The organism is Demequina lignilytica, from assembly GCF_030418375.1.
Classification (GTDB): Bacteria; Actinomycetota; Actinomycetes; order Actinomycetales; family Demequinaceae; genus Demequina; species Demequina lignilytica.
Map to the genome: position 1 here is coordinate 336,457 of NZ_JAUHPZ010000002.1, position 56,969 is coordinate 393,425.

Sequence of the window (56,969 nt, forward strand, 5' to 3'; positions counted from 1 at the left end):
GCCCGGCGTCGCCGAGGGCGAGGTGGAGGGCCGGCGGGACCAGCGTCGCGGCGTCCGACCAGGCGGCGGCCGGCAGCACCGGGCTGCGGTGGGCGGGGTTCGGCACGATCATCGGCACCACGCCCGCGTTGCGCGCCTGCTCGGCCTCGACGTCCTTGAGCCAGGAGCCGAGCATGCCGCCGCAGTCGTACAGGAAGGACGCGGTGGGCGCGAACACCTGGATGTCGCCGGTCCAGCCCAGGCGCTCGTCGCGCTGCGGGCAGTCGGTGGGCAGGGAGACGAAGTTGCCGCGCATGCCCCACACGACGTTCTGGTGGAGCTGGTTGAGCAGCGGGTCCGAGGACTCCCACCAGCCGGTGCGGCGCATGTCCGTGTGGATCACCACGGCCTCGACGGAGGCGAGCGCCTCGAGCGAGTCGATGCCCTCGATCTCCGCGTAGCGGAAGCCGTGGAAGGTGAAGCGGGGGGCGAAGTCGACCGTGCCCGAGCCGCCCACGACGACGGTGTCGACGTTGGCCGCGTGGCGCAGCGCGCGGATCGCGAGCTCGTCGTTCTCGAGCACCTCGGCGTGATGCAGCGTCACGACGGTGCCCTCGGGCGCCGTCGCGCGCACGTGCATCCAGCCCACGAGGTTCTGGCCGAAGTCGAGGCGGATCCGGCCGTTCTCGCGCATCTCGCTGGCGACGGGCGCCACCGTCTGGATCCGGCGCACGGGCGGCGCCGCCGCGGGCTCGAGCCGCTCGCGAGGAGCGTCGACCACGACCACGGGCGCGGCGTCCGCGAATGCGGGGGCGCCGCCGACGATGCGTGTGAGGCCACCGTCGGGGCGGCGGTCGTCGCGGCGCTCGCCCTGGTAGATCGACGCCGAGGAGGTCGGGCCCGTGTAGGTCGCGAGCCAGGTCGCGTCCGTCCCGTGGGTCTCGACGGTGCCGTCGGCGTACTCGAGGCGCACCTGCATGAGCAGCGCGGTCGGACCCTCGTACGCGACGCGGAAGTCGCCGTCGAAGCCGAAGCGCTCGCGGTGCCAGCCCTCGGCGACCTCGGCGCCGACCAGGTTGTCGCCCTCGACCATCAGCGCGGTGACGTCGGTGGTCTGGAGCAGCAGGCGGTCCTCGTAGGAGGTCCAGCCCGGCGCGAGCACCTCGTCGGTGGCGACGGTGCCGTTGACGACGGGCTCGTAGACACCCAGCGCCGTCGCCGTGAGCACCGCCCGTGAGAGGCCGTCGCGCACCTGCACCACTCCGGCCGCGCGCAGGGTCGGGCGGTCGCCCGCCAGGTCGGCGGGCTCCTCGGGCTGCTTCGCGGCGGTGATGAACGATGCGGTGACGTCGGCGGGTGCCAGCGGCCCGGTCAGGACGGGCACCGGCTCGCTCCACGCCGTCTCGTCGCCGCGGGTGGACCGCGCTCGGACGCGCAGCGCGGCTGCGGTGAACGGCGCGAGCGGGGGGAACGGCCAGGCCACCGCCGCGGAGTCGCGTCCCGTCACGGTCGTGATCGAGGCCGTGCCCGCGATGGTGAGCTCGAGGTCGGCCGACTCCTGGAGCCAGCCGTCGTGAGCGTCGGTCACGGTCCACGACACGGTCGGCCGGGGGGTGGAGCGGAAGGCGGGGGAGCCCCTCCCGTCGAGCCACAGCTCAGCGATGAGCGCCATCGGTACTCCTTGGAGTTGGGTGCTGAATGATTGTTCAGAATTGATGAGGAAAGTCTCCCATGAGGCGTCCGGCGGCCGGTGGGCCGCCGGTCCCGGCCCGAGGTCAGAGCGGGACGGACACCAGCTGCTGGATCGAGGTGCGGAGGTCGCCGACGGTGTCCACCCGATCGGGGTGGTAGAGCCACTGCAGCTGCAGCCCGTCGAGCACCGCCACCAGCGTACGGGCGGCGTGCCCCGGCTCGACCCCCGGCCGCAGGAGGTCCTGGTCGCGCAGCGCCAGGAGCGACACGTGCGCCTGCTCGATCAGCCAGTCGTATCGTCCCGCGAAGTAGGCGTGCGCCGGATGCCCGGCGGCCGTCGCCTCGGCGGCGAGCACCGAGTACAGCTGGATCATGCCTGGTTCCTCGACGTTGTCCCGCACCAGGTCCACGAATGCGCGGAGGTGGGCGATGCCGGCGGGCTGGCCCTCCGTCCGCCGCGTGAACCGCTCGCGGCTGCGCTGGTCGCGGAGGTCGAGCACCGCCTCCAGCAGGTCGATCTTGGAGCCGAAGTGGAACAGCACGCCGGCCTGGCTGATCCCGACCTTCGCCGCGATCGCGCGCAGCGAGCCGTTCTCATAGCCGTGCTCCGCGAACACGACCGCCGCGGCCTCGAGGATCTCGCTGCGACGACCGGCGGTCTTCGCGTACGAGCCGCGCGCGGCGGTGCCTGAGGTCATGCGCGCACCGTACCATCGGCGAAAACTAACCACCTATTCAGTATCTGTGCTACCGTCGGTGCCGCACCGGTTCCTGGAGGGGCCAGGGGACCCGAGACAGACAGAGGAACAACGATGTTTCGTACCGCCGCCGTGATCGCATGCGCCGCCGCCGGCGTCCTCACCCTCGCCGCCTGCTCCTCCGGCGCCGACGCCGCGGTCGAGGTGCCGGCCATGCCGGCGGCCTCCGGGGGCTCCGACGCTCACGCCGCGCTGCTGCGCCTGGGCATGGTCGACGCGCCGGGCGAGGCCGGGTTCGTCGCCAGCCAGATGGCCTTCGCCACCAAGTCCGTCTACGGGCAGGCCGTCTACGACACGCTCGTGCGCGCGACCGCGGCCAACAAGCTCGAGGCGGGCCTCGCGACGGGGTGGGAGTACGACGAGACGAGCACGGTGCTGACCATGCGCCTGCGCACCGACGTGCGGTTCTCCGATGGGGCCCCGTTCACGGCCGACGCCGCGGTGCAGAACCTCCTGCGGTTCCGTGACGGAGGCTCGCAGAACGCGTACTGGCTCGCGTCGGTCGCCGATGTCGTGGCTCTCGACGAGTCGACCATCCAGCTCACGTTGAGCGCGCCCGACCCGGTGCTGCTGCTGCAGCTGTCGCGGTCCGCGGGCTACATGGAGTCGCCGGCGTCGTTCGAGGACCCGGCGCCTGTCGGCACGGGCCCCTACCTGCTCGACGCGGAGGCCTCGGTCGCCGACGAGACGTACGTCTACGTGGCCAACCCCGAGTACTGGGCACCCGAGTTCCAGCACTACGACCGGATCGAGATGTCGGTCTTCGAGGAGCCCGAGCCGTTGATGGCCGCGTTCCTGGAGAACCGCCTCGACGCCGGGCTCTACAACGGCTACGACGGCTTCGAGCAGATCGAGGGGGCCGGCTACACCGCCAACGACTTCATGCTCGACTGGACCGGCCTGCTGCTGTACGACCGCGCCGGCGAGGTCAACCCGGCGCTGGCCGACGTGAACGTGCGGCGCGCGATCAACTTCGCGTTCGACCGGGAGGGCATGCTTGCGACGCTCAACGGTGGCCGGGGCGAGGTCACCACCCAGATCTTCGGCATCCACACCGACGGCTACAACGGTGCGCTCGACACCGTCTACGACTACAACCCCGAGAAGGCGCGCGACCTGCTGGTCAAGGCCGGCTACCCGGAGGGCTTCGAGCTCGAGATGCCCTCGGTCTCGTGGATCCCCGCCGCCGTCTTCGAGTCGATGGCGGCCCAGCTGGCCGACATCGGCATCACGGTGGTCTACACCGACGAGCCGGACTACATCGCGGCGATCACGCAGCCCCGGTACGCCGCGGTGTCCTTCCAGCTCGAGCAGCCCGCCACGCCGTGGGAGACCTACGTCAACGCGCTGTTCCCGGGCGTGGCCGAGGCTGGCGTCGGTCCCGCGCCGTGGAACCCGTTCGGCTCGACCGACCCGTTCATCGAGCGGATCGTCGCCAAGTTCCAGGCCGGCGACCCCGGCGCCGCCAAGGAGCTGAACAACTACATGGTGGATCAGGCGTGGTTCGCGCCGTTCTACCGCAACCTCTCGGTGTTCTACACGGGCGGCTCGACCGCGGCGACCCTGCAGGTCGGCAACGCGTACCCGGCGCTGTGGAACATCGTCCCGACGGGCGCCTGACCGGCCCGCCCCCGCCCACCCGTACGACGGAAGGACCCTCATGACCGCCCATGCCGCCCTGTTCGACCTCGACGGGGTGATCGTCGACACCGCGGTGCATCACTTCGCCGCCTGGCGGGAGACCGCCGCCGAGCTCGGCTTCACCCTCGCCGACCGGGACGAGGAGCTCCTCAAGGGCGTGGGCCGCATGGATGCCCTCCGGATCGTGCTCGAGATCGGCGGGGTGGAGGTCGACGACGCGACCGCCGCACGGCTCGCGGCGGAGAAGAACGCCCGCTACGTCGAGGCGATCGCGTCGATCACGCCCGCCGACATGCTCCCCGGCGCCCGCGACTGCCTCGAGGCGCTGCGCGCCCAGGGTGTCCGCACGGCGCTGGGCTCGGCGAGCCGCAACGCCCCGATGATCCTCGACGGCCTGGGGATCCGCGACCTGTTCGACGCCGTCATCGACGGCTCCGTCGTCACCGAGGCGAAGCCCCACCCGCGGGTCTTCCTCGCGGGGGCGGAGGCCCTGGGCGTCGCGCCCGCGGACTGCGTGGTCTTCGAGGATGCGATCGCCGGCGTGCGGGCCGCCAAGGCCGGCGGCATGCTGGCGGTAGGCATCGGCGACCCCGCGGTGCTCACCGAGGCGGACGCCGTCATCCCCGGACTCCACGCCGTCGACGCGCTCGCGTCGCACGGCATCACCTTCGCGGGCGCGCCCGCCCCTGCCACCGAGGAGATCTCCGCATGACCACCCCGACCCGGGTCCGGCTCGACGCCGCACCGTTCCACCTGGACGCCGCGGCGCAGGAGTGGGTGACGTCCACCCTCGCGGGCCTCACCACCGAGCAGAAGGTGGGACAGCTGTTCTGCCTGCTCGCCATGCCCGGCACCACCGAGCAGATCGACGCGGAGCTCGCCGTCGCCGAGCCGGGCGGCTACATGCGCCGCCCGTCGCTCAGCACCGAGATCATCGAGCTGAACCGCTACATCCAGGACCGCTTCACCGTGCCCGCCCTGATCGCCGCGAACCTGGAGGCGGGGGCGTCCGGCGCGGCCTTCGACCAGACGTCGATGGGCTCGCCGATGCAGGCGGCCGCCACCGACGACGAGGCGTGGGCCCACCGCATGGGCGAGGTCTGCGCGGTCCAGGGTCGCGCGATGGGCGTCAACTGGGCGTTCTCGCCGATCATCGACATCCAGACCGACCCGCGCAACCCGATCGTGCTCAACCGCGGCTTCGGCGCGGATGCGGAGCGCGTCCGCCGGATGGGCGTCGAGTTCGTCACGGGGCTCCAGGAGAACGGCGTCGCCGCCTCGGTCAAGCACTGGCCCGGCGACGGCGTCGACGACCGCGACCAGCACCTGGTCACCACCGTCAACTCCCTGAGCACCGAGGAGTGGGACGCCACGTTCGGCGAGGTCTACCAGGCCGTCATCGACGCGGGTGCGCTCACCGTGATGGCCGCGCACATCTCGCTGCCCGCCTACTCCCGCGCGCTGCGTCCCGGCATCGCCGACGAGGACATCCTGCCCGCGTCGCTGGCTCCCGAGATCACGACCGACCTGCTGCGCGACCGGCTCGGCTTCAACGGCCTGGTGGTCACCGACGCGACGCTGATGGCGGGCATGCAGATGTCGATGCCGCGCGCCCAGGCCGTGCCCCGGTCGATCGCCGCCGGCTGCGACATGTTCCTGTTCACCGACGGGTACGCCGAGGACTTCGCCCACATGCTGGCCGGCCTCGAGGCGGGCGTCATCACCGCCGCGCGCCTCGACGAGGCCGTGACCCGCGTGCTCGCGCTCAAGGCCGCGCTCGGCCTGCACGCCGCGACCGCCGCGGAGCTCACCCCGGGGCTCGAGGGCGTGAACCGCGGGATGCACGAGGGCTGGGCCGCCCAGCAGGCGGATGCGGCCGTCACCCTGGTGAAGGACAAGGAGGAGGGGCTGCTCCCGCTGTCACCGGAGCGCACCCCCCGGGTGCTGGTGTACTCGCTGCGCGGCGGCGCGATGCCGTCCACCCGCCCCGCCGAGGCCCTCGTGGACGCGCTCGCCCGCCGCGGCTTCGAGGTCACGCTGCACGAGGACCCGCCGCGCGAGGCCACGATGTTCGGCGCGGTCGGCCGCGACGGCGCCGTCGTGGGCGACGCGCTCACGGACCACTTCGACCTGGTGATCTACGTGGCCGACGTGCCGCCCACCTCGAACCACCCGACGGCCCGCCTCGAGTGGACCTTCTGGACCGCGGCCAACCTCCCGCGCTTCACGCACGAGGTCCCCACCATCGTCGTCTCGGTCGCGAACCCGTTCCACCTGCAGGACGTGCCCCGCGTGAAGACGTACATCAACGCGTACGCGGGCAACCCCGCGACGCTCGAGGCCGTCGCCGCGAAGCTCACGGGCGAGAGCGAGTTCCGCGGGATCGACCCGGTCGACCCGTTCATGGGCTACTGGGACGCGCGCCTGTAGCCGCGCATCGTCCCGCCGCTCCGGCTCGTCCTGCCTCCGCAGGACGAGCCGGACCCGTCTCAGGCGAGCGTCACCTCGACCGGCACGCTCTCGAAGCCGCGCAGGGTGTTGTTCGGGTGGTGGACCACCGGCCCGGTGAGGTCGATGCGTGCGACCCGCTCGAGCAGCGCGCCCAGCACCGCGGTCGCCTCCAGGCGCGCCACGTGCTGGCCCACGCATTGGTGGATCCCCATGCCGAAGCCGACGTGGCCCGAGGGGTCGCGGTCCAGGTCGAACGCGTCGGGACGCTCCCAGCGGCGCGGGTCGCGGTTCGCCGCGCCCAGGAACATCAGCACCTTGCGGTCGGCCGGCAGCGTGATGCCGGCGATGGTGGTCGGCACCTTGGTGGTGCGGAAGAAGGTCTGCACCGGGGACGCCAGGCGCACGGCCTCCTCGAAGGCGCGGGGCAGGAGCTCGGGGTGCGCGCGCAGCCGCTCCCACGCGCCCGGCGTGGTCGCCACGGCGTGCACCACGGCGGCGATCCCGGTCACGGTGGTGTCGACCCCCGCCGTGAGCAGGGAGCGGACCATCAGCGGCGCCTGCTCGGGTGTGATGTCGCCGTGGTCGGACGCCTCCCAGATCTGGCACCCGAACCCGCCGTCGGCGAGGTTCTCGCGGCGGCACTGCTCGCCGATCCACTCGATGGTCGGGCCGATGGTGGGCGCGGCCTTCGCGACCAGGCCCTCCTGAGGGCCGAACGCGTTGAACGCGAAGTCGCCGTAGGGCAGGAGGTTCTCGCGCCCGTCGGGTCCCAGCCCGACGGCGTCGGGGAACACGCGCAGGGGGAACACCTCGGCGAGAGCGGTCACGGCGTCGAAGGCGGTGCCGCGGGCGAGCACCTCGTCCACCAGCGTGTGCGCGTCCGCCCGCCAGCGTTGCTCGAGTGCGCGCAGGCTCCGCGGCGAGAGGATCTCCTGCAGCACGTGCCGCGGGGCGTCATGCTTCGGCGGGTCGGCCTCGAGCAGCACGCTCGGCGGCCGCCACGGCTTCTCGTGGTTGAAGTTCGACAGCCCGACGCCTGCCGCGGACTGCAGCGACTGCCAGTCCGTGAGCGCGCGGTGCACGTCCGCGTACCGCCCGATCGCGTGGACGTCGTGGCGCTCGAGGTGGACCACCGGGGCCATCTCGCGCAGCTCGGTGACGAACGGCCAGGGGTCGGCGAGGAACTCGGGGGAGAAGGGGTCGACGTCCGAGGTCGGGATCGTGGTGTCGATGGCGGCGGTCATGGGATTCCTCCGGAGGGACGATGCGGGGGCAGGGGGATCAGACGTCGAGGACCAGGCGGGAGTCGAGGCAGCGGCTCACGCAGGGGAGCAGGCAGGTGCCCTCCGCACGGGTCCGCTCGTCGAGGACCGAGTCACGGTGGTCGGGGCGTCCGTCGACCACGTCGGTCTCGCAGGTGCCGCACACGCCCTGCGCGCAGGAGGTGATGACGTCGACGCCGACCCGGCGGAGCGCGTCCACCACCGTCTCGTGCTCGCCGACCGTGGCGGCGGCGCCGGAGCGGGCCGCGATCACCTCGAAGGCGCGGGAGGGGCGGTCGTCGAGCCGGGCCACGAACCGCTCGACGCGGGGGGCGTGCTCGAGGGCGGGCGCCCAGGCCTCGACCGCGTCCAGGAGCCGCTCCGGGCCGCACGCGTAGACGCGCACCGCGGGGTCGGTGGGGATCCACGCGTCGAGGTCGGCGCGGCCGTCCGTGTCCTTGCAGTGCACGGTGATCCGGCCGGAGTGGCGCGCGAGCTCGCGGAGGTACGCCAGGTGGGCGTGGCTGCGGCCCAGGTAGAGGAGGTGCCAGTCCGTCCCGAGCAGCTCGGCCTGCTCGATCATCGGGATCAGCGGCGTGATGCCGATGCCGCCGGCGACGAAGAGCTGGCGCGCGGACGGAGCCATCCGGAAGTTGTTGCGCGGTCCGGCGAACGTGAGGGTGTCGCCCTCGCTGACGTGCTCGTGGATGTACCGGGATCCGCCGCGTCCCGCGGGGTCGAGCAGCACGGCGATGGTGTACGTGTCCGCGTCCCAGCGGTCGCCGCAGAGCGAGTACTGGCGGCTGCGACCATCGGGCAGCACCAGGTCGATGTGGGCGCCGGGAGCCCAGTCGGGCAGCCGTCCGCCGTCGGGTCGGCGGAGCACCAGCTCCACCACGTCGTCGGCGACCTGGTGGCGGCGCGCCACGGTGACGGTGCGGACGCCGGCCTGGGCCGGGGCCTCGGGAGCGAGGGGTTCTGCGGTGAGCACGTGGCCTCCTTGCCGGTGCGCGATCGTCGTTGATCGACTCCGACGGTAGGCCGCGCATCGTCCCTCCCGGGAGCGATCCTTCCATTCAACGGAAGGTCGGGTACGGTGGGCCGGGAGGCACGCGATGGCGCGAGGTTCGGCGGGGAGGTCCGCGCTCAGCAGGCACCTGCGCGTCCTGGGAGCCTTCGGGCCCCTCACGGGCGATCTCACGCTCAGCGAGATCGCCGCCGCGGCGGCGCTGCCCTTGTCCACCGCGCATCGTCTGGTCGCCGAGCTCGCCGAGGAGGGCCTGCTCGAGCCGGTCGGTGACCGGCGCTACCGGCCCGGTCTGCGGCTGTGGGAGCTGGCGACCCGGACGCCCGGCGCGGCGGGCCTGCGGGAGCTCGCCCGGCCCTGGATGGGCGTGGTGCATGCGCGGCTGCGCCAGCACATCCAGCTGGGCGTGCTCAGCGGGCACGACGTGCTCTTCATCGAGCGCCTCTCCGCGCCCGACGCCGTGGTGAACGCCACGCTGATCGGCGCGCGTATCGCGTTGCCCCTCAGCTCGAGCGGCCTGGTGCTGCTCGCTCACGCGCCGGAGGCGCTGCTCGACGAGGTCGCGGCGGGGCACTGGTCGCGGCCCACGGCGCGCGCGATCGCGGACGCGCGCGAGCTGCGCGCCCGGGTGGCCGACGCGCGGCGCGACGGCTACGCGGTGCTCGACGGCGCGATCCACGAGGCCTCCCGCGGCATCGCGGTGCCCGTGATCGACTCGACCGGGCGGGTGCACGCGGCGCTCGGCGCGGTGGTGCCCATCGATGAGACGCCGGTGCGTCCCGCGATCGAGCTGCTCACCGTGGCCGCGGCGGGGATCGCGCGCTCGCTCGAGGCGACCGCTGGCGGAGCCGCCGCCCGGCCCGGACGCCCGCTGCGCCCGCTGCTCGCGACCTCGCGCGCGACGCTCGCCTACTTCGAGGAGCTCGGCGTCGACACCGTGCTCGAGCTGCGGGCCCACGACGACTGAGCGCCGCTCACTCCTCCAGCGCCGCCTCGGTCGCCGCGCGCCCGGCCTCCACCACGCGGTCGAGGTCCTTGGTCTGCCACCACTGGCGGCCGCGGAGGTTCGGCGCGATCGCCAGCACGTCGGGCCGGGCCTCCAGCGCACGCAGCGCGGCCGCGCTCGAGTAGCCCGGGACGTCCCACTCGGGCGCGACCCTGACCGCGATCACGGGGGACGCGCCCATGTCGAGGGCGGCCTGGAGCGGCACGTTGGCGATCAGCCCGCCGTCGGCGAGCCGGCGGCCGTCGATGCGGACCGGCCGGAACACCCCCGGGACGGAGATGGAGGCGCGCAGGGCGTCGATCAGCGAGCCGCGGTCGAACACCCGCGCCGTGCGCGACGCGAGATCCGTCGCGACCGCGACGAACGGCATCGGCATGTCCTCGATCGCGACGTCCCCGCCGATCAGGCCGGTGACCGACGCGCGCAGCGCCTCCGCGTCGAGCAGCCCTGCGCCCGGGCGGCGCGGCACGCGCGCCACGTCGGTCCAGCGGATGCCGAGCAGCAGCTCCTCGAGCCGGTGCGGGTCGATCCCCATCGCGTAGGCGGCGCCGACGAGCGCGCCCGACGAGGTACCCGCGATGTAGGCAGGGGTGATGCCACGCTCCTGAAGCACCTGCAGGACGCCGATGTGCGCCCCGCCGAGCGTGCCGCCGCCGCCCAGGGCCAGCCCCAGGGCGGGCGCGTCCCTCAGGTCGATCACGAGCCCACTGTAGGCGCGGAAGGCGCGTGACCGCCCCGTACGCTGGTCGCCATGCCGCAGCCCCCTCAGCCCGCCGAGAAGCCCGTCGAGCCGCCGCGCGCGTGGTGGCCCGTCGCGGTGGCCGCGGGCGTCGCCCTGCTGGTGGTGATCGGCGCGGTGGTCGTGTCGAACCTGCGGCAGGGCTACAGCGCGGGTCAGGCCGATGCGGTGAGGGCCTGCGAGGACGCCTACGGGGCGCAGGCGGCCTCGGGCGAGGCCCAGCCGACCATCCAGGCCGGCGACGTCTACTCGGCCGCCGACTGGCGCGACTACTACGGCCTCCTGCGCCAGCAGGGTGCGCTCGACAGCCCGGTCGCCGACCTCCCCGAGGACCGGGTCGCCGCGCTCGACGACGCGGCGGACGCCCTCGCCGCCGAGGGCCGCGACCACGTCACGGTGGTGTGGTGGCTGTCGAGCGAGGAGCACCTCGTGTGCGAGGTCGACGTCGAGGGCGACCGCGCGGTCGCCGACTCGGTGGCACTGCACCCGCTCGAGGCGCCCGAGGTGTCCGAGACCGCGGGCGAGTAGCGGGGTCGGGGCGCGTCCGGCGCCCTAGAGTGTGATCGTGGACGAGCGGGCGAGCGGCCGCCGCACCGGGGCGGCACGGTCGAGCATGGCGGACGTCGCCGCGCGCGCCGGCGTGTCCAAGGGCACGGTGTCGCACGTGCTCAACCACCCGGAGCGGGTGGCCCCCGAGACCCGGGAGCGCGTCGAGCGGGCGATCCGCGAGCTGAGCTTCATCCCGCACGGCATGGCGCGATCGCTCGCGGTCGGCACCTCGCCGGCGGTGGGGCTGGTGCTCTCGGACGTGGCGAACTCCCTGTTCCGGGAGATCGCGCGAGGCGTCGAGACGGTGGTCGACGAGCGCCAGGCCTTCGTGCTGCTGACCAACACCTACACGGACCTTGCGAAGGAGCGCCGCTACCTCGCGATGTTCGAGTCCATGCAGACGCTCGGCACGATCGTCGCGATCAACAACGACCGTCACTTCCGGAGCCTGGTCGCGCATCACCGCGGGGAGCGGCCGCTGGTCTTCGTCGACTTCCACGGGGACGGCGTCGATCGGTGCTCGGTCCACGCGAACAACGTCGAGGGCGGCGCGCTCGCGGCGCGGCACCTGGTGGAGATCGGGCGCCGCCGCCTGGCCGTGGTCGCGGCCCCGCGCGAGCTCCAGCCCGTCGACGAGCGTCTCGAGGGGTTCGAGGACGCGCTCGCGGGCACCGGCGCGTCGATCGTGGCGCGCGCCGAGGTCGACGGCGTGCGCCGGTCCGACGGCTGGCTGGTCGGCCAGGAGTGGCGGTCGCGTATCGAGGCGGGCGAGATCGACGGGATCTTCGCGATGGCGGACCTGGTCGCCGCGGGTCTCGCCCAGGCCCTCACCGCCGGCTCCTCCCTGCGGATCCCCGAGGACGTCGCGCTGATCGGCTACGACGACAACCAGGAGGCGTGGGACAGCCCCACCCCGCTCACGACCGTCCGGCAGCCCGGCGCGGCGATGGGCGAGGAGGCCGCCGCCATGCTCTTCGAGGAGGCGGAGGACCCCGATCACCGTCATCGAGCGGTGGGCATGGCGCCCAGCCTCGTGGTGCGCGCCAGCACCGTCGGCGCCTGATCGGACGCCGGGACGACGAAGGCCCGCCGCCAGCGAATACGCTGGTAGCGGGCCTTATCTGTGGCGCCCCCGACAGGAATCGAACCTGCGACCTACGGTACCGGAAACCGGCGCTCTATCCGCTGAGCTACGGGGGCCCGCCCGGACAGGTCCGGGCCGAACGAGGATACCAGCCGGGCGGGGGGAGGCAGTACCCCGCCCGGCCGGTCTCCCCTAGGAGGAGCGCACCGGCACCAGCCGCTGCAGCTGCGTGACGTGATCGGGGTTGAGCTCCGCCACCGAGGCGACGCCCAGGAGCTTCATGGTCCGCACCACCTCGGTGCTGAGGATCTGGATCGCCCGGTCGACGCCCTCGCGGCCGCCGGCCATGAGCCCGTAGAGGTAGGCGCGGCCCACGAGCGTGAAGTCGGCGCCGCAGGCGAGCGCCGCGACGATGTCGGCGCCCGCCATGATCCCCGTGTCGAGCACGATCTCGGTGCGGTCGCCCAGCTCCGCCGCGACCGAGGGCAGCAGGCGGAAGGGGATCGGGGCGCGGTCGAGCTGGCGCCCGCCGTGGTTGGACAGGACGATGCCGTCGACGCCCCGGTCGACCACGGCCTTGGCGTCGTCGAGCGTCTGGATGCCCTTGACCGCGACCTTGCCGGGCCACTGGTCGCGGATCCACTCGAGGTCGTCGAAGTCGACCGTGGGGTCGAACAGCGAGTCGAGCAGCTCGCCGACCGTGCCGTTCCACTCGCTCAGCGAGGCGAAGGTCAGCGGCTCGGTGGTGAGGAAGTTGATCCACCACTCCGGGCGCGGGATCGCGTTCAGCACCGTGGACGGGGTCAGCTGCGGCGGGATGGTGAACCCGTTGTAGTAGTCCCGCAGGCGCGCACCCGCGGCGGGTACGTCGACCGTCACCAGCAGGGTGTCGAAGCCGGCGTCGGCCGCGCGGGCCATCAACTGCATCGACTTGTCGCGGTCCTTCTGCATGTACAACTGGAACCAGTTGCGACCGTCGGGGTTCGCGTCGCGCACCCCCTCGGGGGCCGTGGTGCCGAGCGTCGACAGGGAGAAGGGGATCCCGGCCGCGCCCGCGGCCGAGGCTCCGGCGCGCTCGCCCTCGGCCTGCATCATGCGGGTGAAGCCGGTGGGCGCGATCCCGAACGGCATCGCGGAGCGGCCACCGAGGATCTCGACGGACGTGTCGACCTGCGACACGTCGCGCAGGATCGCCGGGTGGAACTCGATGTCGCGGAAGGCCTGGCGAGCACGCGCGAGCGACAGCTCCTGCTCGGCCGCGCCGTCCGTGTAGTCGAACGCGCCCTTGGGGGTGCGCCGCTTCGCGATCGCCCGCAGGTCCGCGATCGTGTGCGCCTTCGCGAGGCGCCGCGCGCGGCCGTCGGTCTCGAGCTTCTTGAAGCGCATGAGCGGCGCGAGGTCCGCCGGCCGGGGGATCCGGCGCTCCATCTTCATGTCAGTGACCCTTCGGTTCGAACACTCGTGGCTTGAACGTACGCGCGACCAGGTCGCGGAGCGACTCGAGGGAGCCGGTGATCGCGCCCAGCGCGCGGCCCTGGACCAGCACGTTGCCGATCGCGGTGGCCTCGACGGGGCCCGCCATGACGGGCAGGCCCGAGCGGTCCGCGGTGCGCTGGCACAGGAGCTCGTTGAGCGAGCCGCCACCGGTGATGTGGATCCGGCGCACCTCCTGCGCGGACAGCGCGCCCGCATCGTGCACCGCGTCGGCGAACGCCTGCGCGAGGCTCTCGATGATGCACCGCGCCATCTCCGCCCGCGACGCGGGCACCTGCAGGCCGCGCTCGCCCAGCCAGCCCGCGATGCGCGCCGGCATGTCGCCGGGCGGGATGAACACCGCATCGTTCGCGTCGAAGATGTGCTCGGGCGCCGGCACGGCGGCCGCCTGCGCGAGCAGCTTCTGCAGGTCGACCGGCTCGCCGTCGCGCTCCCACCAGCGGATGGTCTCGCTGAGGATCCACAGGCCCATGACATTGTGCAGGAACCGCGTGCGGCCGTCGACGCCGCCCTCGTTGGTGAAGTTCGCGTGCTCCGCGGTCCGGGTGAGGATCGGTGTCTCCGTCTCGACGCCCACGAGCCCCCAGGTGCCGCAGGAGATGTAGGCACCGCCCGGCTCGGTCATCGGGGTCGCGACCACGGCCGAGGCCGTGTCGTGCGACCCGACCGCGACCACCGGGGTGGCGGCGGCGAGGCCCGTGAGGTCGGCGACGTGCGGCAGCAGGGTCCCGATCCGCTCGCCGGGGTGGACGATGCGCGGGAAGAGCCGGCGCGGCAGGCCCAGGAGGTCCATCAGCTCGCCGTCCCACTCCTGAGTGGTGACGTCGAGGAGGCCCGTGGTGGAGGCGTTGGTCGCCTCGGCGACCTCGGCCCCCGTCAGGTAGTGGGCCATCAGGTCGGGGACCAGCAGCATGCGGTCCGCGACGTCGAGCATGCCCGCCTCGCGCTCGACCGCGAGCTGGTAGACCGTGTTGAACGGCAGGAACTGCAGGCCGTTGCGGGCGTACAGGGTCGAGAACGGGGCCTGGTCGTGGACCAGGTCGACCCCGCGGGCGGTGCGGTCGTCGCGGTAGTGGAACGGCTCCCCGAGCACGCGTCCGCCGCGCAGCAGCGCGTAGTCGACGGCCCACGAGTCGATGCCGATCGAGGCGATCGACTCGTCCCAGCGCGACGCCGAGCGCAGCCCGTCGAGCACGTGGGAGAAGAGCTGCTGGAGGTTCCAGTGCAGGCCGTCCGGCGTGCGGACCGGCCCGTTGGGGAACCGGCCCACCTGGCGGAGCTCGAGGGTCTCGGGACCCACCTGCCCGACCATGACGCGCCCGGAGGTCGCGCCCAGGTCGACCGCGGCGACCGCCGCCGTCATCGGAGGAAGGCCGCCGCCACGCCGGCGTCCACGGGGACGTGCAGGCCGGTCGTGTGCGTCATGTCGGGGCCGGTGATCATCGCGGCCGCGTTGGCGACGTGCTCGGGGAGCACCTCGCGCTTCAGGATGGTGCGCTGCGCGTAGAACTTGCCCAAGTCGTCCTCCTCGATCCCGTAGGTCTTCGCACGGTTGGCGCCCCAGCCGCCGGCGAAGATGCCGGAGCCGCGGACCACGCCGTCGGGGTTGATGCCGTTGACCTTGATGCCGAACTCGCCGAGCTCGACGGCCAGCAGGCGCACCTGGTGCGCCTGGTCCGCCTTGGTGGCGGAGTAGGCGATGTTGTTCGGGCCCGCGAACACGGAGTTCTTGGACGCGATGTAGACGATGTCGCCGCCCATCTCCTGGGCGATCATCGCGCGGGCGGCCGCCTGGGAGACCAGGAACGAGCCCTTCGCCATCACGTCGTGCTGCAGGTCCCAGTCCTTCTCGGTGGTCTCGAGCAGCGGCTTCGACAGCGACAGGCCGGCGTTGTTGATCACCAGGTCGACGCCGCCGAAGGCGAGCACGGCCTCGTCGATCGCGGCCTGCACGGCGGCCGGGTCGGAGACGTTCGCGGCCACGCCCACGGCGACGTCCGGTCCGCCGAGTTCGGCCGCGGCCTCCTGCGCCTTGGCGAGGTCGAGGTCCGCGATCACCACGCACGCGCCCTCGGCGGCCAGGCGGGTGGCGATGGCCTTGCCGATGCCGGACGCGGCTCCGGTGACGAACGCGACGCGGGTCGCGTGCGACTTGGGCTTGGGCATCCGCTGGAGCTTGGCCTCCTCGAGCGCCCAGTACTCGATCGCGAACTTCTCCGCGTCCGAGATCGGCGCGTACGTCGACAGCGACTCGGCGCCGCGCATCACGTTGATCGCGTTGACGTAGAACTCGCCCGCGACGCGGGCGGTCTGCTTGTTGCGGCCGAAGGAGAACATGCCGACGCCGGGCACGAGAACGATCGCCGGGTCCGCGCCGCGGATCGCGGGGGAGTCCTCGGTCGCGTACGCGTCGTAGTAGGCCTGGTAGTCCTCGCGGTAGGAGGCGTGCAGCTCCTTGAGGCGGGCGATGCAGTCCTCGACGGGGGCGTCCGCGGGCAGGTCGAGCACCAGCGGCTTGACCTTGGTGCGCAGGAAGTGGTCGGGGCAGGACGTGCCGAGCGCCGCGAGGCGCGGGTGCTCGGCGGAGCTAAGGAAGTCGAGCACCACGTCGGCATCGGTGAAGTGACCCACCTGCGGCGCGTCCATGGACGCGAGACCGCGGATCACGGGGGCGAGGGCTGCGGCCTTGGCGCGACGCTCGGCCTCCGGCAGGGCGCCGTAGCCGGCGAGCGCGGGGCCGAAGGGCTCGGGTCGGCCGTTGGCCTCGATGTACGCGGCGGCCGTGTCGATGATCTGCAGCGAGCGCGCCTCGCACTCGTCGGAGGTCTCCCCCCACGCGGTGATGCCGTGGCCGCCCAGGATGCAGCCGATCGCCTGCGGGTTCTCCGCCTTGATCGCCGCGATGTCGAGGCCGAGCTGGAAGCCGGGACGGCGCCACGGCACCCACACGACGGCGTCGCCGAAGATGCGCTGCGTGAGCTCGGGGCCGTCCACCGCGGTCGCGATCGCGATGCCGGCGTCGGGGTGCAGGTGGTCGATGTGCGGGGCGTCGACCAGGCCGTGCATGGCGGTGTCGATCGAGGGCGCGGCACCGCCGCGGCCGTGGAGGCAGTAGTCGAAGGCCTCGACCATCTCGTCCTCACGCTCGACGCCGGGGTAGGTGTCGACCAGGCCTCGGAGGCGGTCGAGGCGCAGCACGGCGAGCCCGTTCGTGCCCAGCGTGCCGAGGTCGCCGCCGGAGCCCTTGACCCAGAGGAGCTCGACGTCCTCGCCCGTCACGGGGTCGGCCGCGAGGCCCTTGGCGGACGTGTTGCCGCCCGCGTAGTTGGTGTTCTTCGGGTCGGCGCCCAGGCGGTTCGAGCGGGCGATGAGCTGGTCGGCCGTGGTGTGCGATGCGGCCGCGGACGTGGGGACGGTCACGGTGGTGCCTTTCGGGAGGGGTCTGGTGGTGGGGTCGGGACGATGCGGGAGGGCCGCGGGGCGCACGGGCAGGGAGGTGCCGCGCGCCCCGCGGCGGGGCTCAGGCGCCCCAGCCGGCCTGGACTCCGCCGACGCGGTCGGCGGCGATCTGCGCCAGGTAGCCGGAGTCGGCGAAGGCCTTCATCGGGTCGGCGGGCAGGCCGCGCTCCTCACGCCAGGCGGCGAGGTCGGGGCGCACGTCGGTGTAGAACGCGTCCATGAGGATGCCGTTCGCCTTGAGCACGTCGCCCTCGACCTGCGCGGCCGTGAGGGCCTCGCGGTCGACGAGCAGCGCGCGCGCCGTCATCTCCTGGACGTTCAGCACCGAGCGGATCTGGCCCGGGATCTTGTCCTCGATGTTGTGGCACTGGTCGAGCATGAACGCCGTGTCGCCGTCCGTGCCGTAGCCGCCGCCGCGCAGCACCTCGACCAGGATGCGGAACAGCTGGAACGGGTCCGCGGCGCCGACGATCAGGTCGTCGTCCGCGTAGTTGCGAGAGTTGAAGTCGAAGGACCCGAGCTTCCCCAGGCGCAGCAGCTGCATCACGATGAACTCGATGTTGGTGCTGGGGGCGTGGTGGCCGGTGTCGAGGCACACGGTCGCGCGGTCGCCGAGCGCGGCCACCTGGGCGTAGGAGGTGCCCCAGTCCGGCACGTCCATGTGATAGAACGCCGGCTCGAAGATCTTGTACTCGAGCACCAGGCGCTGGTGCTCGCCGATCCGGTCGTAGATCTCCTGGAGCGCCTCGGCCATGCGGTCCTGACGGCCGCGCATGTCGTCCTGACCCGCGTAGTTGGTGCCGTCCGCGAGCCAGATCTTGAGGTCGCGCGAGCCGGTGGCGTCCATGATGTCGATGCACTCGAGGTGGTGGTCGATCGCCTTGCGGCGGATGCGGTCGTCCCGGTGCGCCAGGGAGCCCAGCTTGTAGTCCTCGTCCTGGAACGTGTTCGAGTTGATGGTGCCGAGCGCCACGCCCTCGTCCTCCGCGTGCTTGCGCAGCACCGCGTAGTCGTCGACCTTGTCCCACGGGATGTGAAGGGCGACGCTCGGGGACAGGCCGGTGAACTTGTGGACCTGGGCGGCGTCCGAGATCTTCTCGAACGGGTCGCGGGGGGTGCCGGGGGTGCCGAACACCCGGAAGCGGGTGCCCGAGTTGCCGAAGGCCCACGAGGGCAGCTCGATGGCCTGCTCCTCGAGTCGGCTGGCGACGTGGCTGCTGAAGGCCATCGTGTCTCTCCTTCGAGTCCGGCCCGGGGCGGGCCGCGCCGTCGGCGGCGCCCTTGCCCGGGTCAGTGCGGTTACGGCGCATCCGCCGTGTTGAAACGATTCAAACCTTAGGCGCGTGCGGGGCTGCGGTCAAGTCGGGTGCGTGTGGGGCCGCTCCGGCGGTGCGGAGGCGTCGCCGGTGGAAGGTTTCAGTATCCTGGCGGGACCCCAGGTGGAGGAGGTGGCGCGGTGGCGGTGAGCGTGCGCGAGGTGGCGGCGCTGGCCGGCGTGTCCGTCGGCACGGTGTCGAACGTGCTCAACCGCCCGGACCACGTCAAGGCCGAGACCGTCGAGCGGGTCCACCGCGCGATCGACGAGCTCGGCTACGTCCCCAACGCCGCGGCGCGACAGCTCCGGGCGGGTCGCAGCCGGGCGCTCGCGCTGGTGGTGCTCGACGTGGCGAACCCGTTCTTCACCGACGTGGCGCGGGGCGCCGAGGCGAGGGCGGCCGAGGACGGCTACACGGTGCTCCTGGCGAACTCCGACGAGTCCCCCGAGCGCGAGGCCAGCCACCTCGAGGTGTTCGAGGAGCAGCGGGTCGGCGGGCTGCTGATCTCTCCCGTCGAGGACGACCTGTCCCGGCTCGAGCTCGCGCGCGACCGGGGCATCCCGGTGGTGCTCGTGGACCGCGAGGCGGGCGCCTCCGGCTTCCCCTCGGTCTCGGTCGACGACGTGGCCGGCGGCGCGCTCGCGGCGCGTCACCTGCTCGACCTGGGTCGCCGACGGCTCGCGTTCGTCGGCGGGCCGCTGCGGATCCGGCAGGTCGCGGACCGCCATCGGGGCGCCTCCGAGGCCGTCGCCGCCGTCGAGGGCGCGAGCCTGCACCTGGTCGGCACCGACGAGATGTCGCTCGACGAGGGTCGGCGCGCGGGCGAGGTGCTGCGCGCGCTCGTGCGCGAGACCGGCATCGACGGGATCGTCGCGGCCAACGACCTGCTGGCGATCGGCGTCGAGCGGGCGCTGCTGTTCGGCCCCGACCCGGTGCAGGTGCCCGACGAGGTGGCGCTGGTCGGCTACGACGACATCTCCTTCGCCGCCTCCGCGGTGGTCCCGATCACCTCGGTGCGGCAGCCGCGCGAGCTGATCGGCTCGACCGCGGTCGAGCTGATCCTCGAGCAGGGGGAGCGGCCGGACCGCGCGACCGCGCGGCACGTGGTGTTCGAGCCGAGCCTCGTGATCCGCGCCTCGACCGTGCCGTGAGCCGCGCGTCGGAAGCGTGCCGGGCCCGGGTCGCGTGCTCGTGACCGTCCCGTTATTGAATCGTTACACGAACACTGGCGGGACCTAGGTCCTCTGTGCTTGAATCGGTTCAACGGCGGGGCAAGGAGGCTCCGCCGCGGATGGAGGACAAGGATGCCTTTCACTCACCGCCGCCGCGCGATCGCGCTGCCGGCCATCATCGCGGTCTCGGCCCTCGGCCTGGCCGCCTGCTCGTCGGGGTCCTCGAGCCCCGACTCGTCCGGCTCGGGCGAGACCACCGACTCCATGGAGCCCGTGGAGCTCTCGTTCCTGGTCGACAACACGGAGACCAGCGTCGGGATCGTCCAGGCGCTGACCGACGCGTACACGGCCGAGCACCCCAACGTGACCTTCGCGATCGAGGAGCGTCCCGGCGGAGGCGACGGCGACAACATCGTCAAGACCCGCCTCCAGACCGGCGAGATGTCGGACCTCTTCTTCTACAACTCGGGCTCGCTGTTCCAGGCGCTCGCCCCGACCAAGACCCTGATGCCGATCGACGACCTGGCGAACGCGGACGCGATCTCCGACACGTTCAAGGCGGGCGTGACGGCCGACGGCATGCTCTACGGCGTCCCCGCCGGCACCGCCATGGGCGGCGGCGTCATGTACAACATCCCGATGTACGAGGAGCTCGGTCTCGAGATCCCGACCAGCTGGGACGAGTTCATGGCCAACAACCAGGCGATCCTCGACGCGGGCAAGGTTCCCGTGATCCAGACCTTCGCCGACACCTGGACCTCGCAGCTGTTCGTCCTGGGAGACTTCGCCAACGTGCTCGCGGTCGACCCCGACTGGGCCGACAAGTACACCGCGAACGAGGTCAAGTACGCCGACGGCTCGCCCGCGATCGACGGCTTCGTCCACCAGCAGGAGGTCTACGAGGCCGGCTACCTCAACGAGGACTTCGCCTCCGCGACCTTCGCCGACGGCGTCCGCATGGTCGCCCAGGGCGAGGGCGCGCACTACCCGATGCTGAGCTTCGCGCTCGCCGAGGTCCTGGCGAACTCGCCGGACAACGTCGACGACGTCGGCTACTTCGCGATGCCGGGTGCGGCCGCCGACAGCCCGCTCACCACCTGGCTCGGCGCGGGCATCTACTCCCCGACCACGACCGAGCACCCCGACGCGGTGAAGGACTTCATGAACTTCGTCGCCACGCCCGAGGCCTGCGACATCCAGACCGAGGCCGTGGGCGCCCAGGGCCCGTACTTCGTGGACGGCTGCACGCTGCCCGACGACGTGCCGCAGATGGTCGCGGACATGCTGCCCTACTTCGACGCCGGCAACACGGGCCCCGCGCTCGAGTTCCTGTCGCCCATCAAGGGTCCTGCGCTCGAGCAGATCACCGTCGAGGTCGGCTCCGGCATCCGCACCGCGGAGGACGGCGCCGCCCTGTACGACCAGGACGTGGAGAAGCAGGCCCAGCAGCTGGGTCTCGAGGGCTGGTAAGCCCTCCGTCCGACACCGATCACGCCTCCGGGTCCCGGCCGCGGCCGGGACCCGGAGGCCCGGCGGAGCCACCTCATGACTGACACCCTTCCCCGCGCCCAGCAGGCGCCCCCCGCGACCGACGCCCCCACCAGGCGAGGCCGGCGCGACCGCAAGCGCAGCCCGTACCCGATGTGGTTCTACCTGCCGGCGGCGATCATCTACGGCGTGCTGTTCGTGGCGCCCACCTTCGCATCGTTCTACTTCTCGCTGACGCGCTGGACCATCTTCGACTCGGAGTTCATCGGCTTCGACAACTTCGTGACGTTCTTCTCGGAGCCCTACCTCTTCCAGAGCCTGATCCACACGCTCCTGTACGCCGTGATCACGTCGGGCCTCAAGGTGGTCCTGGGCCTGCTCTTCGCGGTGTTCCTGTCGAGCCAGATCATCGCCCGCGGGTATCTCCGCTCGGTGGTGTTCTTCCCGGTGCTGGTGTCCGCGGTCGGCGTCGGCGTGACCTTCAGGGTGCTGATGGACCCGTTCGACGGGCTCATCAACAACGTCCTCGCGGGGGTCGGGATCGACGGTCCCGGGTGGCTCACGGACCCGGATCTCGCGCTGTTCTCCGTCGCATTCGTCGACGTCTGGGCCGGCGTGGGCATCGCGACGCTCATCTACATCGCGGGCATCGTCGCCATCCCGCAGGAGTACTTCGAGGCCGCCAAGGTCGACGGAGCGAGCGCGACCAAGTCCTTCTGGCACGTGACCCTGCCGCTCATGCGGCCGGCGACCACCACGGTGATCATCCTGTCGCTGATCGGCGGCCTGCGCTCCTTCGCGCTCATCTGGACCATGACCGGCGGCGGTCCCGGATTCAGCTCCGACGTGCTCGCGTCCATGGTCTACAAGCAGTACCAGGCGGGCTTCTACGGTCTGTCGACCGCGGGCAACGTGGTCCTCTTCGTCCTGGTCGCGGCGATCGTCATCCCGCTCTTCTGGTTCCTCAACCGCAAGGAGGTCGACCGATGACCACCGCCGCCGGTACCCCCAAGCTCAACCGCACCTACAAGTGGGTGGGCGGACTCCTCGGCATCGTCGTGACCACCGTCGTGTTCATCGTGCCGTTCGCCTTCATCTTCCTCACCGCCTCGAAGAGCGGTCAGGAGGCCTCGCTGCTCCAGTTCTCGTGGCCCACAGAGTGGCACTTCGTCGAGAACCTGGTCGAGGTCATCCAGGCGCGCGACTACATCCTGGTGACGGCCTTCATCAACTCGACCATCCTCACGGTGGGCTCCGTCACCCTCATGGTCGTGGTCTCCGCGCTGGTCGGCTACGTGCTCCAGCGTCGCAAGAGCCGCTGGAACCCGTTCATCAACTTCCTGGTGCTCGCCGGGCTGATCGTGCCGCCGGCCGTGGTCCCGACCATCTGGGTGATGCAGTCGCTGGGGATCTACAAGACCCTCCACGGCCTGATCCTGGTCGAGGTCGCCTTCGGCATGGCGTTCTGCGTGCTGATGTTCCGTGCCTTCGTCGCGACCATCCCCCGGGAGCTCGACGAGGCGGCGGTCATGGACGGAGCAGGCCCGCTCAGGCTGTTCTTCCAGGTGATCTTCCCGCTGCTGCGCTCCGTGATCGTCACCGTGATCGTGGTCCAGTCGGTGTTCGTGTTCAACGACTTCCAGAACCCCCTGTACTTCCTGCCGGGAGACAAGGGCGCGACCGTGCAGCTGACCGTCTACAACTTCCTCGGCCAGTTCAACGCGCAATGGAACTTCCTGTTCATGGACATCCTGCTCATCACCATCCCGATGCTCGTGATGTACATCATCTTCAACCGACAGATCGTCGCCGGCATGACCTCCGGCGCAGTGAAGGGGTGACCGTGCCGACCGCCACCAACGTCAGCGTCCTGCTCGAGAGCGGGACGTTCGGCGAGATCGTGATGACCCGCACGCCGCGCCTGTCGTGGGCGACCGCGACGGACGCGGCCGACTGGGAGCAGGACGGCGCCGAGGTCGAGTGGGACTCGACCGGCGGCGCGCTGATCCGCGAGCTCGCGGGCCCCGCCGCCGCCGCGGTCGCCTGGCCGTTCTCGCCTCTCGCGACCGGGCAGCGCGGCACCGTCCGCGTGCGCGTCCACTCGAAGGCCACCGGCTGGAGCCCGTGGAGCGCGCCCGTTCCCGTCCGGTGCGGGGTCGCCGACGGCTGGTCCGCCGCGTGGATCGCGCATCCCGGCGCCCGCGCCGAGCAGTGCCCGGTGCGCCTCCGCCAGGCGGTGAGCGTCCGTCCCAAGCTCCGGTCGGCGCTCCTCTACGCCACCGCGCACGGCGTCTACCAGGCCTCGGTCGACGGAATCCCCGTCGACGACGAGCGCATGAAGCCCGGCTGGACCCACTACGGCGACCGCGACACCTACGCGTGCACGGATGTCACGGCGCTCCTCACGGAGGGCACCCACGCGGTCGCGGTCGACCTCGCGGCGGGCTGGTACGCGGAGAAGTTCGGCTTCAACGGGCTCGAGCGGTACATCTACGGCTCGCAGCCCGCGTTCTCCGCGGTGCTGCGGCTCGAGTACAAGGACGGCACCGTCGAGGAGGTCGTCACCGACGGCACCTGGGACGTCACCGACGAGGGCCCGATCCTGTCCTCCGGCATCTACGCGGGCGAGCAGGTCGACGCCCGGCGGCGGGAGCCCGGCGGCTGGGTGCCGGCGGCGGCATCGCCCGTCACGCGCGTGCCCGTGCCGCGCACCAGCCCGCCGGTCCGCGTCACGGAGGAGCTGTCGCCCGTCGAGGTGATCCGCACCCCGGGAGGCGCCACCGTGCTCGACTTCGGTCAGAACCTGGTGGGCCGGCTGCGGATCTCGGTCGACGGGCCGGCGGGCACCACCGTCACGCTGCGCCACGCGGAGGTGCTTCAGCACGGCGAGCTCGCGCTCCGACCGCTGCGTCGCGCGACGGCGATCGACCGCTACACGCTCGCGGGCGGCGGTCCGGAGACGTGGGAGCCCCAGTTCACGTTCCACGGCTTCCGCTACGCGCAGGTCGACGGCTGGCCGGGCGAGCTCGACCCCTCGGACGTCACGGCGCTGGTGATCCACTCGGACATGCGCCGGACGGGCGCCTTCGAGTCCTCGCACGGGCTGCTCGACCGCCTTCACGAGAACGTGGTGTGGTCGATGCGCGGCAACTTCCTGTCGATCCCGACGGACTGCCCGCAGCGCGACGAGCGGCTCGGCTGGACCGGCGACATCCAGGTGTTCGCCCCCACCGCATCGTTCCTCCACGACTCCGACGCCTTCCTGTCGTCGTGGCTCGAGGACCTCGCGCTCGATCAGACCTCGGATGGCTCCGTGCCGTTCGTCGTGCCCGACGTGCTCGAGTCCGCGGCGATCGGCACGGCCGCGTGGGGCGATGCGTCGACGCTCGTGCCATGGACCCTCTACCAGCGCTTCGGCGACCTCGACACGCTCGCGCGGCAGTTCCCGTCGATGCGGCGCTGGGTCGACTGGATGGCGTCGCGCACGGGGGAGAACCTGCTGTGGGAGGACGACTTCCAGTTCGCCGACTGGCTCGATCCGACGGCTCCTCCGGACCGCCCCGCGGATGCGAAGGCGGACAAGGACCTGGTCGCGACGGCCCACCTGTTCCGGTCCGCCGATGTGGTCGCCCAGGCGGCGGGCGTGCTCGGGGACGATGCGGCGGCGCAGCACTACGGCGACCTCGCCGCCCGTGTCCGGGAGGCGTGGCTCCGTCAGTACGTGACCGCGTCCGGCCGGCTCATGTCCGACGCGCAGACCGCGTACGCCGTCGCGATCGGCTTCGGGATCGTGGACGACGAGCGTCGCGACGCGATGGGGGCGAGGCTCGCGGAACTGGTCGAGCGGGCGGGCTACCGCATCTCGACGGGCTTCGTCGGCACGCCGCTGATCGCGGACGCGCTCACCGACACCGGCCACGCGGACGTCGCGGGCCGGCTGCTGCTCAACGACGAGAACCCGTCGTGGCTCTACCCGGTCACCATGGGCGCGACCACCATCTGGGAGCGCTGGGACTCGATGCTCGAGGACGGCAGCGTCAACCCGGGCGAGATGACCAGCTTCAACCACTACGCGCTCGGGGCGATCGCGGACTTCCTGCACCGCCGCGTCGCCGGGCTGGCGCCCGCGGCGCCCGGCTACCGGGAGGTCGAGGTCAGGCCGCTGGCGCTCGACGGGCTGGACCGCGCGAGGGCCACCTTCGAGTCGGCCTACGGCACCCACGAGGCCGGCTGGGAGCGGGTCGGCGAGGGGGTGCGGCTCCGCGTGGTGGTGCCGCCGAACACCCGTGCGACCGTGCACGTGCCCGGCGCCGACGCGCCGGTGACCGTGGGGTCCGGGACGCACGAATGGGTCGCCCCCGCGACCGTACGGACCGGAGGAACGGCGTCGTTCTCGGTCGACACGCCCCTGGTCGAGATCCGACGCTCCGACGTCGCCTACGGGGCGGTGCGCGAGGCGCTGATCGCGATGCTCGGTCGGGAGGGCGCGAGCGACCTGCTGCGGACCCTCGAGTGGGGCCCGCGCGGGACCTTCCGGATGCAGGCGCTGCTGCTGCCGCCGGGCGTGGTCGACGCGGTCGATCGCGCGCTCGCCGCGGTCTGACGCGGAACGCGAGGGGCCCGGCCGGAACCCGGCCGGGCCCCTCGCGCGTTCACCTGGCATGCGAACCGTCTCGCTGGCCGGCGCCGTCGCCCTCGCCGCGATGCTGTGCGCGTGCTCGGCCTCCGAGACGGACGTGCGCGACACCCGCGAGCCCGACGCCGTCGGGACGGTCGTGAGCGTCGAGGCCGGCGCGGGCTCGTTCGACGTCGAGTTCGCGCCCGACGCCGGCTACGAGTACTTCGACGGCACCACCTTCGCGTTCGCCGACGGCGGCGCGCTCGAGTCGGCGACGGGGGAGGCGCTCACCGCCTCGGACCTGGCGGTCGGGGACCACCTGGAGGTCTGGGTCGAGTCGTGCGCGGAGTCGTTCCCCGTGCAGTGCCCGGATCCGGTGGGCAGACTGGTGCCGTGACCCCGGTCGAGATCTCGCTGGTCGGCGGCCCCACCGCGGTGCTGCGGTATGCGGGGCTGACCTGGCTGACCGACCCCACCTTCGACCAGCCGGGCGTGTACGGCAACCTCGAGAAGACCGCCGGCCCCGCGTTCGGGCCCGAGCACATCGGACACGTGCACGTGGTGCTGCTGAGCCACGACCAGCACGAGGACAACCTGGACCGCTCCGGCCGGGCGGCGCTCGCGGAGGCGGGCCACGTGCTCTCCACGCCGTCCGCGGCGGACCGGATCCCCGGCGTCACCGGTCTGAAGCCCTGACACAGCGTCTCGGTCCTGGGCCATCACGCGCCCGTGACGGTGACCGCCGTCCCCGCGCAGCACGGCCCCGACGCGGTGGCCGAGCAGCTGGGCGACGTCACCGGCTTCGTGCTCGAGGCGCCCGGCTGGCCGACCCTGTACTTCTCCGGGGACAACTCGGAGACCGCGGTGGTCGCGCGCGTCGCGCGCCGCTTCCCCGACGTCGAGATCGCGCTCGTGTGCGCGGGCGCCGCGCGGGTCGCGCGCCTGGACGATGCGCTGCTCACCCTCGACGCCGCGCGCACGCTCGAGGTGGCCGGGCTGTGGCCCGCCGCGACGGTGGTGCCGATCCACGTCGACGACTGGGCGCACTTCTCCCAGCCCCGCCACGACCTGCGCGAGGCGGTGCGCGACGCGCCTGGTCGGGACCGCATCGTCCTGCTGGAGAAGGGCGCCTCGACCCGTCTCCCGCGCGCGAGCGCGGCCCTCCTGCACGCCTAGACTGGACGGGTGACACCCGAAGAGCTCTCCGCCACCATCCGCACGTGCCTGCTCGAAGGCATCGACGACTCGGACTTCCAGCTGTCCCCGTTCGACGTCCCGGAGGTGCGCGTCGAACGCCCCCGCCAGCGCGAGCACGGCGACTGGGCCACCAACGTGGCGATGCAGCTCGCGAAGAAGGCGGGCTCGAACCCGCGCGACTTCGCCGCCACGCTCGTCGAGCGGCTCGCCGCCGTCGAGGGCATCGACTCCGCGGAGGTCGCGGGCCCCGGGTTCATCAACATCCGCCTGGCGGCCGACGCCGCCGGCCTGCTCGCCAAGGGGATCGTCGACTACGGCAAGGACTACGGCCGGGGCGAGTCGCTCACGAGCCACACCGTGAACCTCGAGTTCGTCTCCGCGAACCCGACCGGTCCCGTGCACCTGGGTGGCGCCCGCTGGGCCGCCGTGGGCGACTCCCTCGCCCGGCTCCTCGAGTTCCACGGCGCGACGGTCATCCGCGAGTACTACTTCAACGACCACGGCGTGCAGATCGACAACTTCGCGCGCTCGCTCGTCGCGGCGATCCTCGGTGAGGACACCCCCGAGGACGGCTACGGCGGCGACTACATCCAGGAGATCGCCAACCAGGTGCTCATCCAGGCCATGGAGGTGGGGGAGAGGGACCCGCTCGAGCTGCCCCGCGAGGAGCTGCAGGAGTTCTTCCGCGCCCGCGGCGTGCACCTGATGTTCGACCAGATCAAGGAGCAGCTGCACGACTTCGGCGTCGACTTCGACGTCTACTTCCACGAGGACTCGCTCCACAAGTCGGGCAAGGTCGAGAAGGCCGTCAAGGAGCTCAAGGAGTCGGGTGCGCTGTACGAGGCCGACGGCGCCTGGTGGCTCCGGTCGACCGATCATGGCGACGACAAGGACCGCGTGGTGATCAAGTCGGACGGCCATCCCGCGTACATCGCCGGCGACATCGCGTACATCCGCGACAAGCACGAGCGCGGCGCCGACCGCTTCATCTACCTGCTCGGTGCCGACCACCACGGCTACATCGCCCGCCTCAAGGCGGCCGCCGCGGCGCTCGGCTACGACCCCGACGCCGTCGAGGTGATCATCGGCCAGCTGGTCAACCTGGTGAAGGACGGCCAGCCGGTGCGCATGTCCAAGCGGGCCGGCACCGTGGTCACGCTGCTCGACCTGGTCGAGGTGGTGGGCGTCGACGCCGCCCGCTACGCGCTCGCGCGCTCGAGCGCGGACTCGACGCTCGACATCGACCTGGACCTGCTCGCCTCGGCGACCAAGGAGAACCCGGTCTTCTACGTGCAGTACGCGCACGCCCGGACCGCCGGCGTCGCCCGCAACGCCGCCGAGTACGGCATCCACCGCGAGGACGGCTTCGACCCGTCCGCGCTCACCCACGAGACGGAGTCCGTGCTGCTCGGCGTGCTGGGCGAGTTCCCGCGCGTGGTCGCGCAGGCCGTCGAGTTCCGCGAGCAGCACCGCGTGGCCCGATACCTCGAGGACGTCGCCGCGGCGTTCAACCAGTGGTACGACCGCACCCGCGTCACCCCGCAGGGCGACGAGGAGATCACCGACCTTCACCGCACCCGCCTGTGGCTCAACGACGCCGCGGGCCAGGTGCTCCGCAACGGCCTCCACCTGCTCGGTGTGAGCGCGCCCGAGAGGATGTGACCATGAGCGCCACGGCAGCCCCCCACGCAGTGTTCTCGCACACCGTCGAGCGGGGGGAGGACGGGGCGCTCAGCGTCGGCGGCGTCGACGTCCGCGAGCTCGCCGGCCAGTACGGCACCCCGCTCTACATCATCGACGAGCAGGACATGCGCGACCGCGCCTGCGCGTTCCGCGACCAGTTCGCCACCGCGTTCGGCCGCCACGGCGCCGAGGTGGACGTCTACTACGCGTCGAAGGCGTTCCTGTCCTCGAAGGTGGCGCGCTGGATGCGCGCCGACGACCTCTGCATGGACGTCGCCTCCGGCGGCGAGCTCGAGATCGCGCTGCGAGGCGGCATGCCCGCGGCGCGGCTGGGCCTCCACGGCAACAACAAGTCCGACGCCGAGCTGCGCCGGGCCCTCGAGGTGGGCGTGGGGCGGATCATCGTCGACTCGTTCACCGAGATCGAGACGCTCGACGCGATCGCGCGGGAGATGGGCACGGTCGCCCCGGTGCTGGTGCGCGTCACCACCGGCGTGCACGCGGGCGGCCACGAGTACATCGCCACCTCCCACGAGGACCAGAAGTTCGGCCTCTCCCTCGCCTCGGGCGCGGCGTTCGAGGCGCTCCTCGAGTGCCACGACGCCGAAGGGATCGACCTGCGCGGCATCCACACCCACATCGGATCCCAGATCCTGTCGCTCGCGGCGTTCCAGGAGAGCGCGGAGCGCATGCTGGGCCTGCGCGCGTCGTTCCTGATGGAGGCGGGCGTCGAGCTCCCGGAGGTGGACCTCGGCGGCGGCTACGCGATCCAGTACACGCCGCACGGCGAGGCGCTGAGCCCGCACGATGCGGCCTACGGCATGGCGGACGCGGTCGCCGCCGCGCTCGCCAAGGTCGGCGGCTCCTGGCCGCACTTCAGCATCGAGCCCGGACGGGCGATCGCGGGCCCCGCGGGCATGACGCTCTACCGCGTGGGCGTGGTCAAGCACGTCGCCCTCGATGACGGCGGCGAGCGCCAGTACGTCGCTGTCGACGGCGGCATGAGCGACAACATGCGCACCATCACCTACGGCGCGGAGTACACCGCGACCGTCGCGTCGCGGCTCTCGGACGCGGAGCCCGCCCTGTCGCGCGTGGTCGGCAAGCACTGCGAGAGCGGCGACATCGTCGTCCGCGACGTCGAGCTGCCGCACGACATCGCGCGCGGCGACCTGCTCGCGGTGCCCGCCACCGGCGCCTACGGGCGCGTGATGGCGCACAACTACAACGCGATGCTGCGGCCTGCCGTGGTCTCGGTCCGCGACGGCGAGTCGACGGTGCACATCCGCCGCGACACCCTCGAGGACCTCTTCGCCTGGGACGTCGCGCCGGACTGAGTCCGCATCGTCCCGGACGGGACGAGGCCCGCGCCCCCCAGGGGGTCGCGGGCCTCGCGCGCGGTGCGGAACGTCAGACGGCGGCCTTGACCGCGGCCTCGAGCGAGGTCGGCGCACGGCCGATCAGCTGGACCAGGTCCGTCGAGCCGGTCTGCAGGTCGCCCTGGGCGATGGACGCGTCGATCGAGGCCCAGAAGCCCGCGGTGCCCTCGTCGAGGCCCGCCTCCACCATGCCGGCGGCGAGCTGGTCGACGGTGACGTTGGTGTAGGTCACCTCGGTGCCCGACGCGGCGGTGACGGTCGCCGCGAGGTCCGCGAGAGTGAAGTCGACGCCGGCGAGCTCGTAGACCGGCTTGACCGCGTCGGCGGTCACGGCGGCCGCGGCGGCCTCCGCGAAGTCCTGGCGCGTCGCGGCCGAGATCACGGCCCCGTCGGTCGCGCCGACGATCGCGCCACGCTCGACGTAGCCGGGGACCTGGCCCGTGTAGTTCTCGATGTACCAGGAGTTGCGCAGCGCGACCGTCTCGATCGGGGAGGCGGTGAGGCGCTCCTCGGTGGCGAGGTGCTCGGGTGCGAGCGCGTTCGAGGTGGTGTCCGCCTTGAGGATCGACGTGTAGACGATCCGCGACACGCCGGCCGCCTCGGCGGCCTCGATCACCGCGACGTGCTGGGGAAGACGCCGGCCGGGCTCCGAGGCGGACACGAGGACCAGGCGGTCGACTCCCTCGAGCGCGGTGGCCAGGGTCTCCGGCCGGTCGTAGTCGGCCTCGCGGGTGCGCACGCCCAGGGCGGCGAGCTCCTCGACCTTGTCGGTGTCGCGGGCCAGCGCGACCACGTCGAACGGGGAGAGGTGGAGGTCGAGCAGGGCGCGGACGATCTTCTCGCCCAGCTGGCCCGAGGCTCCGGTGACGGCGTACGTGGTCATGGTGATCCTTTCGAGACGCGGGGCGGTCTGCCCCTCCGACGCCCATACTAACTAAACGAAAGCGCTATCCATTCCACAGCGTTCACGTATCCTGAGCGCATGACCGAGGAGACCGGGCCGGACCAGGAGCTGATCGCGAACGTGTTCGCGCGCGGCTGCTCCTCGCGGGCAGCCTTCGAGACGGTCACCGGACGGTGGGCATCGCTGGTGCTGCTCGCGCTCGCCGACGGGCCGCACCGCTTCGGAGAGCTGCGCCGCCGGGTCGAGGGCGTGAGCGAGAAGATGCTCTCCCAGGCGCTCCACGGGCTCGAGCGCGAGGGCCTGCTGGTGCGCACCGACCATGGCACCCTGCCGCCGCGGGTGGACTACGCGCTCACCGAGCTGGGCGCGGACATCGCGGGGCGCCTCCGCGCCCTGGCCGACCTGCTGGAGGGCGCCGTGCCCGAGCTCGACGCCGCCCGCGCGGCGTACGCGCGCGACTGAGCCCCCGCATCGTCCTCTCTCCGGTGGCGGGCCCCGCCCGCGCGCGGTTGACTGGAGGGCGACGCGCAAGGAGGTGCGACCGTGACCGTGCAGCCCGAGCCCGACAAGAAGCCGAGCATCTTCGACCACGTGGAGGAGGAGGTGTGGGACGAGCCCGACGACGACCCGGGCGAGGCCGGATCCCCCGCCGAGGGCCCCATCATCTGACGCCCGGGCGCGCACGGCGCTCCCGGTAGAGTGGGGGCCGTGTCTGACCCCCTCAAGCCCGTCTCCATCGCCATCCTGGGCCCTGGCACCGTCGGCTCCGAGGTGGTGCGCCTCCTGACCGCGCAGGCCGAGGACCTCGCCGCGCGCGTGGGCGCGCCGCTCGAGATCGCGGGCATCTACGTCCGCGACACGTCGAAGGATCGCGGGCCGAACATCCCGCGCGCACTGCTCACCGACGACGCGTCGGCGCTCGTCGCGAAGGCCGACGTCGTGGTCGAGCTCATGGGCGGCATCGAGCCGGCGCGCACGCTGATCCTCGAGGCGATCGCCTCCGGCGCCTCCGTGGTGACCGCCAACAAGGCGCTGCTGGCGCAGCATGGGCCCGAGCTCTACGAGGCCGCTGACGCCGCCAACGTGGACCTGTACTTCGAGGCGGCGGTCGCCGGCGCGATCCCCCTGGTGCGTCCGGTGCGCGAGTCGCTCGCCGGCGACCACATCTCGCGGATCCTCGGGATCGTGAACGGCACCACCAACTACATCCTCGACGAGATGACCATGCGGGGGCTGGACTACGACGTCGCGCTGAAGCAGGCGCAGGAGCTCGGCTACGCCGAGGCCGACCCGACCGCCGACGTCGAGGGGCACGATGCGGCGGCCAAGGCCGCGATCCTCGCCTCCCTCGCCTTCCACCAGCGGGTCGCGATGGACGACGTCTACTGCGAGGGCATCTCCGCGGTCACCTCCGAGGACGTGATCGCCGCGCGCGAGACCGACCAGGTGATCAAGCTGCTCGCGATCGCGGAGCGCACCGCCGACGGCGTCGCCGTGCGCGTCCACCCCGCCCTGGTGCCCATGACGCACCCGCTCGCGGGCGTGCACGGCGCCTTCAACGCGGTGTTCGTCGAGGCGGAGTCCGCCGGCGGGCTGATGTTCTACGGCCAGGGCGCCGGCGGCACGCCCACCGCGTCGGCGGTGCTGGGCGACCTGGTGTCCGTGGCGCGCCACAAGGCGAGCGGCGGCAAGGGCCCGCACGAGTCGAACTACGCGGAGCACGAGGTGCTGCCGATCGAGGCGGCGCTGACGCGCTACTGCGTGCGCATGTCCGTCGAGGACCGCCCGGGTGTGCTGTCCGCGGTCGCCGAGGTGTTCGCGCGCCACGACGTCGGGATCGAGATCGTCCGACAGGTGCCCGGTCAGACCCACGCGGGGCTGATCCTGTCGACGTACTCCGCGCCCGAGCGCGATCTGCGCGCGACCGTGTCCGACCTCGAGGCGTCCGACGCCGTCGCCGAGGTCAAGTCCGTGCTTCGTATCGAGGGGGAGTAAGCCGTGGCGCACGTGTGGCGCGGGATCATCCGCGAGTACCTGGACCGTCTGCCGTTCTCCGCGGAGGACCGGATCGTCACGCTGGGAGAGGGCGGCACGCCGCTGGTGCCGGCGCCGTCGATCTCGGCCGAGGTGGGCGCGGACGTGTTCGTCAAGGTCGAGGGCATGAACCCGACCGGCTCCTTCAAGGACCGCGGCATGACCTCCGCGATCACGCAGGTGGTCAAGGACGGCGACCACACCGTGGTGTGCGCCTCGACCGGCAACACCTCCGCGTCCGCGGCGGCCTACGCGGCGCACGCGGGGCTGCGCTGCGTGGTGATGATCCCGCAGGGCAAGATCGCCGCGGGCAAGATGGCGCAGGCGATCGTGCACGGGGCCGACCTGGTGCAGGTCGACGGCAACTTCGACGAGTGCCTCGACATCGTGCGCGAGCTCTCGGAGTCCTACCCGATCGCCCTGGTGAACTCCGTCAACCCGTACCGCCTGCAGGGGCAGAAGACCGCGGCGTTCGAGATCGTCGACCAGCTGGGCGACGCCCCCGACATCCACATGCTGCCGGTGGGCAACGCGGGCAACATCTCCGCGTACTGGATGGGGTTCAAGGAGGCCGTCGAGGGTGGCAGCGCCACCCGCACGCCCAAGATCTGGGGAGTCCAGGCGGCCGGGGCAGCGCCCTTCGTGGCCGGGCACCCGATCAAGGACCCCGAGACGGTCGCGACCGCGATCCGCATCGGCAAGCCCGCGTCCTGGGACCTCGCCGTCGCCGCGCGCGACGAGTCCGGGGGCTGGATCCGCGCCGTCTCCGACGAGCAGATCCTCAACGCGCAGGCGCGCCTCGCGGCCGACGTCGGCGTCTTCGTCGAGCCCGCCTCCGCGGCGCCGATCGCCGGGCTGCTGGCCGCCGCCGCGCTCGGCGAGGTGCCGCGGGGCGCCACGATCACCTGCACCGTCACCGGCAACGGGCTCAAGGACACCGCGACGGCGCTCGCCGGACGCGAGGTCGAGCCGCTCGTCATCCCCGTCGATGTCGAGGCCGCCGCCGCGGCGCTGGGGCTCTGACATGCGCCTGGCCGCCGACCACGTCCGCGTGACCGTGCCCGCGACCGCGGGGAACCTCGGTCCGGGATTCGACGCGCTCGGGATGGCGCTCGGGGTGGTCGACGACCTGGAGGTGCGGGCCGTCGCCTCCGCCTCCGTGGCCATCGAGATCGAGGGCGAGGGGGCCGACTCGCTCGCACGCGACGAGTCCCACCTGGTGGTGCAGGCGCTGCGCGCCGCGCTCGACCACGTGGGCGCCTCGCAGACCGGCCTGCACATCCGTGCCGTGAACCGGATCCCGCATGGCCGGGGCCTCGGCTCGTCGGCCGCGGCGGTGGTGGCGGGCGTCGTCGCCGCGCGCTCGCTGATCGCCGAGCCCGAGGCGCTGCCGCCGTCCGAGGTGCTCCGCCTCGCGAACGCCTTCGAGGGCCATCCGGACAACGCCGCCCCCGCCATCTACGGCGGTGCGACCGTCGCGTGGAAGGACGCCGACGGCGCGCACGCCCGCGCGCTCACCGTGTCCGACGAGCTCGAGACCGCCGTCCTGATCCCGTCCTCCGTGCTGCCGACCAAGCAGGCGCGCGCCGTGCTGCCGGCGAAGGTGCCGCACGTCGACGCCGCCTTCAACGTGGGCCGCGCGGCGCTGCTGGTCCACGCGCTCGCCGGGTCGCCGGAGGACCTGTTCACGGCGACGTTCGACACGCTCCACCAGGGCTACCGCGCCGACGTGCTGGGACCCGCGACGCTGATGGTCAAGACGCTCCGGGACCGCGGCCTCGCGGCCGTGGTCTCCGGCGCCGGCCCGTCGGTGCTGGTGCTCGGAACCGGACTCGCGGAGGTCGGGCTCGAGTCGGGGACCCCGGACTGGCTGCAGGGCATCGGCGGCGACTCGTGGCGGGTGGTGCACACCACCAAGCGGGTCCCGGGCGCGCAGGGCGTCCGCCTGCAGAGCTGATCTGCCCCCACTAGCCCACCCCTCCCGGCCCACCCGCCCCTCCCGCCCCGCGGCCCTGGCCGGCCCACCCACCCCGCGGCCCGCGGCCCTGGCCGGCCCACCCACCCCGCGGCCCTGCCGGCCCACCCGCCCGGCGGCCCATGAAGCGAATCGTGTCGCTTGAGGACCGGTATCGACTGCTAGGAAGCGAATCGTGCCCGTGCGCGCAGTGCAGCGCGCACGGTCTCGCGGCACCACTCGGGCCGACGCGTGATCTGCGCGTAGGTGAAGTGGAGCGTGGAGATCCCGAGCGTCGCGAGGTCGGCGTCCCTCTCCGCGTCGGCCTCGCGCTGCTCGCCTGCGAGGTGGTACCGCGACCCGTCCAGCTCGACCGACGTCATCGTGGCGGGATCGAACATGTCAAGGTATCTGCGCTTCCCCCGTGCGATCACCGCGTGCTGACGGACGAACCGCCGGAACTCCGCTCCCGTGAACACCTTGGTGAACGCCTCGTGCTCGAGCCACGAGTGCACGCCCGACTCGAATGCGGCGATCACGTTCTCCAGCCCGGCTCGGTCTCGGATCCGCTGCCGAGCTCCGGCGCCCTCGCGGAGCTGGTGCGCGGTCAGCGCGCGACGCTGGAGCGCGGTCAGCACCGCGCCCACCCGCCGGTCCATCGGGCCGCGTGACCAGGCGTCGAGGGAGGCTTCTGTGATCCACGCGATGTCGAGCTCGCCGATCGCGGTGGACCCGGGCGCCGTGCCGGGCTGGAAGGTGCGCAGCCACGAGGTGCCCTCGATGCGCCGGCCACGCGCCGCGGCCACGAGGATCTGGCGTGGCGGCCGGTCGACGACGCCCCGCAGGAACAGTGCGCACTCGCCGGTCAGCACTCCGCGCGTCGCGGTCATCGCTGCGTGCGCGCGCGGCACGGTCGCGAGCTGGTGCGGCGCCGAGACGTACCGACCCGGGAGCACGGCGACCACCTCGCCCGCAGCGATCGCCGTCCGGACGGTGCGGGCGGAGGTCAGCGCGCTCAGCTCGGCGCGGGTCCATGAGCGGTCCCCGCGGTGGACGACCGGTGGGAGGCGGCCTGGGAGCTGACGTGGCATCGCGTCAGGATGCTGGTCAGGTCAGGTGATAGGGGCCTCGGCATCGAGATCTGTGGAGGAGCCGGCACAGAAGTCTTCATGGGGACGATGCGAGGGTTCAGATCGACACGATCCGCGTCATGAGCGGGGGTGGGTTGGAGGGCGGGGGAGGGATGGGGGGCGGGTTGGGGGGCGGGGGAGGAGGGGACTGGGGGCCGGGCTCGGGTCCTTCAGGCTCCCGCCTTGTCCTCCGGGTCCGGCTCGTCCGCCTCGACCGACGCCGCCCATTCCTCCGAGGGCGAGGCGTGGCCCAGCCCTGGCGCGTACTCGTCGATGATGAGCGTCTCGGTGGGCGGGCCGGAGTCCAGCGGCTCCTCGGCCTCCTCCCAGGCCGCGGGCTCCTGCGCCGCCTGCGGCTGCGGATGCGCGAGCGTCACCGCCGCGAGCGAACCGGTCGCGGGGCTCAGGTCGCCGACGCCCTCGGGCAGCGTGCCGTCCTTGCGCGCCCGGCGGAACGCCCGCCGCATCTTCAGCTCGTACGCGTGCTTGCGCGGCTGCGGGACGTTGACGTGGAGCAGGGGCCCGGACAACCGGATCAGCACCGCCACGGCCGTCGAGATCACGAGCGTCACGATCGGCTCCGTGGGCCGCGCGAGCAGCACGTACGTGATGCCCGCGCCCAGGCCCGCGATCGCGTTCGGCGGGCCCATGTACATGATCGACGAGGGTCTGCCCTGGAGCACGTCGCACAGCATCAGCCCTCCCACCGAGGCGATGGTGCCGATCACGACCGCCGGCAGCCACCGCACGCCCGCAAGAAGGGCGGTGTTGACGCCGACCACCGCGAACACGCCGATGATGATCGAGTCGAGCCACCACAGCAGCCGGCCGAGCTTCCGCAGGTAGTACAGGAACAGCATCCCGACGCCGGCGGCCGCCCCGGCCGCGATGAAGTAGGACGGGTCGCGCAGCGACTGCGGGGGGAGCCGTCCGAGCAGGATGTCGCGGATGATCGCACCGCCGAAGCCCATGGCGGCCGAGAGGGTCAGCACGCCCACCAGGTCCGTGTGCTCGTCCTCGCCCGCGCGGATCGCACCGCCGAGCGCGCCGATGAAGACGGCGGCGACGTAGATCCACTGGGGCATGTCGATGAGATCTGCTGCGACGATCACGGCACGAGCCTACGGGCGCGGCCCTAGGCTCGTCGCATGGGATCCCCGCGGACAGCTCTGGTGCCCCCGATGCCGGCGGTGCGGCTCGCCTCCACGGTGGTCGGCGTGCTCGTCGCAGTTGCCGTCGCGGTCGGGCTGGTCGCGGGCGTCGGCGCCGGGGTCGGCGCCGCGCTGGGCGGACTGACCGTGGTGATGGTGTCGCTCATGAGCGGACCGCGCTGGCATGCGGTCGCGCTCGGCGCGGCCGTCGGCGTCATCGCGGCGCTCGCGACGCTCGCGAGGGACGATGCGCTGCTCCTGGGCGTTCTGACCGCCGTCGCCGCGGCGGTGACGCTGCCCGTGGTGCTGCGGTACGGCCCGGTGTGCGGCACTGCGCCGGTGGTGGCCGCGGTCGCGGGGACCGCGGCGGCCGAGATCGGCCCGTGGGCCGCGGCGGTGGGCGTCGTGGTGGCCGCGGTCGCGGTGCCGCTGGCGCTCGCCGCCCTCGGGCTCGCGCGCCTGCCGGCCACCCCGCTTCCGCGTCGCACGACCGCGGCCTACGTCGCGGCGCTCGCCCTCGGGTCGGGGGCGGCGATCGCGATCGGGAGCGCCCTCGAACTCGAGCACGCGCTGTGGCTGGTGGTCGCGCTGAGCGCCGTGCTCGTGCCCGTGAGCGGCGAGACCACCTCGCGTGCGCGCCGCCGCGTGATCGGCACGGTGCTGGGCACGCTCGCCGGCGCCGTCCTCGCGTCGTTCCTGCCCACGTGGCTCGGGATCGCGCTGGCGGTCGCGGCGGCCGTCGGCGGCCTGGCCTGGAGCATCGCCAAGGACGAGATCCGCGGCTCGGCCTTCACCGCCGCGGTGATCGTGCTGCTGGCGGGCGCCGCGTCGACCGCCGGGGCCTGGGATGCGGCGCTGCAGCGGATCGGCCTCACGGTCATCGGGGTGGTCGTGGCGATCGCCCTGGCCCTGCTCATCGCGCGAGTCGAGCGGGAGGAGGAGGCGCCGTGACCATCCGGCCGGCCGCGCCCACGGACCACGACGCGATCGCGCGCGTCTGCCTCCTCACCGGCGCCCAGGGCGGCGATGCGACCGGACGCTTCGGCGACGACTCGTCGTTGAGCGACGTGTACGCGACGCCCTACCTCCACGGCCCCGGTGCCTTCTGCCTGGTCTGGGACGTCGATGGCGAGGCCCGCGGCTACGTGCTCGGCGCGGCGGACACGGGGGCCTTCCAGGACTGGTTCGTCGCCGAGTGGTGGCCGCACGTGGGCCCCCGGCACGTCGCGCGCACCGCCGCGGACGCGTGGCTCCTGCCCTCTGCGGCCGACCCCGGCCGCATGCTGATCCCGCAGCTCGCCGACTACCCGGCGCACCTGCACATCGACCTCCTTCCCGATCAGCAGGGCAGGGGCGCGGGCCGCGCCCTGATCGACGCCGCCTGCGCCCTGCTCGCGGAGCGCGGCGTGCCGGGCGTCCACCTGGTCGCGGAGCGTGCGAACCGAGGCGCGCAGGCCTTCTACCCGCGCGTGGGCTTCCGCGCGGTGGGCTGGGACGATGCGACGGTCACCTTCGCTCGGACCCTCCCGGGCGACCCGCCGGTTGCGAAGTGAGCACTCACTCACTTACGATGCGCTGGTGAACGCCACCCGCGCCCCCCGCATGTCCCCCGAGGACCGGCGCGCGCACATCGTCGCGGCGACCGTCCCGCTGATCCTCGAGCACGGCGCGGAGGTCACCACCCGCCAGATCGCGGACGCGGCGGGCATCGCCGAGGGCACGGTGTTCCGTGCGTTCGCGGACAAGCACGAGCTCATCGACGCGTGCATCGCGCACGTCATGGACCCGGCGGACTCGATCCGCGTGCTCGAGGGCATCGACGGTGCGCAGCCGCTCGAGGCCAAGATCGAGCAGGTGGTGACCCTGCTCCACGACCGCGTCGGGGCCGTGGTCCGCTTCATGACCGCCCTCGGGCCACGCGATCACGAGCGTCACCGCAAGGGCCGCCCCGGCGACCACCACCACCCTCCGCTGGGCGAGGTGACGGACGTGGTCACCGACCTGCTCGCGCCGGACGCCGACCGGCTGCGCGTCCCCGTCGCGACAGCCGTCGAATATCTGCGCATCCTGGTGTTCGGCACCGCGATGCCCTTCCTCTCGAGCGGGGCGGCGTCCGATCCGGCCCAGCTCGCCACCTTCATCCTCCATGGCATCGCCAAGGAAGGGGACTGATCCCATGCTCTGGCCGCTCCTCGTGAGCTCCGTCAAGCCGTACTGGCGCCTGCTGGTCGGCGTGATCGTCTTCCAGTTCGCGCAGGCGATGGTCAACCTGTACCTGCCGACCCTCAACGCCGACATCATCGACAAGGGCGTCGCCGTGGGCGACACGGGCTACATCTGGCGGATGGGCGGCTGGATGCTGCTGCTGTCCTTCGTGGGCATCGCGTGCACCATCACCGCGGTGTACTTCGGCGCGAAGATCGCGATGCGCGTCGGCCGTGACCTGCGCGGGGACATCTTCGGCCGGGTCGGGACGTTCTCCGAGGCCGAGGTCCAGCGCTTCGGCGCCCCCTCGCTCATCACTCGCACCAGCAACGACGTCCAGCAGGTCCAGATGCTCGTGCTCATGACCTGCACGCTGCTGATGACCACGCCGTTCACGCTGATCGGCGGGATCATCCTGGCGCTCGAGCAGGACGTCGAGCTCTCCTGGATCATGGCGGTCGCGATCCCGCTCCTGCTCGTGATCGTCTCCCTGATCGTGTGGCGGATGGTCCCGCACTTCCGCCGCATGCAGGTGCGGATCGACGGCATCAACCGGGTGCTGCGCGAGCAGCTGACCGGCATCCGCGTGGTGCGCGCCTTCGTGCGCGAGCACGTCGAGGAGGAGCGCTTCGGCGACGCGAACGACCTGGTGACGGAGTCCGCCCTCAAGGCCGGACGGCTCATGGCCGCGATGTTCCCGCTCGTGCTGCTCGTGGTGAACATCAGCTCCGCCGCGGTGATCTGGTTCGGCGGCTACCGGATCGACGCAGGCGAGATGCAGGTGGGCGCGCTGACGGCGTTCCTCAGCTACCTCATCCAGATCCTCTTCTCGGTGCTGATGGCGACCTTCCTCTTCGTGCTGGTGCCCCGCGCCGCCGTCTCCGCTGACCGGATCGGGGAGGTGCTCTCCACGCGCTCCACGGTCACGGTGGACGATGCGGCGGTCGAGGTCCCCTCGACCGGGGAGGTGGTCTTCGAGGACGTCACGTTCACCTACCCGGGCGCCGAGCAGCCGGTGCTCGCCGGCATCTCGTTCACGGCGCGGCGCGGCACCACCACCGCGATCATCGGCTCGACCGGCGCCGGCAAGTCCACGCTCGTCAACCTGATCCCGCGGCTCTACGACGCGACCGGCGGCACCGTCCGTGTGGGCGGCGTCGACGTGCGCGATGCCGACCTCGAGTCCCTGTGGACGCGGATCGGCGTGGTGCCGCAGCGTCCCTACCTGTTCGCGGGCACCGTCGCGAGCAACCTCCGCTACGGCCGCGAGGAGGCCACCGACGACGAGCTGTGGGAGGCGCTCGCGATCGCGCAGGGCGAGGACTTCGTGCGTGCCATGCCCGAGCGGCTGGACACGCCCGTCGCCCAGGGCGGCACCACCGTGTCCGGTGGCCAGCGTCAGCGCCTGTCCATCGCCCGCGCGCTGGTGCGGCGCCCGGACATCCTCGTGTTCGACGACTCGTTCAGCGCGCTCGACACGGCGACCGACGCCCGCCTGCGGGCGGCCCTCGACCGTGACGTCACCGACGCGACGGTGATCGTGGTCGCCCAACGCGTGAGCAGCATCGTCGACGCGGACCAGATCCTCGTCATGGAGGACGGCCGGATCGTCGACCGCGGCACCCACGCCGAGCTCCTCGAGACGTCCCCGACCTACCAGGAGATCGTCAGTACCCAGCTGCGAGCCGAGGAGGTGGCGGGATGAGCGAGCGCACCGAGACCGTCAAGCGCCCTCAGGAGCGCCAGCACGGCCCGATGGGTCCCGGCATGGGCGCGCCCTCCGAGAAGGCCTCGAACTTCGCGGAGTCCGGCAAGCGCCTCGCGGGGCTGCTCCGGCCCGAGCTGGCGCTGGTGGTCCTCGTGGTCGTCGTCGGCGCGGGATCCGTCGCGCTGTCCGTGGTCGGGCCCAAGATCCTGGGCAACGCCACCACCGTGATCTTCGAGGGATTCCTCGCGGGCGGGGTCGACTTCGACAGGCTCCACGGCATCCTGCTGTGGGTCGTCATCATCTACATCGGCTCGGCCATCCTGGGGCTGCTCCAGGGCTTCATCCTCAACGGGGTCACCCAGCGAACCGTGTTCCGGCTGCGCGAGAGCGTGGAGCAGAAGATCCACCGCCTGCCGCTCAGCTACTTCGACCGTCACCAGCGCGGCGACCTGCTCAGCCGCGTCACGAACGACATCGACAACATCTCCCAGACCCTCCAGCAGACGCTGAGCCAGGTGTTCATCTCGGTCCTCACCGTGATCGGCATCCTCGGCATGATGTTCTCGATCTCGTGGGAGCTCGCGCTGGTCGCGCTGGTCTCGATCCCGCTCACCGCGGTCGTCGTCGCCCAGATCGCCAAGCGCTCGCAGCCCAAGTTCGTCGCCCAGTGGAAGCACACCGGCGAGCTGAACTCGCAGATCGAGGAGGGCTACACCGGTCACGCGCTGGTCAAGGTGTTCGGCCGTCAGCGCGAGTCGCGTGCCGAGTTCGCGCGCAAGAACGAGGAGCTCTACGAGGCGAGCTTCGGCGCCCAGTTCATCTCGGGCATCATCATGCCGAGCGCCATGTTCATCGGGAACCTGGTCTACGTCGCGATCGCCGTGATCGGCGGGCTGCGGGTCGCGAGCGGCACCATGACCCTCGGCGATGTGCAGGCGTTCATCCAGTACTCGCGCCAGTTCCAGCAGCCCATCAGCCAGCTGGGCTCGATGGCGAACCTGCTGCAGTCCGGCGTCGCCTCCGCCGAGCGCGTGTTCGAGCTGCTCGACGCGGACGAGCAGGGCCCCGACCCTGACCCGGCGCAGTCGCCGGACGACGACCACGGCAGGCTCGTGTTCGAGGACGTGGCCTTCCGCTACGTCGAGGACAAGCCGCTCATCGACGGCCTCGACCTCACCGTCGAGCCCGGCCGCACGGTGGCGATCGTGGGGCCCACGGGCGCGGGCAAGACCACGCTGGTCAACCTGATCATGCGCTTCTACGAGCTCAACGCCGGGCGCATCACGCTGGACGGCACCGACATCGCCCAGATGACCCGCGAGGACCTGCGCGCCCGCACGGGCATGGTGCTCCAGGACACCTGGCTGTTCGGCGGCACCATCCGCGACAACATCGCGTACGGCCGCACCGGGGCCACGGAGGAGGAGATCCTGGCGGCGGCGAAGGCGGCATATGTCGACCGGTTCGTGCACTCGCTGCCGGACGGGTACGACACCGCGCTCGACGACGACGCGACCAACATCTCCGCGGGCGAGCGCCAGCTGATCACGATCGCCCGCGCGTTCGTGGCGCAGCCGCAGGTGCTGATCCTCGACGAGGCGACCAGCTCCGTCGACACCCGCACCGAGCTGCTGGTGCAGCGCGCCATGGCCGAGCTGCGCAAGGACCGGACCGCGTTCGTGATCGCGCACCGCCTCTCGACCATCCGCGACGCGGACCTGATCCTGGTGATGGAGAACGGCGGGATCGTGGAGCAGGGGAACCATGCCCAGCTGCTCCGGGCTAAGGGCGCCTACGCGCGGCTCTACGAGGCGCAGTTCGCGGCGCCGATCGACGAGGTCGAGCCGCCGCTCGACCCGGTCGACCCGGCCACCGGCGAGATCGCCACCGTCTTCGACGCGCCGGGCGTGGTGCCCCACTCGGACTCCCCGCGGCACGCGGGCGAGGACCTCGACGACCCCGACGTCGAGCGGGGCTGAGCCACCGGGACCACGGCACCCCCGCATCGTCCCGGCGCGCGCCTACGATGCGGGGGTGACCTCCTCCGCCATCCCCACCCCGTCAGGAATGAACCGCCTCTGGTACGGCGGCGACTACAACCCCGAGCAGTGGCCGCGCGAGGTCTGGGACGACGACATGCGGCTGATGAGCCGCGCCGGCGTGACCGTCGCGACCATCGGCGTGTTCTCGTGGGCGCGCCTCGAGCCGCGTGACGGCGAGTACGACCTCGCGTGGCTCGACGACCTGATGGACCTGCTCCACGCCACCGGGGTGCGCGCGGACCTCGCCACCGCGACCGCGTCGCCGCCCAAGTGGCTGATCGACAAGCACCCGGAGATCCTGCCCGTCACGCAGGACGGCACGGTGCTGAGCCACGGCGGCCGGCAGCACTACCGGCCCGCGTCGGCGGCGTACCGGGAGCACGCGACGCGGCTGGTGCGGGTGCTCGCCGAGCGCTACGGCGACCACCCCGCGCTCGAGGCGTGGCACGTGAACAACGAGTACGGCTGCCACGTCAGCCGCGACTACTCGGACGATGCGGCGGCGGGCTTCCGCGCCTGGCTCGCCGAGCGCTACGGCACCATCGACGCGCTCAACGCGGCCTGGGGGACGGCGTTCTGGTCACAGCTGTACACCTCGTTCGACCAGGTCGACCCGCCGCGGGTGACGCCCGCGGGCACCAACCCCACGCAGACGCTCGACTTCGACCGCTACAGCTCGGACGAGCTCCGCGCGTGCATGCGGGCCGAGATCGCCGTGCTCCGCGAGGTCACGCCCGAGATCCCGGTCACCACGAACTTCATGGGCTTCTTCAAGGGCCTCGACTACTGGACGTGGGCCGGCGATCTGGACTTCGTGACCGACGACCACTACCCGGACCCCGAGGACCCGGAGGCGTACGTGCTCGCGGCGATGACCCGCGACCTCATGCGGGGGCTGGGAGGCGGTCGCCCGTGGATCCTCATGGAGCAGGCGACCAGCGCGGTCAACTGGCGGGACTTCAACGCGCCCAAGCCGGCGGGGATGCACCGCCTGCTGTCGCTCCAGTCGGTGGCGCGCGGCGCCGACGGCATCATGCAGTTCCAGTGGCGGCAGTCGAAGGCGGGCTCCGAGAAGTTCCACTCCGCGATGGTGCCCCACGCGGGCGAGGACTCCAGGGTCTATCGGGAGACCGAGGCGCTCGGGGCGGAGCTCGCGTCGCTGTCGCACCTGCGCGGCACCCGCAGCGAGGCACGCGTCGCGATGGTGGTGGACTGGCCCAGCTGGTGGGCCCTCGAGCAGGACTCGATGCCCGCGCGGATCTCCTACGTCGAGCAGCTGCTGCGCTGGTACCGCGCGCTCCACCGGCGGGGCGTCCTGGTGGACATGGTGCCGGCCGCGGGCGACCTCGACGGCTACGACGTGGTCGTGGTCGCCGGCGCGCTCGCGCTGTCGGACGATGCGGTGGCGGCCCTCGCCGCCGTGCCCGCCCGCGGCGGGCAGCTGGTGGTCGGCTACCAGACGGCGGTGCTCGACGAGCACGCGCACGCGCGGCTCGGCGGCTACCTGGGCGACCTCCAGCAGACTCTCGGGGTCTGGATCGAGGAGCTGTGGCCGCTGCGCTCCGGCGCGCTCGCCGGTGTGGCCGCGGGGCCGGTCTCCGAGTGGGGCGAGCACGTGCGCGTACGCGACGCCGAGGTGCTGGCCACCTTCTCGGGCGGGGACCTCGACGGGCTGCCCGCGATCACGCGCCGCGCCGACGGCGACGGCGCGGGCTGGTACGTCGCGACGGCGCCGGGGGCCCTCGGGGAGCTCGTCGAGCGCGTGCTGGACGATGCGGGGGTCGCGTGGTCCTCGCTGCCCGCGGGCGTCGAGGCGGTGGAGCGGGGCGGGCACCGGTTCGTGCTCAACCATTCCGCGGTGCCGGTCGAGGTCGAGGTGGCGGGCCGGTCCTACGGCGTCCCCTCGCGGGACGCGGTGATCGACCCGCTCTGAGCCGTCACCCCACGGTCTCCGGGGCCTCCAGGTGGTCGGCGTCGTACGTGTAGGTGGGCACCAGCTCGATCGTGATCAGCGAGGTGTCGAGGCCGTTGGCCTCCATGTCCGCGTACACCGGCGCCATGTCCGGCAGAGGTGGCTGGCCCTTGACGATCACATGGAGCCGGTCGTTCTCGCGCAACGCGACGGAGACGATCTCCCACCGCGTCCCCTCGGTGATGTCCTCGATGTAGGTCGTGATGCGACCGATGCGGGAGGTGTCCTCGAGCGCCTTCAGGGACGAGTACGTCAGGGGCACGGCGACGATCAGCAGCATCACCATGGTGGTGAGGTAGGCGCGGGCGCGGCGGCGACGCTCCGCCTCCTTGTCCTCGGCCATCTCGATGCGCACCTTGGCGAACCCGTACACCGCCATCGTCACGGATCCGGTGGCGAGGATCGCCGCGACGTTGGTCACGAACAGCAGCAGCGCGCCCACCGACTGCGCGTAGGCGCCCGACTCGAGCGTGAGGCCCACCACGCAGAGCGGCGGCACCAGCGAGATCGCGATGGCGACGCCGGGGAGCGTGTCGGAGATGTCGGAGCGCAGCAGCGCGACGGAGCCGACCAGGCCGGTCGCGAGAGCGGCGACCAGGTCGATCAGGCCGGGGGAGACGCGGCCGGCCACCTGGGCGTTGGTCTCGGCGACGATCGGCTGCACCATCAGCAGCCCCATCACGAACCCGACGCCGATCGCGGCGGCGACCCCGGCGACCATCATCCCGACGGACTTCATCAGGTTGCGATGGTCGCCGAGCACCGTGGCGAGCATCGTCCCCTGGATGGGCCGCATCAGCGGGGCCACGATCATCGCGCCGATCACGGTCGCCGTGGAGTTCGCGATCACGCCCGCGCTCGCGATCGCCGAGGCGAGCAGCAGCAGGAGCCAGAACCGCGTGGTCTGGGAGCGCACGGTGGGGCCGTCGAAGAAGACGGCGTCGCGCATGTAGTCGACGGTGTTGAGCTTCGCGCCCCAGCGCGTCTCGCGGGGCGTGGAGGCGGCGGTCATGTCAGCCCAGGAGCTTGGCCTTGGCGGCCGCGAACTCCGCGTCCGAGAGGAGCCCCGCGTTCTTCATCTCGGCGAGCTGCGCGAGCTTCGCCATCAGGTCGTCCCCGCCGGCCGTCGGAGGCGCCACCTGCGCGGGAGCGGGCGCCGCGGCGACCACCTGTGGCTCGGGAGCGGCGTACTGGGGCTGCTGTGCCTGCGCGCGCGCCGCCTGCCGCCGCGCGACGTTGCCCGACACCGCGGTCGCCGTTCCCGAGATGACCGCCGTGCGAGCCATCGTGCCGAGGAGCCCCGGCCGTCCCATCCTGCGAGGCATGTGCGTCCCCTTCCTCTCAGGCCTCGGCGCCGATGGCGTCGAGGACCTCCTGCACGACCGGACCCGGCACGCGGACGCTGTCGAGCAGCTCGCCGCCCGCGGCGGTGATCGCGTCCCGCAGCGGCTTCACCCACGTGTGCTCGAAGCAGAGCACGGCGGCGGCGGCGCCCACCGGCAGCTCGTCGATGAGCGCCTCGACGTCCTCGTCGTTGAGCAGCCCGTCGATCTCGCGCACGATCGCCCCGAGCTGCGCGATCGCCGGGTCGTCCGTGGCCTCCTCGAGCTCGAGGATCTCGACCGAGTCCTCGGCGTCCTTGCGTACCACGACGCCGTCCACGATCGAGATGGTGCCCGAGGCGACCAGCCTCTCGAGCTCCGGCATGATCGACCCGTCGAAGCGCCCGTGGGCGAAGCCGATGGTGACGATCTCGACAGGTCCCAGCGTCATGACGCACCCCCGCACTCGGCTCTCGGACGGAGCCCCTCCTCGCAGGCTATTGCGCGGTGGCGGGGGCGGCAACAGGAGCGGGACGTGCATGCCGACACGCGCGCCACCAGGCGCGATTGTGCGTCATCCGGCGGCGGTGCTAGCCTGGACCCGCTTCCTCCGGCTGGCATTCGGGCCACGGAGAGCAGGCAATCCACGTTTCAGGCGGCTAGCCGATGATGACTTCCGTGAGCCGTACCCGCGTGGACCGATCTCGCATTTCTGGAGCCGCAGGGGCTCGTGCGAGGAAAGGAAAGTACGTGACCGACACGACCGTGGCGCCCGACCAGACCGCCACCCTCACCGCGATGAAGCTGCCGCAGCTCCAGGCCCTCGCTGCCGAGCTCGGCGTCTCCGGCACCGCGCGCATGCGCAAGAAGGACCTGATCGAGGCCATCAAGAACGGCGGCATCGTCCCCGCGAAGGCGCCCGCCGCGCCCGCCGCGAAGGACGCCGAGAAGGCCACGGAGGCCCCCGCCGACCAGGCGGCCGACAAGCCCGCCACCCGTTCCCGCTCCCGCCGGGCGCAGCGCCCCGCCGAGGCGCCGGCCGAGAAGGCGGCCCCCGCCGCCGACGAGGACCCCGCGGAGCGCAACCGCCGCGCCAAGGAGGAGCTCGCCGCGGACCTGGCGCAGGCCGCCGGGAAGCCCGCCGCATCGTCCTCCGAGGGGGAGGACGCCGAGTCCCGCGCCCGCCGCGCCAAGGACGCGATCAGCTCCTCGCTGCCGCAGGGCGACGGCGATCAGGCGTCCGGCGACGGCCGACAGCAGCAGGGCCGTCAGCAGCAGGGCGGCCAGGCGGGCCAGGACGACGACGAGCGCGGCGGCCGCCGCCGCCGCGGACGCGGTCGTGGCCGCAACCGCGGGCGCGAGCGCGACGGCGCCGAGGGCACCGCCCCGCAGCAGCAGGTCGACGAGGACGACGTCTTCGACGACGAGGAGGTGACGCCCGTCGGCGGGATCGTCGACATCCTCGACAACTACGCGTTCATCCGGACCACCGGCTACCTCCCGGGCAAGTCCGACGTGTACGTCTCGATGAACCAGATCAAGAAGTACGGCCTGCGCAAGGGCGACGCGATCACCGGCACCGTGCGCCCGCCCCGTCCGGGCGAGCGCGGCCAGCGCCAGAAGTTCTCCGCCCTCGCGGGCGTGGACACGGTGAACGGCCAGACGCCGGACGACGCGCGCCACCGCCCGGCGTTCGGCGACCTGACGCCGCTGTACCCGCAGCAGCGCCTGCACCTCGAGACCGACCCGCGCAACATGACCAACCGGGTGATCGACCTCGTCGCGCCCATCGGCAAGGGTCAGCGCGGCCTGATCGTCTCCCCGCCGAAGGCCGGCAAGACGCTCGTGCTGCAGTCGATCGCGAACGCGATCACCACGAACAACCCCGAGGTCCACCTCATGGTCGTGCTCGTCGACGAGCGCCCCGAGGAGGTCACGGACATGCAGCGCACGGTGAAGGGCGAGGTCATCGCCTCGACCTTCGACCGCCCCGCCGACGACCACACCACGGTCGCCGAGCTCGCGATCGAGCGCGCCAAGCGCCTGGTCGAGATGGGCCACGACGTGGTCGTGCTGCTCGACTCGATCACCCGCCTGGGCCGCGCCTACAACATCGCCGCCCCGGCCTCGGGCCGCATCCTGTCGGGTGGCGTCGACTCGTCGGCGCTGTACCCGCCCAAGCGCTTCTTCGGCGCCGCGCGCAACATCGAGGACGGCGGCTCGCTCACGATCCTCGCGACCGCGCTGGTCGAGACCGGTTCGAAGGCCGACGAGGTGATCTTCGAGGAGTTCAAGGGCACCGGCAACATGGAGCTCAAGCTCTCGCGCACGCTCGCCGACCGCCGGATCTTCCCCGCCGTCGACGTCAACGCGTCGGGCACGCGCCGCGAGGAGATCCTCATGGGCCCCGACGAGCTCAAGATCCACTGGAAGCTGCGCCGCGTGCTGACCGCTCTCGAGCAGCAGCAGGCGATCGAGCTGCTCCTGGGCCGGCTCAAGGAGAACAAGTCCAACGCCGAGTTCCTGATGCAGGTCGCGAAGACCACGCCGGGCTCGGACGAGGAGAAGTAGCAGCACCTGCGCCTCCGGCTGCGGCCCGCGAGGGTCGCGGTCGCGCGCCCGTGATGGCGGATCGGTGCACGGAACCGAGCGGTTCCGTGCACCGATCCGCCATTTCACGTGCAGGCGGCGGGGCGCGGTCGCGACGATGCGGCGGTTCCCGCCCCTTGACACGTCTGGCATAATCGAACGTTGGCCAGCCGGTTCACCGACGCGAAGTACGCCTAGGACCCGGCGGCACCTCTAAGGGAGATCATGAAGAAGGACATCCACCCCGAGTACGTGGCCACCACTGTCACGTGCACCTGCGGCAACGAGTTCACCACCAAGTCCACCGTGACGGCCGGCGCGATCAGCGTCGAGGTCTGCTCGGCCTGCCACCCGTTCTACACCGGCAAGCAGAAGATCATGGACACCGGTGGTCGCGTGGCGCGCTTCGAGCGCCGCTACGGCAACAAGAAGTAACCAGCGTCACCCGCGCGACGACGTGGCCGAAGCCTTCGCAGCCGTCCAGCCGATGCTGGACGAGTACGCCGACATCGAGCGTCAGCTCTCCGACCCCGCGGTTCACGCGGACGGGGCACGGGCGCGCTCGCTGGGGCGTCGCTTCGCGGAGCTCGGCCGCGTCGTCGCTGCGCATCGTGCATGGCAGACAGCCCACGATGACCTCGAGGCCGCCCGTGAGATGGCGGAGCTCGATCCCGAGTTCGCCGCCGAGGTGCCCGCCCTCGAGCAGGCGGCGGACGAGGCGACGGAGACCCTGCGCCGGATCCTGATCCCGCGCGACCCCGACGACGCCCGCGACGTGATCGTCGAGATCAAGTCCGGCGAGGGCGGCGAGGAGTCCGCGCTGTTCGCCGGCGACCTGCTGAAGATGTACCTCAAGTACGCCGAGTCCCGCGGCTGGAAGACCGACGTGCTCGAGGCGACCCACACCGACATGGGCGGGTACAAGGACGTCTCGGTCGCGGTCAAGGCGCCCGGCAACGTGGCGCCCGAGGACGGCGTGTGGGCCCATCTCAAGTACGAGGGCGGCGTGCACCGCGTGCAGCGCGTGCCCGCCACCGAGTCGCAGGGCCGCATCCACACCTCCGCAGCCGGCGTGCTGGTCTACCCGGAGGTCGAGGAGGTCTCCGAGGTGGAGATCGACATGAACGAGGTGCGCGTCGACGTGTACCGCTCGTCCGGCCCCGGCGGCCAGTCGGTCAACACGACCGACTCGGCGGTGCGGCTCACCCACCTGCCCACGGGCATCGTCGTGAGCTGCCAGAACGAGAAGAGCCAGCTGCAGAACAAGGAGTCGGCGCTGCGCATCCTGCGCGCCCGGCTCCTCGCCGCGCAGAAGGAGGCCGCGGAGGCCGAGGCGTCCGACATGCGCCGCTCGCAGGTGCGCACCGTCGACCGCTCGGAGCGCATCCGCACCTACAACTTCCCGGAGAACCGGATCGCGGACCACCGCACCGGGTACAAGGCGTACAACCTGGATCAGGTCCTCGCCGGCTCGCTCGAGCCGGTGATCCAGTCGGCGATCGACGCCGACGAGGCGGCCCGGCTCGCCGCCGGCGACCGCTAGGCCCTAGGCTCCCCTCCATGCCCACCGTCGGCACGCGTCTGCGTGAGACCACCCGCCGCCTCTCCGAGGCCGGCGTCGCGTCCGCGCGACACGACGCGATCGTGCTCATCGCGCACACGCTCGGCCTCGAGCCCAGCTACATCCGCACGGCTGCGGCGCGCGACGACGAGTGGCCCCCGGGCGCCGACCTCGACCTGCTCGAGGCCCGCGTGACCCGCCGCATCGACCGCGAGCCGCTCCAGCACATCACCGGCAAGGCGTACTTCCGCTCCATCGAGCTGCAGGTGGGGCCCGGGGTGTTCATCCCGCGCCCCGAGACCGAGGTGGTCGCCGGCGTCGCGATGGCGTACGCACGCGAGGCGCTCGAGATGCGCGGCGAGGTGCGCGTGACGGACCTGTGCGCGGGCTCGGGCGCGATCGGCATCGCGGTCGCCACCGAGGTGCCGTACGCCGAGGTCTCCATGGTCGAGGCGTCGGAGGAGGCGCTCGTCTACCTGCGGCTCAACGCGCGCTTCCAGCCGCCCGAGGTGAGGCGCCGCCTGCGCGCGGTCTACGCGGACGCCCGCAACTGCCTCCGCCAGTTCGACGCGTGCGCCGACGTGGTCGTCACCAACCCGCCGTACGTGCCGATCAGCGCCGTGCCGCGCGACCCCGAGGTCGCGCTGCACGACCCGCCGCAGGCGCTGTACGGCCTGGGCGACGACGGCCTGGACGTGCCCCGCGCGATCCTCGACGAGGCGCAGCGGCTGCTGCGCGTCGGCGGCGTGGTCGTGATGGAGCACGGGGACGACCAGGGCGCGGCGCTGCGCGAGTACGCCGAGTCGTCCGAGTGGTGGGGCGACGCGCACACGCTGACCGATCTGACGGGACGCGACCGCATGCTCGTCGCGACGCGCGTGGGCGTCTGAGAGACTTGCAGCGTGATCCTGCCGTGCCATGACCCCTCGGCGTGGGGGCCGTCGCTCGACGCCGCGGTCGACGCGGTCGCCCGGGGCGCCGTCATCGTCCTGCCGACCGACACGGTCTACGGCGTCGGCGCCGACGCCTTCCAGCCGGACGCCGTCGCGGCCGTGCTGGCGGCGAAGGGCCGCGGCCGCCAGATGCCGCCTCCCGTGCTCATCCCCGACGTCCGCACCGTCGACGGGCTCGCCCGCGACGTGCCGCAGTCGGCGCGGACGCTGATGGAGGCCTGCTGGCCGGGCGCGCTCACGGTGATCGTGCACGCCCAGCCGTCCCTGGCCTGGGACCTCGGAGACACGGGCGGCACCGTGGCGCTCCGGGTCCCCGACCACCCTGCCGCCCGCGCCCTGCTGTCCCGCACCGGGCCGCTCGCCGTCACCAGCGCGAACCGCACGGGCGAGCCCGCCGCGACCACCGCCGCGGACGCCGAGACACAGCTCGGCGAGGCGGTCGCCGTCTACCTCGACGCGGGCGACAGCCCGCTGGGCGTCGCCTCGACCATCGTCGACGCCACCGGGGAGACCCTCCGCATCGTCCGGGACGGAGGCGTCACCCGCGAGCGTATCGAGGAGCTGGTGGGGGCCGAGGCGCTGACCCCCGGTGACGACGGGTGAAGGTCTACCTGACCCTGATGGCCATCGCGGCCCTGGTCACCTACGTGTCCACCCCCGCGATGCGGCACCTCGCCTTCCGCGTCGGCGCGATCACCGCGGTGCGTGCCCGGGACGTCCACACCACGCCGATCCCGCGGCTCGGGGGCATCGCGATATACCTGGGCATCCTCGTCGCGGGGATCGTGGCCAGCGCGATCCCGTTCCTCAGCCCCGTCTACGAGAGCAGTCGCGTCCCGTGGGCCGTGCTCGGCGCGGCCGGCATCGTCTGCGCCCTCGGGATGCTCGACGACATCCTCGACCTGGACTGGATGGCCAAGCTCGCCGGGCAGATCCTCGCGGGCCTGGTGCTCGCGTGGGGAGGGGTCCAGCTGGTGACGGTGCCGATCGCGGGCGTCACCATCGGCAGCTCCTACGTCTCGCTGATCGCCACCGTGCTCGTGGTGGTGGTCGCGATGAACGCCGTCAACTTCGTGGACGGGCTCGACGGCCTCGCCGCGGGGACCATCGCGATCGGCGGCCTCGCGTTCTTCACCTACTCGTACCTGCTGGCGCGCTCGTCGTCACCGGGCGACTACTCGTCCGTGGCGACCATCGTGGTGGCCGTGCTCGTGGGCGCCTGCCTGGGCTTCCTGCCGCACAACGTCCACCCGGCGCGCATCTTCATGGGGGACTCGGGATCGATGGTGCTTGGGCTGGTGCTCGCCGCAGCCGCGATCACCGTGACCGGGCAGATCGACCCGCAGATCATCTCCGAGCGCGAGCGCATCCCCGCGTTCATCCCGATCCTTCTGCCGCTGGTGGTGATCGCCGTCCCCCTGGTGGACATGGCGCTGGCGGTGGTGCGGCGCACGGCGAAGGGCAAGTCTCCGTTCTCGCCCGACAAGCACCATCTCCACCACCGGCTCCTGCGCCACGGCCACTCGCACCGGTGGGCCGTCGCGGTGCTGTGGATGTGGACCGCGGTGCTGTCGCTGGGCACCGTCTCCGTGATGTTCCTGCGGCTGCGCGGAGCGCTGCTGCTGACCCTGATCGGGGTCGCCGTCGCGGCCGCGATCACCTCGTCCCCCCGGCTCGCGCGGGTCTTCTCGCGCCAGTGGCGGCGGATGGGCCATCTGATGTTCGCGCTCCAGCGCGCGACCCCCGAGGGACGGGAGCAGCGGGCGCGCACGCGCGCGGTCGACGCCGGCCCGGACGATGCGGGGGATGAGGACGACGCCGCGGTCGCGTCCGCGCGCAAGGAGGAGACATGAGCGCCGAGTCCGCGCTGTACCGCCGGGCCATCCGGAACAGCACGATCGCGCTGGTCGCCCTAGCGGCGGTCGGGGCGGCGGTCGGCGCCGCGATCGACGGGGTGTCGGGAGCGGTCGCGGCCGTGGTCGGCGCGGCCGTCGCGGCGCTCGGCGCGATCTCGACGCAGGTCGCGATGCTGGTCGGCCACACGCGCTCGCCGCAGGCGCTCGCGGGGATCGTGCTCTTCGCCTTCCTGGGCAAGATGCTGATCCTCATCGTCGCGCTCCTGGTACTCCAGGGAATCGACGGTTTCAACAGGCCAATATTTGCGGTTGTCACAATAACGTGCCTGGTAGCGACCCTCGCGATCGAGATTCACGCGCTGCGCCATGCACGGGTGCCGTACGTCGATCCGGGTACTTAGTCCCGCGCGAAATACGTTAGGATTTCGGCAGTCAACGGGGCCTCGACTCTGTCGCGGCCTCCAAGCGTCATGGCACAGGAGACTTCGTGGGCAACCTACTGGCAGCGGTCGTCAATGCGGAGGCCGCGGGCTCTGACGAGTCGCTGAGCTACTGGCAGCAGCTCTTCACCTCGGACGGCTTCCACGCACCGTCGATCGCGGAGTTCTTCCCGCCGGCCATCCTCTGGGAGGGCACCCTCTTCGAGTTCAACCGCATCATGCTGGTGCGCGTCATCGCGGCCGTCGTGCTGCTGGCGATCTTCTGGATCGTGGCCTCGCGGGCGAAGGTGGTCCCCGGCCGGATGCAGGGCGCGCTGGAGATGGGCCTCGAGTTCGTCGACAAGCAGATCGTGACCCCGGTCATGGGCGACGAGGGCAAGAAGTTCCTGCCGTTCCTCACCACGCTCTTCTTCGCGATCGTGTTCTTCAACATCACGGGCGTGATCCCGTTCCTCAACATCGCGGGAACGTCGCTGATCGGCCTGCCGCTGTTCATGGCGCTGTGGGTGTACGTGCTCTACCTGGGCCACGGCATCAAGAAGCACGGCCTCGGCGGGTACCTCAAGAACAACCTGTTCCCCCCGGGCGTGCCGAAGCCGATCTACATCCTGCTGACGCCGATCGAGTTCCTGCAGGTGTTCATCCTCCGCCCGGCGACGCTCGCCCTGCGACTCGCGGCGAACATGATCGCCGGCCACCTGCTGCTGGTGCTCTGCTTCGCCGCCACCCAGTACTTCTTCTTCGCCGCCGCCGGCGCGATGAAGGCGATGGGCGCGGTCACCTTCGCGGCCGGCTTCGCGTTCGTGCTGTTCGAGATCTTCGTCGCGCTCCTGCAGGCGTACGTCTTCACCATGCTCTCGTCCGTGTACCTCAACATGGCGCTCGCCGACGAGCACTGATCCACCCACCACCAGGTAGAAAGCTTGCTCCGCCACCACGGCGGCGCACCAACGGAAGGAAACACACAGTGGACACCACCACTCTCGCGGAGGTCTCCGGCAACGTCGCGACCATCGGCTATGGTCTCGCCGCCGTGGGCCCGGGCATCGGCCTCGGCATCCTGATCGGCAAGACCATCGAGGGCATGGCGCGCCAGCCTGAGGTCTCGGGCCAGCTCCGCACCACCATGTTCATCGGTGTGGCGTTCGTCGAGGTGCTCGCGCTGCTCGGCCTGATCACCGGCTTCCTCTTCACGTGATGATCGCCCAGACGCTGCTCGCAGCGGCGGAGGAGCACGCGACGGAGGCCGAGGGCAACGTGATCCTGCCCGCGCCCTACGACCTGCTGTGGTCGTTCGTCATCTTCACGATCATCGTCGTGGTGTTCGTGAAGCTCCTGCTGCCCAAGCTGCAGAAGGTGCTCGACGAGCGTGCGGAGCTGATCCAGGGCGGCATCGAGAAGGCGGAGATCGCTCAGGCGGAGGCTGCGGCCGCGCTCGAGGAGTACACCGCCCAGCTCACCGCCGCCCGTGCCGAGGCCGCGCGCATCCGCGAGGACGCGCGCGTCGAGGCCGCCCAGATCCTGTCCGAGGCGCGCAAGCGCGGCGGCACGGACGCGGAGCGCATCGTCGAGACGGCCCAGCGCCAGATCGAGGCGGAGCGCACGCAGGCGGTCATCTCGTTGCGGTCCGAGGTGGGCTCGCTCGCCACGGAGCTGGCGTCGCGGATCGTGGGCGAGTCGCTCGCCGACGACGCGCGTCAGCAGCGCGTGATCGACTCGTTCCTCGACGACCTCGAGTCGACGGTCAAGGCGAAGGGATAGGCCATGCGTGGAACGAGCCAGGCGTCGCGAGACGCCGTGCTGCGCGAGTTCGAGCCGGTGGTGACCGCGAGCGGTGCTGACGGGCTCGTCATCGCCGACCAGCTGTTCACCGCGGTCGACGCGCTCGACGCGTCGGGCTCGCTCCGCCGTGCGCTGACCGATCCGGCACGTCCGGCAGGGGACAAGGCCGCGCTGGTGGCGCGACTGTTCTCCTCCTTCGATGCGCGGGTGCGCGACGTCCTCGTGGCGTTCGTGCAGGCGCGCTGGTCGGACGAGGCCGACCTCGCCGAGGCCATCGACGATGCGGGCGAGCGCGCGATCTTCGCGTACTCGCTCGAGCAGGGCACGCTCGACCAGGTCGAGGAGGAGCTCTTCCGCGTCCAGCGCGAGCTGGTCGCGAACCGTGAGCTCCTCACGGCGCTGGGCAACCGGTCCGCCACCAAGGAGACGCGCCTGGCGCTCCTCTCCGGCGTGCTCGGCGGCAAGCTCCTGCCGACCACGGAGGCGCTGCTGCGCCGGGTCGTGGGAACGCCGCGCGGCAACCGCCTCCTGGTGGCCATCGACGGCCTCCTCGAGTCGGCGGCCACGCACCGGGAGCGCCTGGTCGCCAAGGTGGACGCCGCGGTCGAGCTCAGCGCCAAGCAGCGCGCCCGGCTCGCGTCGATCCTGAGCGAGGCGTACGGCCGCGAGGTCACGATCAACGTCGCCGTGGACCCCGAGGTCCTGGGCGGCATCCGAGTCCAGGTCGGGTCCGAGGTCGTGGACGGCACCGTCCTCGCCCGGCTCGACGAAGCACGACGACGACTTGTCGGCTAGCCCCGACGCACCGAAGACCGCGCGAGCGGCACTGACAGGAGAGATGGCATGGCAGAGTTGACGATCAGCCCCGACGAGATCCGGGCTGCACTCGACAGCTACGTGAAGTCCTACGAGCCGAAGGGCGCCGTGGTCGACGAGGTCGGCCGCGTGACGCTCGCGGCCGACGGCATCGCGCAGGTCGAGGGGCTGCCGGGCTGCATGGCCAACGAGCTGCTGCGGTTCGAGGACGGCACGCTCGGCCTCGCGCTCAACCTCGACGTCCGCGAGATCGGCGTCGTCGTGCTGGGCGAGTTCACCGGCATCGAGGAGGGCCAGACGGTCCAGCGCACCGGCGAGGTGCTCTCGGTCGCCGTCGGCGACGGCTACCTCGGCCGCGTGGTGGACCCGCTGGGCAACGCGATCGACGGTCTGGGCGAGATCGCGACCGAGGGCCGCCGCGCGCTGGAGCTCCAGGCTCCGGGCGTCATGGCGCGCAAGTCGGTCCACGAGCCGCTGCAGACCGGCCTCAAGGCGATCGACGCGATGATCCCGATCGGCCGCGGCCAGCGCCAGCTGATCATCGGCGACCGCCAGA

54 protein-coding genes and 1 tRNA gene (2 of these 55 only partly in view) are annotated in these 56,969 nt (G+C 72.1%); 39 read left to right on the forward strand and 16 right to left on the reverse strand.

From position 1 onward, the window contains the following. Both QQX13_RS05185 and QQX13_RS05190 read right to left on the reverse strand, forming a co-directional pair. Positions 1-1,651, reverse strand: partial view of an alpha-L-rhamnosidase gene (locus QQX13_RS05185; RefSeq protein ID WP_301152710.1) — the 5' portion only. It extends 1,220 nt beyond the left edge of the window; only the first 1,651 of its 2,871 coding nucleotides appear in the window; the start codon lies at positions 1,649-1,651; its stop codon lies beyond the left edge, outside the window. A gap of 103 nt (positions 1,652-1,754) precedes the next feature. Continuing rightward, positions 1,755-2,369, reverse strand: a complete 615-nt coding sequence (locus tag QQX13_RS05190; protein WP_301121824.1) for a TetR/AcrR family transcriptional regulator — start codon at positions 2,367-2,369, stop codon at positions 1,755-1,757. 114 nt (positions 2,370-2,483) lie between these two features. On the opposite strand from QQX13_RS05190, the gene QQX13_RS05195 reads away from it, so the two are divergent. From QQX13_RS05195 to QQX13_RS05205, 3 genes are read left to right on the forward strand one after another with little or no spacing between them, the layout of a single operon-like run. After that, entirely contained in the window at positions 2,484-4,049 is a 1,566-nt protein-coding gene (locus tag QQX13_RS05195; RefSeq protein ID WP_301152711.1) for an ABC transporter substrate-binding protein, read from the forward strand. A 40-nt stretch (positions 4,050-4,089) separates the two neighbouring features. Further along, positions 4,090-4,782 (forward strand): beta-phosphoglucomutase, encoded by a 693-nt coding sequence (gene pgmB, locus QQX13_RS05200; RefSeq protein WP_301152712.1) that lies wholly within the window; start codon positions 4,090-4,092, stop codon positions 4,780-4,782. Then, positions 4,779-6,500, forward strand: coding sequence for a glycoside hydrolase family 3 protein (locus QQX13_RS05205; RefSeq protein ID WP_301152714.1), 1,722 nt, complete (start codon positions 4,779-4,781; stop codon positions 6,498-6,500). Before pgmB ends, QQX13_RS05205 begins: the two co-directional genes overlap by 4 nt. A gap of 59 nt (positions 6,501-6,559) precedes the next feature. Here the strand turns inward: QQX13_RS05205 and QQX13_RS05210 are convergent, their stop codons facing one another. Then, a complete protein-coding gene (locus QQX13_RS05210; RefSeq protein ID WP_301152715.1) occupies positions 6,560-7,765 on the reverse strand; it encodes a cytochrome P450 in 1,206 nt (401 codons plus the stop codon). Between the two features lie 37 nt (positions 7,766-7,802). Beyond that, the gene (locus QQX13_RS05215; protein ID WP_301152716.1) at positions 7,803-8,774 is read right to left on the reverse strand and encodes a PDR/VanB family oxidoreductase; all 972 of its coding nucleotides are present in this window, start codon (positions 8,772-8,774) and stop codon (positions 7,803-7,805) included. A gap of 124 nt (positions 8,775-8,898) precedes the next feature. On the opposite strand from QQX13_RS05215, the gene QQX13_RS05220 reads away from it, so the two are divergent. Beyond that, positions 8,899-9,777, forward strand: coding sequence for an IclR family transcriptional regulator (locus QQX13_RS05220; RefSeq protein WP_301121812.1), 879 nt, complete (start codon positions 8,899-8,901; stop codon positions 9,775-9,777). A gap of 7 nt (positions 9,778-9,784) precedes the next feature. Here QQX13_RS05220 and QQX13_RS05225 read toward each other — a convergent pair whose 3' ends face one another. Then, entirely contained in the window at positions 9,785-10,516 is a 732-nt protein-coding gene (locus QQX13_RS05225; RefSeq protein WP_301121810.1) for a patatin-like phospholipase family protein, read from the reverse strand. A gap of 51 nt (positions 10,517-10,567) precedes the next feature. On the opposite strand from QQX13_RS05225, the gene QQX13_RS05230 reads away from it, so the two are divergent. Together QQX13_RS05230 and QQX13_RS05235 are read left to right on the forward strand one after the other, a co-directional pair. Then, entirely contained in the window at positions 10,568-11,083 is a 516-nt protein-coding gene (locus QQX13_RS05230; RefSeq protein ID WP_301152717.1) for a hypothetical protein, read from the forward strand. 37 nt (positions 11,084-11,120) lie between these two features. Further along, positions 11,121-12,167, forward strand: coding sequence for a LacI family DNA-binding transcriptional regulator (locus QQX13_RS05235; protein ID WP_301152718.1), 1,047 nt, complete (start codon positions 11,121-11,123; stop codon positions 12,165-12,167). 61 nt (positions 12,168-12,228) lie between these two features. Here QQX13_RS05235 and QQX13_RS05240 read toward each other — a convergent pair. From QQX13_RS05240 to rhaI, 5 genes are all read right to left on the reverse strand, one after another. Beyond that, positions 12,229-12,304, reverse strand: a tRNA-Arg gene (locus QQX13_RS05240). A gap of 76 nt (positions 12,305-12,380) precedes the next feature. Further along, positions 12,381-13,616: an alpha-hydroxy acid oxidase gene (locus QQX13_RS05245; RefSeq protein WP_301152822.1), complete on the reverse strand. Its 1,236-nt coding sequence runs from the start codon at positions 13,614-13,616 to the stop codon at positions 12,381-12,383. A gap of 7 nt (positions 13,617-13,623) precedes the next feature. Further along, positions 13,624-15,045, reverse strand: a complete 1,422-nt coding sequence (locus tag QQX13_RS05250; protein ID WP_301152719.1) for a rhamnulokinase — start codon at positions 15,043-15,045, stop codon at positions 13,624-13,626. Then, on the reverse strand, positions 15,042-17,102 hold the full coding sequence (locus QQX13_RS05255) for a bifunctional aldolase/short-chain dehydrogenase (RefSeq protein WP_301152720.1): 2,061 nt from the start codon (positions 17,100-17,102) through the stop codon (positions 15,042-15,044). Before QQX13_RS05255 ends, QQX13_RS05250 begins: the two co-directional genes overlap by 4 nt. Positions 17,103-17,202: 100 nt before the next feature. Then, positions 17,203-18,369 (reverse strand): L-rhamnose isomerase, encoded by a 1,167-nt coding sequence (rhaI, locus tag QQX13_RS05260; protein WP_301152721.1) that lies wholly within the window; start codon positions 18,367-18,369, stop codon positions 17,203-17,205. Between the two features lie 228 nt (positions 18,370-18,597). On the opposite strand from rhaI, the gene QQX13_RS05265 reads away from it, so the two are divergent. The 10 genes from QQX13_RS05265 to lysA all read left to right on the forward strand — a co-directional run bounded on the left by QQX13_RS05265 (position 18,598) and on the right by lysA (position 29,952). Further along, positions 18,598-19,608, forward strand: coding sequence for a LacI family DNA-binding transcriptional regulator (locus QQX13_RS05265; protein WP_301152723.1), 1,011 nt, complete (start codon positions 18,598-18,600; stop codon positions 19,606-19,608). Positions 19,609-19,761: 153 nt separating this feature from the next. After that, entirely contained in the window at positions 19,762-21,099 is a 1,338-nt protein-coding gene (locus QQX13_RS05270; RefSeq protein ID WP_301152724.1) for an ABC transporter substrate-binding protein, read from the forward strand. A gap of 75 nt (positions 21,100-21,174) precedes the next feature. Then, entirely contained in the window at positions 21,175-22,107 is a 933-nt protein-coding gene (locus tag QQX13_RS05275) for a carbohydrate ABC transporter permease (protein ID WP_301152725.1), read from the forward strand. Beyond that, entirely contained in the window at positions 22,104-22,958 is an 855-nt protein-coding gene (locus tag QQX13_RS05280; protein WP_301152727.1) for a carbohydrate ABC transporter permease, read from the forward strand. Before QQX13_RS05275 ends, QQX13_RS05280 begins: the two co-directional genes overlap by 4 nt. 2 nt (positions 22,959-22,960) lie before the next feature. Next, the gene (locus QQX13_RS05285) at positions 22,961-25,720 is read left to right on the forward strand and encodes an alpha-L-rhamnosidase (RefSeq protein WP_301152729.1); all 2,760 of its coding nucleotides are present in this window, start codon (positions 22,961-22,963) and stop codon (positions 25,718-25,720) included. Positions 25,721-25,778: 58 nt separating this feature from the next. After that, positions 25,779-26,132, forward strand: a complete 354-nt coding sequence (locus QQX13_RS05290) for a hypothetical protein (RefSeq protein ID WP_301121790.1) — start codon at positions 25,779-25,781, stop codon at positions 26,130-26,132. Further along, positions 26,129-26,431, forward strand: coding sequence for an MBL fold metallo-hydrolase (locus QQX13_RS05295; RefSeq protein WP_301121788.1), 303 nt, complete (start codon positions 26,129-26,131; stop codon positions 26,429-26,431). The genes QQX13_RS05290 and QQX13_RS05295 overlap by 4 nt, the downstream gene beginning before the upstream one ends. A gap of 33 nt (positions 26,432-26,464) precedes the next feature. Further along, on the forward strand, positions 26,465-26,911 hold the full coding sequence (locus tag QQX13_RS05300) for an MBL fold metallo-hydrolase (RefSeq protein ID WP_301121786.1): 447 nt from the start codon (positions 26,465-26,467) through the stop codon (positions 26,909-26,911). Positions 26,912-26,920: 9 nt separating this feature from the next. Next, positions 26,921-28,594 carry an arginine--tRNA ligase gene (argS, locus tag QQX13_RS05305; protein WP_301121784.1) on the forward strand — a complete coding sequence of 558 codons (1,674 nt, stop codon included), beginning with the start codon at positions 26,921-26,923 and terminating at the stop codon, positions 28,592-28,594. 2 nt (positions 28,595-28,596) lie between these two features. Further along, a complete protein-coding gene (lysA, locus tag QQX13_RS05310; protein ID WP_301121782.1) occupies positions 28,597-29,952 on the forward strand; it encodes a diaminopimelate decarboxylase in 1,356 nt (451 codons plus the stop codon). 73 nt (positions 29,953-30,025) lie between these two features. Here the strand turns inward: lysA and QQX13_RS05315 are convergent, their stop codons facing one another. Continuing rightward, positions 30,026-30,877: an NAD(P)H-binding protein gene (locus QQX13_RS05315; RefSeq protein ID WP_301121780.1), complete on the reverse strand. Its 852-nt coding sequence runs from the start codon at positions 30,875-30,877 to the stop codon at positions 30,026-30,028. A 99-nt stretch (positions 30,878-30,976) separates the two neighbouring features. Here QQX13_RS05315 and QQX13_RS05320 point away from each other — a divergent pair, with 99 nt between their 5' ends. The 5 genes from QQX13_RS05320 to thrB all read left to right on the forward strand — a co-directional run bounded on the left by QQX13_RS05320 (position 30,977) and on the right by thrB (position 34,889). After that, positions 30,977-31,360, forward strand: a complete 384-nt coding sequence (locus QQX13_RS05320) for a winged helix-turn-helix transcriptional regulator (protein WP_301121778.1) — start codon at positions 30,977-30,979, stop codon at positions 31,358-31,360. A gap of 81 nt (positions 31,361-31,441) precedes the next feature. Next, entirely contained in the window at positions 31,442-31,567 is a 126-nt protein-coding gene (locus QQX13_RS05325; protein WP_301121776.1) for a hypothetical protein, read from the forward strand. Between the two features lie 39 nt (positions 31,568-31,606). Continuing rightward, entirely contained in the window at positions 31,607-32,893 is a 1,287-nt protein-coding gene (locus QQX13_RS05330; RefSeq protein WP_301121774.1) for a homoserine dehydrogenase, read from the forward strand. 3 nt (positions 32,894-32,896) lie between these two features. Beyond that, positions 32,897-33,955 (forward strand): threonine synthase, encoded by a 1,059-nt coding sequence (thrC, locus tag QQX13_RS05335; RefSeq protein ID WP_301121772.1) that lies wholly within the window; start codon positions 32,897-32,899, stop codon positions 33,953-33,955. Position 33,956: 1 nt separating this feature from the next. Next, positions 33,957-34,889 carry a homoserine kinase gene (thrB, locus tag QQX13_RS05340; RefSeq protein WP_301121770.1) on the forward strand — a complete coding sequence of 311 codons (933 nt, stop codon included), beginning with the start codon at positions 33,957-33,959 and terminating at the stop codon, positions 34,887-34,889. A 179-nt stretch (positions 34,890-35,068) separates the two neighbouring features. Here thrB and QQX13_RS05345 read toward each other — a convergent pair whose 3' ends face one another. Together QQX13_RS05345 and QQX13_RS05350 are read right to left on the reverse strand one after the other, a co-directional pair. Further along, a complete protein-coding gene (locus QQX13_RS05345) occupies positions 35,069-35,977 on the reverse strand; it encodes an endonuclease domain-containing protein (RefSeq protein ID WP_301121768.1) in 909 nt (302 codons plus the stop codon). Between the two features lie 209 nt (positions 35,978-36,186). Continuing rightward, on the reverse strand, positions 36,187-37,128 hold the full coding sequence (locus QQX13_RS05350) for a trimeric intracellular cation channel family protein (RefSeq protein ID WP_301121766.1): 942 nt from the start codon (positions 37,126-37,128) through the stop codon (positions 36,187-36,189). Positions 37,129-37,164: 36 nt separating this feature from the next. Here QQX13_RS05350 and QQX13_RS05355 point away from each other — a divergent pair, with 36 nt between their 5' ends. The 6 genes from QQX13_RS05355 to QQX13_RS05380 are packed head-to-tail and all read left to right on the forward strand — an operon-like array spanning position 37,165 to position 45,055. Then, entirely contained in the window at positions 37,165-38,118 is a 954-nt protein-coding gene (locus QQX13_RS05355; RefSeq protein WP_301121765.1) for an FUSC family protein, read from the forward strand. Then, positions 38,115-38,720, forward strand: a complete 606-nt coding sequence (locus QQX13_RS05360) for a GNAT family N-acetyltransferase (protein ID WP_301121764.1) — start codon at positions 38,115-38,117, stop codon at positions 38,718-38,720. The genes QQX13_RS05355 and QQX13_RS05360 overlap by 4 nt, the downstream gene beginning before the upstream one ends. Positions 38,721-38,745: 25 nt before the next feature. Then, positions 38,746-39,339, forward strand: coding sequence for a TetR/AcrR family transcriptional regulator (locus tag QQX13_RS05365; protein WP_301121763.1), 594 nt, complete (start codon positions 38,746-38,748; stop codon positions 39,337-39,339). A gap of 4 nt (positions 39,340-39,343) precedes the next feature. Beyond that, positions 39,344-41,077: an ABC transporter ATP-binding protein gene (locus tag QQX13_RS05370; protein ID WP_301121762.1), complete on the forward strand. Its 1,734-nt coding sequence runs from the start codon at positions 39,344-39,346 to the stop codon at positions 41,075-41,077. After that, positions 41,074-43,059: an ABC transporter ATP-binding protein gene (locus QQX13_RS05375; RefSeq protein ID WP_301121761.1), complete on the forward strand. Its 1,986-nt coding sequence runs from the start codon at positions 41,074-41,076 to the stop codon at positions 43,057-43,059. The genes QQX13_RS05370 and QQX13_RS05375 overlap by 4 nt, the downstream gene beginning before the upstream one ends. A 55-nt stretch (positions 43,060-43,114) precedes the next feature. Further along, positions 43,115-45,055, forward strand: coding sequence for a beta-galactosidase (locus QQX13_RS05380; RefSeq protein WP_301121760.1), 1,941 nt, complete (start codon positions 43,115-43,117; stop codon positions 45,053-45,055). A 4-nt stretch (positions 45,056-45,059) separates the two neighbouring features. Here the strand turns inward: QQX13_RS05380 and QQX13_RS05385 are convergent, their stop codons facing one another. From QQX13_RS05385 to QQX13_RS05395, 3 genes are read right to left on the reverse strand one after another with little or no spacing between them, the layout of a single operon-like run. Further along, complete coding sequence (locus tag QQX13_RS05385; protein WP_301121758.1) at positions 45,060-46,106, reverse strand: TIGR00341 family protein; 1,047 nt, start codon at positions 46,104-46,106, stop codon at positions 45,060-45,062. Between the two features lies 1 nt (position 46,107). Further along, entirely contained in the window at positions 46,108-46,419 is a 312-nt protein-coding gene (locus QQX13_RS05390) for an SHOCT domain-containing protein (protein WP_301121756.1), read from the reverse strand. Between the two features lie 16 nt (positions 46,420-46,435). Then, positions 46,436-46,867, reverse strand: coding sequence for a DUF6325 family protein (locus QQX13_RS05395; protein WP_301121754.1), 432 nt, complete (start codon positions 46,865-46,867; stop codon positions 46,436-46,438). A gap of 218 nt (positions 46,868-47,085) precedes the next feature. Here QQX13_RS05395 and rho point away from each other — a divergent pair, with 218 nt between their 5' ends. The 12 genes from rho to atpA all read left to right on the forward strand — a co-directional run. Continuing rightward, entirely contained in the window at positions 47,086-48,987 is a 1,902-nt protein-coding gene (gene rho, locus QQX13_RS05400; protein WP_301121850.1) for a transcription termination factor Rho, read from the forward strand. A gap of 243 nt (positions 48,988-49,230) precedes the next feature. Next, the gene (gene rpmE / locus QQX13_RS05405; RefSeq protein ID WP_301121752.1) at positions 49,231-49,440 is read left to right on the forward strand and encodes a 50S ribosomal protein L31; all 210 of its coding nucleotides are present in this window, start codon (positions 49,231-49,233) and stop codon (positions 49,438-49,440) included. Between the two features lie 22 nt (positions 49,441-49,462). After that, positions 49,463-50,548 (forward strand): peptide chain release factor 1, encoded by a 1,086-nt coding sequence (gene prfA, locus QQX13_RS05410; RefSeq protein ID WP_301121750.1) that lies wholly within the window; start codon positions 49,463-49,465, stop codon positions 50,546-50,548. Positions 50,549-50,565: 17 nt separating this feature from the next. Next, on the forward strand, positions 50,566-51,456 hold the full coding sequence (gene prmC / locus QQX13_RS05415; protein ID WP_301121748.1) for a peptide chain release factor N(5)-glutamine methyltransferase: 891 nt from the start codon (positions 50,566-50,568) through the stop codon (positions 51,454-51,456). A gap of 12 nt (positions 51,457-51,468) precedes the next feature. Then, positions 51,469-52,122 carry an L-threonylcarbamoyladenylate synthase gene (locus QQX13_RS05420; protein ID WP_301121745.1) on the forward strand — a complete coding sequence of 218 codons (654 nt, stop codon included), beginning with the start codon at positions 51,469-51,471 and terminating at the stop codon, positions 52,120-52,122. Continuing rightward, positions 52,119-53,372, forward strand: a complete 1,254-nt coding sequence (locus tag QQX13_RS05425; RefSeq protein WP_301121743.1) for an MraY family glycosyltransferase — start codon at positions 52,119-52,121, stop codon at positions 53,370-53,372. Before QQX13_RS05420 ends, QQX13_RS05425 begins: the two co-directional genes overlap by 4 nt. Then, positions 53,369-53,776 (forward strand): Cg1360 family ATP-synthase-associated protein, encoded by a 408-nt coding sequence (locus QQX13_RS05430; protein WP_301121741.1) that lies wholly within the window; start codon positions 53,369-53,371, stop codon positions 53,774-53,776. The genes QQX13_RS05425 and QQX13_RS05430 overlap by 4 nt, the downstream gene beginning before the upstream one ends. A gap of 86 nt (positions 53,777-53,862) precedes the next feature. After that, entirely contained in the window at positions 53,863-54,714 is an 852-nt protein-coding gene (atpB, locus tag QQX13_RS05435; RefSeq protein WP_436968558.1) for a F0F1 ATP synthase subunit A, read from the forward strand. Positions 54,715-54,782: 68 nt separating this feature from the next. Then, complete coding sequence (locus tag QQX13_RS05440) at positions 54,783-55,013, forward strand: ATP synthase F0 subunit C (RefSeq protein WP_062312262.1); 231 nt, start codon at positions 54,783-54,785, stop codon at positions 55,011-55,013. Continuing rightward, a complete protein-coding gene (locus QQX13_RS05445) occupies positions 55,013-55,576 on the forward strand; it encodes a F0F1 ATP synthase subunit B (RefSeq protein ID WP_301121738.1) in 564 nt (187 codons plus the stop codon). Before QQX13_RS05440 ends, QQX13_RS05445 begins: the two co-directional genes overlap by 1 nt. 3 nt (positions 55,577-55,579) lie before the next feature. After that, positions 55,580-56,392 (forward strand): F0F1 ATP synthase subunit delta, encoded by an 813-nt coding sequence (locus QQX13_RS05450; protein WP_301121736.1) that lies wholly within the window; start codon positions 55,580-55,582, stop codon positions 56,390-56,392. Positions 56,393-56,440: 48 nt separating this feature from the next. Beyond that, positions 56,441-56,969 carry the start of a F0F1 ATP synthase subunit alpha gene (atpA, locus tag QQX13_RS05455; protein ID WP_301121734.1) on the forward strand. The gene runs 1,103 nt beyond the window's last position, so the window shows 529 of its 1,632 coding nt (coding positions 1-529); it begins with the start codon at positions 56,441-56,443; its stop codon lies beyond the right edge, outside the window.

What these genes read in the sequence shown, in the direction of transcription:
- QQX13_RS05190 (WP_301121824.1), bottom strand. Translation starts at nt 2,369, where the DNA reads ATGACCTCAGGCACCGCCGCGCGCGGCTCGTACGCGAAGACCGCCGGT.
- QQX13_RS05195 (WP_301152711.1), top strand. Translation starts at nt 2,484, where the DNA reads ATGTTTCGTACCGCCGCCGTGATCGCATGCGCCGCCGCCGGCGTCCTC.
- pgmB (WP_301152712.1), top strand. Translation starts at nt 4,090, where the DNA reads ATGACCGCCCATGCCGCCCTGTTCGACCTCGACGGGGTGATCGTCGAC.
- QQX13_RS05205 (WP_301152714.1), top strand. Translation starts at nt 4,779, where the DNA reads ATGACCACCCCGACCCGGGTCCGGCTCGACGCCGCACCGTTCCACCTG.
- QQX13_RS05210 (WP_301152715.1), bottom strand. Translation starts at nt 7,765, where the DNA reads ATGACCGCCGCCATCGACACCACGATCCCGACCTCGGACGTCGACCCC.
- QQX13_RS05220 (WP_301121812.1), top strand. Translation starts at nt 8,899, where the DNA reads ATGGCGCGAGGTTCGGCGGGGAGGTCCGCGCTCAGCAGGCACCTGCGC.
- QQX13_RS05230 (WP_301152717.1), top strand. Translation starts at nt 10,568, where the DNA reads ATGCCGCAGCCCCCTCAGCCCGCCGAGAAGCCCGTCGAGCCGCCGCGC.
- QQX13_RS05245 (WP_301152822.1), bottom strand. Translation starts at nt 13,616, where the DNA reads ATGGAGCGCCGGATCCCCCGGCCGGCGGACCTCGCGCCGCTCATGCGC.
- QQX13_RS05250 (WP_301152719.1), bottom strand. Translation starts at nt 15,045, where the DNA reads ATGACGGCGGCGGTCGCCGCGGTCGACCTGGGCGCGACCTCCGGGCGC.
- rhaI (WP_301152721.1), bottom strand. Translation starts at nt 18,369, where the DNA reads ATGGCCTTCAGCAGCCACGTCGCCAGCCGACTCGAGGAGCAGGCCATC.
- QQX13_RS05270 (WP_301152724.1), top strand. Translation starts at nt 19,762, where the DNA reads ATGCCTTTCACTCACCGCCGCCGCGCGATCGCGCTGCCGGCCATCATC.
- QQX13_RS05275 (WP_301152725.1), top strand. Translation starts at nt 21,175, where the DNA reads ATGACTGACACCCTTCCCCGCGCCCAGCAGGCGCCCCCCGCGACCGAC.
- QQX13_RS05280 (WP_301152727.1), top strand. Translation starts at nt 22,104, where the DNA reads ATGACCACCGCCGCCGGTACCCCCAAGCTCAACCGCACCTACAAGTGG.
- QQX13_RS05290 (WP_301121790.1), top strand. Translation starts at nt 25,779, where the DNA reads ATGCGAACCGTCTCGCTGGCCGGCGCCGTCGCCCTCGCCGCGATGCTG.
- lysA (WP_301121782.1), top strand. Translation starts at nt 28,597, where the DNA reads ATGAGCGCCACGGCAGCCCCCCACGCAGTGTTCTCGCACACCGTCGAG.
- QQX13_RS05315 (WP_301121780.1), bottom strand. Translation starts at nt 30,877, where the DNA reads ATGACCACGTACGCCGTCACCGGAGCCTCGGGCCAGCTGGGCGAGAAG.
- QQX13_RS05320 (WP_301121778.1), top strand. Translation starts at nt 30,977, where the DNA reads ATGACCGAGGAGACCGGGCCGGACCAGGAGCTGATCGCGAACGTGTTC.
- thrB (WP_301121770.1), top strand. Translation starts at nt 33,957, where the DNA reads ATGCGCCTGGCCGCCGACCACGTCCGCGTGACCGTGCCCGCGACCGCG.
- QQX13_RS05345 (WP_301121768.1), bottom strand. Translation starts at nt 35,977, where the DNA reads ATGCCACGTCAGCTCCCAGGCCGCCTCCCACCGGTCGTCCACCGCGGG.
- QQX13_RS05355 (WP_301121765.1), top strand. Translation starts at nt 37,165, where the DNA reads ATGGGATCCCCGCGGACAGCTCTGGTGCCCCCGATGCCGGCGGTGCGG.
- QQX13_RS05370 (WP_301121762.1), top strand. Translation starts at nt 39,344, where the DNA reads ATGCTCTGGCCGCTCCTCGTGAGCTCCGTCAAGCCGTACTGGCGCCTG.
- QQX13_RS05375 (WP_301121761.1), top strand. Translation starts at nt 41,074, where the DNA reads ATGAGCGAGCGCACCGAGACCGTCAAGCGCCCTCAGGAGCGCCAGCAC.
- QQX13_RS05385 (WP_301121758.1), bottom strand. Translation starts at nt 46,106, where the DNA reads ATGACCGCCGCCTCCACGCCCCGCGAGACGCGCTGGGGCGCGAAGCTC.
- QQX13_RS05390 (WP_301121756.1), bottom strand. Translation starts at nt 46,419, where the DNA reads ATGCCTCGCAGGATGGGACGGCCGGGGCTCCTCGGCACGATGGCTCGC.
- QQX13_RS05395 (WP_301121754.1), bottom strand. Translation starts at nt 46,867, where the DNA reads ATGACGCTGGGACCTGTCGAGATCGTCACCATCGGCTTCGCCCACGGG.
- rho (WP_301121850.1), top strand. Translation starts at nt 47,086, where the DNA reads ATGACTTCCGTGAGCCGTACCCGCGTGGACCGATCTCGCATTTCTGGA.
- rpmE (WP_301121752.1), top strand. Translation starts at nt 49,231, where the DNA reads ATGAAGAAGGACATCCACCCCGAGTACGTGGCCACCACTGTCACGTGC.
- prmC (WP_301121748.1), top strand. Translation starts at nt 50,566, where the DNA reads ATGCCCACCGTCGGCACGCGTCTGCGTGAGACCACCCGCCGCCTCTCC.
- QQX13_RS05430 (WP_301121741.1), top strand. Translation starts at nt 53,369, where the DNA reads ATGAGCGCCGAGTCCGCGCTGTACCGCCGGGCCATCCGGAACAGCACG.
- QQX13_RS05445 (WP_301121738.1), top strand. Translation starts at nt 55,013, where the DNA reads ATGATCGCCCAGACGCTGCTCGCAGCGGCGGAGGAGCACGCGACGGAG.
- QQX13_RS05450 (WP_301121736.1), top strand. Translation starts at nt 55,580, where the DNA reads ATGCGTGGAACGAGCCAGGCGTCGCGAGACGCCGTGCTGCGCGAGTTC.